Annotated in this window: 44 protein-coding genes and 5 tRNA genes (1 of these 49 running past the window's edge); 21 read left to right on the forward strand and 28 right to left on the reverse strand. The window is 57.9% G+C overall.

Annotation, left to right across the window (positions count from 1 at the left end; translation table 11 throughout):
• Window positions 1–502: 502 nt before the first annotated feature.
• From DW211_RS06895 to DW211_RS06955, 13 genes are all read right to left on the reverse strand, one after another.
• Window positions 503–1,300 (reverse strand): TraX family protein, encoded by a 798-nt coding sequence (locus DW211_RS06895; protein WP_118259996.1) that lies wholly within the window; start codon window positions 1,298–1,300, stop codon window positions 503–505.
• Between the two features lie 193 nt (window positions 1,301–1,493).
• A tRNA-Lys gene (locus DW211_RS06900) sits at window positions 1,494–1,569 on the reverse strand.
• A 28-nt stretch (window positions 1,570–1,597) separates the two neighbouring features.
• Window positions 1,598–2,878 carry an aminopeptidase gene (locus tag DW211_RS06905; RefSeq protein ID WP_118259998.1) on the reverse strand — a complete coding sequence of 427 codons (1,281 nt, stop codon included), beginning with the start codon at window positions 2,876–2,878 and terminating at the stop codon, window positions 1,598–1,600.
• Window positions 2,879–2,967: 89 nt separating this feature from the next.
• A complete protein-coding gene (locus DW211_RS06910; protein WP_117855538.1) occupies window positions 2,968–3,543 on the reverse strand; it encodes a hypothetical protein in 576 nt (191 codons plus the stop codon).
• On the reverse strand, window positions 3,544–4,422 hold the full coding sequence (locus tag DW211_RS06915) for a phosphoribosylaminoimidazolesuccinocarboxamide synthase (RefSeq protein WP_117743382.1): 879 nt from the start codon (window positions 4,420–4,422) through the stop codon (window positions 3,544–3,546). It abuts the gene before it with no gap.
• Window positions 4,423–4,540: 118 nt separating this feature from the next.
• The gene (locus DW211_RS06920) at window positions 4,541–6,106 is read right to left on the reverse strand and encodes a cell wall metabolism sensor histidine kinase WalK (protein WP_118259999.1); all 1,566 of its coding nucleotides are present in this window, start codon (window positions 6,104–6,106) and stop codon (window positions 4,541–4,543) included.
• Window positions 6,107–6,117: 11 nt separating this feature from the next.
• Window positions 6,118–6,840 (reverse strand): response regulator transcription factor, encoded by a 723-nt coding sequence (locus DW211_RS06925; RefSeq protein WP_006236208.1) that lies wholly within the window; start codon window positions 6,838–6,840, stop codon window positions 6,118–6,120.
• Window positions 6,841–6,993: 153 nt separating this feature from the next.
• Window positions 6,994–8,205 (reverse strand): twin-arginine translocation signal domain-containing protein, encoded by a 1,212-nt coding sequence (locus DW211_RS06930; protein ID WP_117646131.1) that lies wholly within the window; start codon window positions 8,203–8,205, stop codon window positions 6,994–6,996.
• Entirely contained in the window at window positions 8,205–8,468 is a 264-nt protein-coding gene (locus DW211_RS06935) for a TIGR03905 family TSCPD domain-containing protein (protein WP_089572560.1), read from the reverse strand. The genes DW211_RS06930 and DW211_RS06935 overlap by 1 nt, the downstream gene beginning before the upstream one ends.
• 113 nt (window positions 8,469–8,581) lie before the next feature.
• Window positions 8,582–10,381, reverse strand: coding sequence for a GGDEF domain-containing protein (locus DW211_RS06940; RefSeq protein ID WP_118260001.1), 1,800 nt, complete (start codon window positions 10,379–10,381; stop codon window positions 8,582–8,584).
• Window positions 10,378–11,214: an ABC transporter substrate-binding protein gene (locus DW211_RS06945; RefSeq protein ID WP_158551316.1), complete on the reverse strand. Its 837-nt coding sequence runs from the start codon at window positions 11,212–11,214 to the stop codon at window positions 10,378–10,380. The genes DW211_RS06940 and DW211_RS06945 overlap by 4 nt, the downstream gene beginning before the upstream one ends.
• A gap of 141 nt (window positions 11,215–11,355) precedes the next feature.
• On the reverse strand, window positions 11,356–12,702 hold the full coding sequence (gene purB, locus DW211_RS06950) for an adenylosuccinate lyase (protein ID WP_117803432.1): 1,347 nt from the start codon (window positions 12,700–12,702) through the stop codon (window positions 11,356–11,358).
• A 555-nt stretch (window positions 12,703–13,257) separates the two neighbouring features.
• Window positions 13,258–13,332, reverse strand: a tRNA-Gly gene (locus DW211_RS06955).
• 297 nt (window positions 13,333–13,629) lie between these two features.
• Between DW211_RS06955 and DW211_RS10405 the strand changes: the two genes are divergently transcribed.
• On the forward strand, window positions 13,630–17,061 hold the full coding sequence (locus tag DW211_RS10405; protein WP_118260003.1) for a SpaA isopeptide-forming pilin-related protein: 3,432 nt from the start codon (window positions 13,630–13,632) through the stop codon (window positions 17,059–17,061).
• A 66-nt stretch (window positions 17,062–17,127) separates the two neighbouring features.
• Here the strand turns inward: DW211_RS10405 and DW211_RS06965 are convergent, their stop codons facing one another.
• The gene (locus tag DW211_RS06965; RefSeq protein ID WP_022094153.1) at window positions 17,128–17,346 is read right to left on the reverse strand and encodes a hypothetical protein; all 219 of its coding nucleotides are present in this window, start codon (window positions 17,344–17,346) and stop codon (window positions 17,128–17,130) included.
• Window positions 17,347–17,367: 21 nt separating this feature from the next.
• Complete coding sequence (locus tag DW211_RS06970; protein WP_118260004.1) at window positions 17,368–20,514, reverse strand: hypothetical protein; 3,147 nt, start codon at window positions 20,512–20,514, stop codon at window positions 17,368–17,370.
• A 198-nt stretch (window positions 20,515–20,712) separates the two neighbouring features.
• On the opposite strand from DW211_RS06970, the gene DW211_RS06975 reads away from it, so the two are divergent.
• Entirely contained in the window at window positions 20,713–21,735 is a 1,023-nt protein-coding gene (locus DW211_RS06975; protein WP_117647825.1) for a YafY family protein, read from the forward strand.
• Complete coding sequence (locus DW211_RS06980) at window positions 21,722–22,639, forward strand: YafY family protein (protein WP_118260006.1); 918 nt, start codon at window positions 21,722–21,724, stop codon at window positions 22,637–22,639. Before DW211_RS06975 ends, DW211_RS06980 begins: the two co-directional genes overlap by 14 nt.
• Here the strand turns inward: DW211_RS06980 and DW211_RS06985 are convergent.
• Together DW211_RS06985 and DW211_RS06990 are read right to left on the reverse strand one after the other, a co-directional pair.
• Window positions 22,636–25,530, reverse strand: a complete 2,895-nt coding sequence (locus DW211_RS06985) for a helicase C-terminal domain-containing protein (protein WP_118260007.1) — start codon at window positions 25,528–25,530, stop codon at window positions 22,636–22,638. The genes DW211_RS06980 and DW211_RS06985 overlap by 4 nt on opposite strands.
• Complete coding sequence (locus DW211_RS06990) at window positions 25,524–26,489, reverse strand: D-alanine--D-alanine ligase (protein WP_118260009.1); 966 nt, start codon at window positions 26,487–26,489, stop codon at window positions 25,524–25,526. Before DW211_RS06990 ends, DW211_RS06985 begins: the two co-directional genes overlap by 7 nt.
• A gap of 85 nt (window positions 26,490–26,574) precedes the next feature.
• Here DW211_RS06990 and rlmN point away from each other — a divergent pair, with 85 nt between their 5' ends.
• Complete coding sequence (gene rlmN, locus DW211_RS06995) at window positions 26,575–27,627, forward strand: 23S rRNA (adenine(2503)-C(2))-methyltransferase RlmN (protein ID WP_055251319.1); 1,053 nt, start codon at window positions 26,575–26,577, stop codon at window positions 27,625–27,627.
• Window positions 27,628–27,825: 198 nt separating this feature from the next.
• Here the strand turns inward: rlmN and DW211_RS07000 are convergent, their stop codons facing one another.
• From DW211_RS07000 to rpmH, 9 genes are all read right to left on the reverse strand, one after another.
• A complete protein-coding gene (locus tag DW211_RS07000) occupies window positions 27,826–28,080 on the reverse strand; it encodes a hypothetical protein (protein WP_117564012.1) in 255 nt (84 codons plus the stop codon).
• Window positions 28,070–28,975, reverse strand: coding sequence for a ParB/RepB/Spo0J family partition protein (locus DW211_RS07005; protein ID WP_199576715.1), 906 nt, complete (start codon window positions 28,973–28,975; stop codon window positions 28,070–28,072). Before DW211_RS07005 ends, DW211_RS07000 begins: the two co-directional genes overlap by 11 nt.
• Window positions 28,968–29,768 carry a ParA family protein gene (locus DW211_RS07010; RefSeq protein WP_118260010.1) on the reverse strand — a complete coding sequence of 267 codons (801 nt, stop codon included), beginning with the start codon at window positions 29,766–29,768 and terminating at the stop codon, window positions 28,968–28,970. Before DW211_RS07010 ends, DW211_RS07005 begins: the two co-directional genes overlap by 8 nt.
• A 134-nt stretch (window positions 29,769–29,902) precedes the next feature.
• On the reverse strand, window positions 29,903–30,568 hold the full coding sequence (rsmG, locus tag DW211_RS07015; RefSeq protein ID WP_232049588.1) for a 16S rRNA (guanine(527)-N(7))-methyltransferase RsmG: 666 nt from the start codon (window positions 30,566–30,568) through the stop codon (window positions 29,903–29,905).
• A gap of 169 nt (window positions 30,569–30,737) precedes the next feature.
• Complete coding sequence (locus DW211_RS07020) at window positions 30,738–31,307, reverse strand: R3H domain-containing nucleic acid-binding protein (protein ID WP_022093802.1); 570 nt, start codon at window positions 31,305–31,307, stop codon at window positions 30,738–30,740.
• Between the two features lie 44 nt (window positions 31,308–31,351).
• Window positions 31,352–32,122: a YidC/Oxa1 family membrane protein insertase gene (locus tag DW211_RS07025; RefSeq protein ID WP_118260012.1), complete on the reverse strand. Its 771-nt coding sequence runs from the start codon at window positions 32,120–32,122 to the stop codon at window positions 31,352–31,354.
• A 29-nt stretch (window positions 32,123–32,151) separates the two neighbouring features.
• The gene (gene yidD, locus DW211_RS07030) at window positions 32,152–32,376 is read right to left on the reverse strand and encodes a membrane protein insertion efficiency factor YidD (RefSeq protein WP_022093804.1); all 225 of its coding nucleotides are present in this window, start codon (window positions 32,374–32,376) and stop codon (window positions 32,152–32,154) included.
• Window positions 32,373–32,711: a ribonuclease P protein component gene (gene rnpA, locus DW211_RS07035; protein ID WP_082435526.1), complete on the reverse strand. Its 339-nt coding sequence runs from the start codon at window positions 32,709–32,711 to the stop codon at window positions 32,373–32,375. Before rnpA ends, yidD begins: the two co-directional genes overlap by 4 nt.
• Before the next feature lie 20 nt (window positions 32,712–32,731).
• A complete protein-coding gene (gene rpmH / locus DW211_RS07040; RefSeq protein ID WP_019127408.1) occupies window positions 32,732–32,866 on the reverse strand; it encodes a 50S ribosomal protein L34 in 135 nt (44 codons plus the stop codon).
• A gap of 345 nt (window positions 32,867–33,211) precedes the next feature.
• Between rpmH and DW211_RS07045 the strand changes: the two genes are divergently transcribed.
• The 17 genes from DW211_RS07045 (at window position 33,212) to DW211_RS07125 (ending at window position 56,139) form a co-directional block, all read left to right on the forward strand.
• Complete coding sequence (locus DW211_RS07045) at window positions 33,212–34,564, forward strand: ATP-binding protein (protein WP_118260014.1); 1,353 nt, start codon at window positions 33,212–33,214, stop codon at window positions 34,562–34,564.
• A 15-nt stretch (window positions 34,565–34,579) separates the two neighbouring features.
• A complete protein-coding gene (locus DW211_RS07050) occupies window positions 34,580–36,304 on the forward strand; it encodes a DnaA ATPase domain-containing protein (protein WP_118260015.1) in 1,725 nt (574 codons plus the stop codon).
• 237 nt (window positions 36,305–36,541) lie between these two features.
• Window positions 36,542–37,645, forward strand: a complete 1,104-nt coding sequence (gene dnaN / locus DW211_RS07055; RefSeq protein ID WP_022094338.1) for a DNA polymerase III subunit beta — start codon at window positions 36,542–36,544, stop codon at window positions 37,643–37,645.
• Window positions 37,646–37,654: 9 nt separating this feature from the next.
• Window positions 37,655–38,761, forward strand: a complete 1,107-nt coding sequence (locus DW211_RS07060; RefSeq protein ID WP_118260017.1) for a DNA replication/repair protein RecF — start codon at window positions 37,655–37,657, stop codon at window positions 38,759–38,761.
• Window positions 38,748–39,311, forward strand: coding sequence for a DciA family protein (locus DW211_RS07065; RefSeq protein WP_118260018.1), 564 nt, complete (start codon window positions 38,748–38,750; stop codon window positions 39,309–39,311). The genes DW211_RS07060 and DW211_RS07065 overlap by 14 nt, the downstream gene beginning before the upstream one ends.
• A gap of 105 nt (window positions 39,312–39,416) precedes the next feature.
• A complete protein-coding gene (gene gyrB / locus DW211_RS07070) occupies window positions 39,417–41,447 on the forward strand; it encodes a DNA topoisomerase (ATP-hydrolyzing) subunit B (RefSeq protein WP_118260020.1) in 2,031 nt (676 codons plus the stop codon).
• Window positions 41,448–41,632: 185 nt separating this feature from the next.
• Window positions 41,633–44,344 carry a DNA gyrase subunit A gene (gyrA, locus tag DW211_RS07075; protein WP_199576719.1) on the forward strand — a complete coding sequence of 904 codons (2,712 nt, stop codon included), beginning with the start codon at window positions 41,633–41,635 and terminating at the stop codon, window positions 44,342–44,344.
• Window positions 44,345–44,643: 299 nt separating this feature from the next.
• A tRNA-Ile gene (locus DW211_RS07080) sits at window positions 44,644–44,720 on the forward strand.
• 67 nt (window positions 44,721–44,787) lie between these two features.
• Window positions 44,788–44,863 (forward strand) — tRNA-Ala (locus tag DW211_RS07085).
• Between the two features lie 4 nt (window positions 44,864–44,867).
• Window positions 44,868–44,944 (forward strand) — tRNA-Ile (locus tag DW211_RS07090).
• Window positions 44,945–45,102: 158 nt separating this feature from the next.
• The gene (locus DW211_RS07095) at window positions 45,103–45,603 is read left to right on the forward strand and encodes a bifunctional nuclease family protein (RefSeq protein WP_117634709.1); all 501 of its coding nucleotides are present in this window, start codon (window positions 45,103–45,105) and stop codon (window positions 45,601–45,603) included.
• Window positions 45,604–45,636: 33 nt separating this feature from the next.
• Window positions 45,637–45,993, forward strand: coding sequence for a hypothetical protein (locus DW211_RS07100; RefSeq protein ID WP_147357250.1), 357 nt, complete (start codon window positions 45,637–45,639; stop codon window positions 45,991–45,993).
• 30 nt (window positions 45,994–46,023) lie between these two features.
• Complete coding sequence (locus DW211_RS07105; RefSeq protein WP_089572580.1) at window positions 46,024–46,473, forward strand: hypothetical protein; 450 nt, start codon at window positions 46,024–46,026, stop codon at window positions 46,471–46,473.
• Between the two features lie 117 nt (window positions 46,474–46,590).
• The gene (gene typA, locus DW211_RS07110; RefSeq protein ID WP_117584035.1) at window positions 46,591–48,429 is read left to right on the forward strand and encodes a translational GTPase TypA; all 1,839 of its coding nucleotides are present in this window, start codon (window positions 46,591–46,593) and stop codon (window positions 48,427–48,429) included.
• A 424-nt stretch (window positions 48,430–48,853) separates the two neighbouring features.
• Window positions 48,854–52,588: a Spy0128 family protein gene (locus DW211_RS07115; protein WP_118260024.1), complete on the forward strand. Its 3,735-nt coding sequence runs from the start codon at window positions 48,854–48,856 to the stop codon at window positions 52,586–52,588.
• Window positions 52,581–54,224 (forward strand): SpaA isopeptide-forming pilin-related protein, encoded by a 1,644-nt coding sequence (locus DW211_RS07120; RefSeq protein ID WP_158568506.1) that lies wholly within the window; start codon window positions 52,581–52,583, stop codon window positions 54,222–54,224. The genes DW211_RS07115 and DW211_RS07120 overlap by 8 nt, the downstream gene beginning before the upstream one ends.
• A 124-nt stretch (window positions 54,225–54,348) precedes the next feature.
• Window positions 54,349–56,139, forward strand: a complete 1,791-nt coding sequence (locus DW211_RS07125; protein WP_118260028.1) for a SpaA isopeptide-forming pilin-related protein — start codon at window positions 54,349–54,351, stop codon at window positions 56,137–56,139.
• A 149-nt stretch (window positions 56,140–56,288) separates the two neighbouring features.
• Here DW211_RS07125 and DW211_RS07130 read toward each other — a convergent pair whose 3' ends face one another.
• Together DW211_RS07130 and DW211_RS07135 are read right to left on the reverse strand one after the other, a co-directional pair.
• Window positions 56,289–57,434, reverse strand: a complete 1,146-nt coding sequence (locus DW211_RS07130; protein WP_118260029.1) for a polymer-forming cytoskeletal protein — start codon at window positions 57,432–57,434, stop codon at window positions 56,289–56,291.
• Window positions 57,435–57,540: 106 nt separating this feature from the next.
• On the reverse strand, window positions 57,541–57,671 hold the 3' end of the coding sequence (locus DW211_RS07135) for a trimeric intracellular cation channel family protein (RefSeq protein WP_229057814.1). The gene runs 559 nt beyond the window's last position; the window shows 131 of its 690 coding nt (coding positions 560–690); the start codon falls outside the window, past its right edge; the stop codon is at window positions 57,541–57,543.

A 57,671-nucleotide genomic window follows, 5' to 3' on the forward strand; every position in this document is an offset into this window, starting at 1 on the left:
AGATATATTGCCAGACCGGAGGGGCGCCGGGGGCGGGAATCGCGCACTCCATATTTTGTTCACAAATGAATAGGTCCCTCAGTCACGTCACTGAGGTTATAACTGAAGCATCAGCTTCTGATATTGGCGGTGACCAGCTGGTTTATAGATATTGAGGCATCGGTCATCTCTGGAGCGCCACTTTACTCCAAAAGCATCGGTTATTTGTTTCCCGTCGGTAAAAGGCAGGTTTTGTTCGCCAAGCGTTCCTATATATAGAAGTTCGGGTTCGAACCGTGCATCGGTAACAAAAAAGCGACCAGCCGGAGCCGATCGCTTTCTATTCTATGCTGGAGCATCCAGAGGGGTTCTTCCGAACTCATTTTCTCGCTGCCATTCATGCTTTCGAAGCATCTTTCTACAGCCCTCGTTGTCTATCCTCGTATCTCACAGGTCTTCCGGAAATTCACAAGCAGTCTTAGGGTCAATTTAGTTCTGCTTTCAGAGACTTGTTTGAGAGTTTTTAAAGACAGTTCAAAACAATAAGTGAGACACCATAAAGCAGAGCAAGATGAGCCGGATAGAAAATGTAGAAGAAATATTTGAGCTTCAGCCCTCGCTTGCCATTATAAAGATTGATAAGCAGCAACGAAACGACCGCGGCAGCAACATCAGGATTAAATATATTAGCTGTAGCAAACTCAAATCCGCCGCCAACTATATGGCATGACGAAAGGAGCACTGCGCATACTGCAGCAAAGAACATCTTGGCCTTGCTGTCGTGGAATAAATAGAATGCAGCCACAAGCAGAATGCCATACACACCGCCATCTAGTTTAGTGTATTCAGCTGCCAGTGCTGTCAAAACAATCAGAGCAGTTTCTGCGATGTACCTCTTCCATTTTGAAAGGCTTTGTATCTTTTCCAGAATTATCAAGAAGACCAAGCAAAGCAGGAGCTCACACATAACATTTTGTTGCCGAAGGTCGAATAGTTGCCCGGTTTGAACGAAATCGTATATGGGCTCCGCAATGATTGCGAAGACAAGCATATTTCGCAGGTACTTCTTTATGTCATGAGTATGCAAAAATCCCTCAACTATCAAAAAGCAAAATAAGGGAAATGCAATTCTGCCAAGAACATGAAGCACATCCGAAGCCTCGCTTAGAATCGCCCACTGTTCGTCTGATATCTGACTGTACGATGCGTGAGTCATGATTCCATTGGTCAGGACGATCCTGCTTACATGATCGAGAACCATCGAAATGGCTGCTATTATCTTTAATGTGCTGCCGCTAATTCCGTATCTATTTGTTTTCATTTCGTATTCCTTACTTTGGGTGGGCCGTCAGGGGTTCAGCCTGCGCCGCAGGCGGCCGCTGCGGCGCTTCGCGCCATGCGCGCTGCGCTGGCAAACGCTCACGCGTTTACTCAGCTCCGCGCCCTTTCGGGTTCGAACCCGCGTCGCGGCAACAAAAAAGCGGCCGGCATCCACCAGTCGCTTTTCCATTCTATGGTGGGCCGTCAGGGGTTCGAACCCTGGACCTTGGGATTAAAAGTCCCCTGCTCTGCCAGCTGAGCTAACGGCCCGCGGGTGGCATTGTACCACGGTCTGGGACTATTCCCAACTCCATTGGCCGTTCTGGAAAATCACAACTTCACGTCCATCAGGCGTAATGCCCGTAATATCGATGTCGTCCGTGCCAATCATAAAATCGACGTGCGTGCTCGAGACGTTAACGCCATGCTCCAGGAGCTCTTCCTTGGACATGTCATACCCACCCTCGATACATTCGGGGAAACCGACACCTAGCGCGAGATGGCAGCTGGCGTTCTCATCATAGAGCGTGTCATAGAACAAAACGCCACTTTCACGGATCGGCGTGTTCTTGGAGATAAGCGCGACCTCACCCAGATGAGCGGCACCTTCATCGGTGTCAATGATGCTCGCAAGCGTCGCCTTGCCCACGCGGGCATCGTAGTCCGCCACGCGGCCGGCCTCGAACTTAATCCAAAAATCGTCGACCTTGTTACCGTGGTGAATGAGCGGCATGGCCGAGTACACGATACCGTCGGCGCGCATACGATCAGGCGAGGTGAAGACTTCCTCGGTGGGAATGTTGGGGAAGAAGGGGTGTCCATCGGGCGTCTTGCCCTTGCCGCCGGCCCACTCGTGACCCTTCGTCATGCCAATCGTCAGATCGGTTCCATTTTCCGCGGTGTAATGCAGGCGGTCAAAACGATTGTCGTTCAGGAAACGCAGGTTCTTTTCGAACGCGGCGTCATGGAGTTCCCAGTCGCTCTCCGGGTCCTGGCCATCGGCACGAGCGGTGTGCAGAATCGCATTCCATAGTTTATAGATCGCAACCTCATCCGCATCGCCCGAGAACACCTCGCGAGCCCAGGCAACGACCGGCGCGCCGGCGATGCACCACGGGTTGATGTTGTAGTCCAGCCCACGGCGGAAGACCTTGCACTGCGTATTCCTTGCCTTGGAAGCCGCGGCGGGCTTGGCGGGGTCAATGCCCTTCAGAGCCGCTGGGTCCGCACCCTCGATAAAGATAAAGCAGGCGCCGTCCTGGGCCAACGAATCCAGCTGCATGCGCTTCCACTCGGGCGTCTGCTCAAAATAGCTTTTATCGACATGCTCGTACGTAAGCCTTGTCACGGCATCGTCAGCCCAAATAACCGTCACGTGACCGGCACCGGCGGCATAAGCCTCCGCGACCACCACGCGCGCAAACGGCGCGCACTCAACCGGAGACTGAACGACAACCTCCTGGCCGGGCTTGACGTTTACGCCCTTGCGAACAATCAGGCGCGCGTAGTTTTTAATCTTGGGCTCCAGGGCCTTCATACCCTCCAGAGCCTCTTCGACCGTCAGGGCAGCTCGAATCATGTGCCACTCCATCTATCTATAGAACAGTAAAAAGGCGCGCCGCAAAAACGACGCGCCTTATATCTTAGCGATAAGTATGCATGCAAACGCTACTTCTTCTTGGAGTCCTTTTTGTCCTCCTCGGCAGCTGCGCGCTCGATAAGAGCGTTGAGCTTATTCTCGGACATGCCTTCGGCCTGCGCGCGGTACATGTTGCGCAAGGGACGAATACGAGCGAAGTCATAGATAAAGTCACCTAGGATGATGACATAGGACACAACGATGCCAACCATCTGAACAGGACTGGACACCGTGCCGCCGGGAACGAAGTAGAACGAAACCCAAATTGCCACGATGAACACCATGCCGATAGCGAGCACGGCCCACCAAATACGGCGGCGCTTGGTGTAGTCCTCATCCTGCTTGAGAAGGATATTCGACACCGTGTAGATGCGATCCTCGCGGGCGCGCTGTTTGGCCTTGCGGGCGCGCTTTTCCTCCTTGGAAAGGCCTTCCAGGTTTTCGCCCTTCTCGAGCTCTTTACGGCGTGCCTTGGATGATGCCGGCACGACGTGAACAGAGCTCGCTGCCTGACGGGCGGGCTTAGCGGATGCGGCGGACTTGCGCGCAACCCCGGTAACCTCGCGGGATTGCGTGCGCTTGTTCGTGGCGCTGCGGGTACTCACTTACGCGTTCTCCTTCATGCTTGTGAACTGGGAGCCCGTGATGATTTGGAAGGCCTCGCGATAGCGCTCGGACGTGCCATCGATGACCTCGGCGGGCAGGTGCGGGGTCTCCCCCGTCATATCCCAGTTGGCCTTGAGCCAATTGCGGACGAATTGTTTGTCGTAGCTGGGCTGAATCTTGCCCTCCTCGTAGCTGGCGGCAGGCCAGAAACGGCTGGAGTCGGGCGTGAGGCACTCGTCGATCAGCGTAACCTTACCATCGATGACACCAAACTCGAACTTGGTGTCGGCGATGATGATGCCTCGAGTCGCGGCATACTCGGCAGCGGCCTTGTAAATCTTGAGGGACAGGTCGCGAATCTGCGCGGCGATGTCCTCGCCCACGATCTCGCAGCAACGCTCGAACGAAATGTTCTCGTCGTGGTCGCCGATCTCGGCCTTCGTGGACGGCGTGAACAGCGGCTCGGGAAGCTTGGAGGCCTCGGTCAGACCCTCGGGCAGCTGAATGCCGCAGACGGTACCGTTCTCGTCATAGGTCTTCTTGCCCGAACCGGTCAGATAGCCGCGGACGATGCACTCGATAGGAATCGTCTGGGCCTTCTTGACCAGCATGGCGCGGCCTGCGAGGTAGTCACGATACTCGGCAAACTCCTCGGGGAAATCCGCCGGGTCGATGGAAACGAGGTGGTTGGGAACGATGTCGGCAAACTTATCGAACCAGAATGCCGAGATGCGGTTGAGCACCTCTCCCTTAAACGGAATCTCGTCGGGAAGAATGAAGTCGAACGCAGAAATGCGGTCGGTGGCGACCATCAGCAGGTTTTCACCGGCATCGTAGATATCACGAACCTTGCCACGGGAATCCGGACGACGCTCCATCGTTGTCACGTGAGTCACTCCTTACCAAAATACGACAGTAATGCGGGTTCTTTCCCGCACGTTTTCGCAAACTCGGAGCGGCAGGGACGAAACCCCTCCTTCACCGAATAGCGAAAAGCTAGTGCTCCATTGTAGTAGATGCCGCGTCCGCCGTGTGCTCGCGAGGCAGATGAATCGTAAAAGTCGTACCCTTTCCAAGCTCCGACTCCACGGAAATGTAGCCATGATGGCGCTCGACGATCTGTTTAGTCACGGCGAGACCCACGCCCAGGCCACCCGCTTCGCGGGCGCGGCTGGCGTCGGCACGCCAAAAACGACCGAAGATGCGCGACAAATCATCCTTGGCGATACCGATGCCCGTATCCGAAACCGCGATATCGACGTGCTTGCGGTCACTGAGCACCGACACCACGACCCAACCCCCCTCGGGGGTATAGCGCATGGCGTTACTCAAAAGGTTGATGACGCATTGCGTGATCATGTCGGGATCTGCCTCGACAACGTCATCGTGGCCCTGCGTCTCATCCGCAAAGCGCAAGCGCAGGTCACGATCGGCAAACAGTCGCTCCTGGCCATTCACAATCGAACGCACAAACGGCACCATGTCCACCGGCTCCAGGTTGAGCGGCGCGGTACTGTTTTCCATGCGCGACAGGTCGAGCATCTGCTGCACCAGACGGGCCAGGCGGCGCGTCTCGGAAGCGACCGTCTCCAGATGCTCGTCGTCGGTGGGATACACACCGTCTTGCATGGCCTCGACCGTTGCAAGCATGGCCATGAGCGGCGTGCGCAGCTCATGAGCCACATCGGAAGTCAGGCGCTTCTCGTGCTTCATGTCCTTTTCGAGTGAGGTGGCCATCTCGTCGAAGGTCTCTCCCAGCTGATCGATCTCATCATCGCCGCGCAAGCCCGTACGAGCGGACAGGTCTCCATCGCGGATCTGCTTGGCGGTGCTGGTAATACGATGAATCGGCTTGGTGAGCATGCGCGACACGAGTGATCCGATAACGACCGAGATGCAGACGGCCACAACCGCAGCAAGGGCCATGGCATTAAAGGTCTTTTCTCTGAATGCTGAGTCTGCCTTGGTGAGCAGGGCATCGGAGCCAATCGCCCACAGCTTTACCTGTCCGACATGCTCCCCGGAAGACGTTATGATTTCGACGTTGGCAACGCTATCGGAGCCGGTGGGAGCCGACGAGACTGGACTATGCGATGCTTTTTTCCCGCTCGAGCTGCTCGACGGCGATTCACTCTCGCGTACATCGGCGGTCGCGCTTGCCGAAGGCCATGAGTCGTCATAGACGACAACGCCCTTTTTGTTGACGACCTGCATGCCAAGATCGTCGGACACCAGACTCGATGTCGCGACCGTGCGCAGCTCGCCCGCAGTCCAATTGCCGTTTTCCTCATACGACGTCGCAAGCTTTTCGGCAGCAGAATTGGCGATCTCGACGATATTGGAGCGCGTGTAATCCGAAAAGACCGTGCCCCACACAACAGAGACCACGCCCACCAGCACCAATACCGTCATGAGCGATGTCAGAGCAAAAGCAAGTGCCATGCGCGAGGGATAGCTCATCGTTGGCCGTGAATCGGAACGAGGCGTGTTCCAACTAGCCTTGGAACCCGCCTCGCTCTCCTGCTTGTGCTTTTGTCCGATTTCAAAGCGCGCAGGTGTCATATGTGATTTCCCTATTTCTCGTCCGACTTATCGGTCTTGGCCGGAGCCTCGAAGCGATAGCCGACACCGTGGACGGTGTAGAGCCACTTGGGCTTCTTGGGATCATCGCCCAGCTTGGCGCGAAGGTTCTTCACGTGGCTATCGATGGTGCGCTCATAGCCCTCAAAGTCGTAGCCGAGCACCTTCTCGACCAGCTCCATGCGGTTGTAGACGCGACCGGGGTGACGGGCAAGCGTGGTGAGCAGCTTAAACTCGGAAGCCGTCAGGTCGACTTCCTTGCCCTCGACCAAAATCTTGTGGCCCGAGATATCGATGACCAGATCGCCGAAGTCGAGTACCTCGACGGCTGGCTCGTCGGCCTGATGGGCACGGCGGAACAAGGCGCGTACGCGCGCGACAAGCTCGCGCGGCGAGAACGGCTTGATCAGATAGTCGTCGGCGCCGAGCTCAAGACCGATAATACGGTCCTCGATCTCGCCCTTGGCAGTCAGCATGATGATGGGGACATCCGAGGTATCGCGAATGGTGCGGCAAACGCGCTCGCCGGGGATCTTGGGGAGCATAAGGTCGAGCACGACCAGGTCAAACTGATGCTTCTCGAACTCCTCGATCGCGGACTGGCCGTCGCCGACACCCACAACCCAGTAGCCTTCGCGCTCGAGATAGGCAGCGACGGCGTCACGGATTGCCTTCTCATCCTCGACCAGCAGAATCTTTTTTGCATCTGAAGCCATAACACGGCCCCCCTGTCTCAATCAGCTAAGAACAAGCCCATTTTAACGCACCTGAGCCCGCCGGATGCCACTATGACGCGGCAGCTCGGCGGGCGGTACTCACAATTACAACGCGTTTATTCCCCTGTTGGCGCCTTTTTAACCCCTCTAAGCTTAAAGAGAGAATAGGCGTGCGGTGACCGTCTCGGGTATACCCTGGCTGTTGCGCACCGTGGCGTACGTAAGGAATGAGTCCGATTTTCCCGCCGTAGCTGGATAATCGCCATACTCCAGGGCTCGGTCGGGCGACAGAAGCGAGCCGTAGGTCTTAGCCGAAGTGTCAATCAAAAAATGCGACGCCTGGACTTTAACCAGGTATTTATTTTTCCTTCCCGCAACGCACGCGAGCGGCTCACGCGAAAGGAAGAGGTACGGCCCGCCCTCGTTACCGATATAGGTGCCCATATTGCCCAGGCTACCCACACCGTTATACGTCGCCTCAATGGAGAACACGAAGGTGTCGCCCATATACACGGCCTCGAAAGGCGAAACCGACGAAGGAAGCACCAGCTGAGCTCGCTTCGTATTGTTGCCGTCAGTCAGGTCGATCGCCGTCATACCGTAATAGACGCCCTCATCATTGTGCACGCGGGGCGAGATGGTCAGGATGCCGTCGCTCACACGCGGGGCGGATGCGAAGCGGCCCGTCGACTTCCAAATAGTCTCAGGCTTGGACTCGCTGGGCGACTGACGGTAGCAGTACGAATCGTTACTCGTCTTGCTGCCGCCGGACGAGGGCATCTTATACCAGATGACCGACGACCCATACGCTGTGAAGAGCGGCGGATCGTAATTTTCGCCACCGCGATCGAGCTCGACAGCGTTGCCGGTAAGGGAGGAGCCTGCAAGGTTTTGCGCATAGAGTTTCCAAGACGCATTGGCAAAGTTCATCTCGACCCACGCGAACACGCCATCACCCGCGCGAACGTCGTAAAACGCATAACCGGTTCCCTCAACGGGATCCTCGATAAGTGTGGTAAGCGAGCCATCGCCCAGGTTGAGCACACCAAGCGTATTGGCATGCAGGGCAGAAGCAGGCGCCATCATCGCGGCGGCGTAGTCGCCATCGCAGTAGTACAGCAGCGTGCCCAGCGGCAGCGTCCACGACGCCGCCGGCTCAAGATCGATATCAACAGCTTCGTACTCATCAGTGATCGAGACAATCTTCGAATCGTCCTTGATAACCTGCGGCTCGCCGGCGGCATCGTCGCTGGTGCCCGTTTTTTTCGAGCAACCGGCAAGCACCGTGGCAGCGCCCGCGGCAGCACCGCCGAGCACAAAGCCACGGCGCGATATTCCATTCTTGATGTGGTCGGCGATACCCATTAGGCGATCTCGGCGCGAGCGGCCTCGATAGCGCGCGTAAGCTGATCGGCGCAAGAGGTCTTTTTCATACCGCAGGTATTACCGGCGAGAACCTCGATTACGCGATCGGCAGGAGCACCCTCGACTAACTTGGAGATTGCCTTGAGATTGCCGTCACAGCCGCCGGTAAACTCAACGCCCAGCACCTTGCTGCCATCGTCAGAGAGATTGAGGTGAATATTGCGAGAGCATACACCCTGCGGCTTGTAGTCAAAACTAATCATTGAGATCCCCTCTCAGAAAGAAATTTCAGACGTCTATTATCCCCGCCTGGGCCGACTTATTATCGCAAGCACCGATTCAACATCCTACGATGCATGGACTCGCGGGGGCAAGATTAGCAGTCCGCACCCTGTGCGTGGACCGTGCGCTTCTCCCGATACATATTGTGGTCGGCGACACGATATACATCGGCCAGCGTATTTCCAGCCGTCTCGACGGTCGCCACGCCAATCGATGCGCTGACCGTCAGGGCCTCATCGCTTACCGCGGCAAGACCGAGACGAAGATCCTGTTCCAGCCCGAGCGCAGACTCGTTGTCAGTATGGGGGCAAACCAGCAAAAACTCGTCGCCGCCAAGGCGCATCGGCAGATAATCCGCACCAGCCACCCGCCGCAGCACGGACGCCGTCCGTCGCAGCAGTTCATCCCCCATCTCGTGACCATAGATGTCGTTGGTCCGCTTGAGATAATTGCAGTCCAACATAATCACGCTCACGGGCAAGTCCTCGTTTACCAGGCTATCTCCGCGCGATTCAAGATAGTTGCGGTTGCGAAGCCCCGTCAGTTTGTCTTGATATGACAGCTCCTCGGCATGCTTGACCATCGATATGTTGTGCGTCGCCACGACGACCGACTCCAGCCGGCCTTGCTCATCGCGATGCTGGGGGACAACCTGTAGCGAGTACCAAGCGCCTCGACAATCTCGCACCTCGGCAGCCAAGTACGGTACGCCCTCCATACGTTCACGAAGCGAACTTATATCTACGAGTCCCACAACCGCTTCGCGGCTTTCGGGGCTCACGATATCCCGGCAGACCGTGTCCATAAAGTCATATGCCTCGCTGTGCTCGGCAAATATCTTCGCTATCGCCGGCGACATATTGATCCCCTCGATCTCGAGGGTGTCGAGATGCAAAAGGAAGGTCGAATCGTAGATGGCGCTTATGGCATTGATAATGCCGAGCTGTTTATCCTTTTCGACCAAATTGCGGTGGTCAACGATATTTCGAGCCAACAGCACCACGACCCAAAACGCAAGATACACCAAGACGCCGACGGCGACAAATGAAATCCTGTCAGACATGACCTCAGATTTGGGATATAGCGCAAACAGGCGGTAGTCCTTATATGCCGCACGCACGGCATACCATTCGTCTCCTCGATATTCGATGCGCGTTAGGCCGTCGTCTTTCCACTCAACTCCTACGCTGGTGAGGAGTCGGGCGAGCGACACGTCAGCATCGGCACTGTTGGATGAGACAATCTCCGCATCCTCCATAACAAGCACCGTGGGACCCTGGTGGAAGGTACTGTTCGAAAGCACGTCGGCTATGGCATATGAATAGTCGTCCGCCGTATCGGAAACAAGTGAGCGGTATGCCAGGGCAACGCCGTCGCCATACGGAACAGCACAGACGGCAAAAACGACACCACGGCGCTCATCGACAGTTGAGTAGGTCACTTTGGAACCTTGATACATCGATGCGACCGGCGAACAGGCCAACTCATCTCGCCACAACATGAGCGGATCGCGACCATCGATGTCGTAGTGGGCAGCCATATGGCCATCGGAGTCCATGACCATCAGCCCCGAAAGGTTCTCGGCATGGACAAATTGCTCGATAAGATCGTCGTTAACCTCAACGCGATCAGAGGACAGGAACGTCGCAAACGATTCGACCGCGGCGAGCAAATCGTGCGTCGCCTCGGTTTTTCTCCCCTGTTCGTAGCGGTCATATTTTTCGCAAGCGTTCTCCAAAAACACCATGGTTTCTTGGCCAAACCCAAGCGTTTTTTCGAGGCAGCGATGGGTTCCAACCGTATACAACAGGCCCAACAAGACGGCGCTGACAATAACGCTGGCAGCTATGACGTTCAGAGTCTTTCGACTCATGCGGTGCTCATCAGTTGTCATGAATTTCCTCCTTGCCCGCCCGTCGTCGCTCCTGTCTTGTAATTGCCCACAATACGGTCAATCGTGCCATCTCGATCCATATCGAACAGCGCGGTATTGAGATCCTTTACGACCGATCCTTCATAGCTGTCATCAAACGCGACGCCCAGGTCAACCGTCATAACATTGTCGGCAAACACACGGTAAACGCCGGGATACTGAGCAACGAGTCGGTCAAGCGACTGGACATCCGCCATCCAGCAGTCAACGTACCCTTTGACTAGAGCGGCTTTGCAGAGTTCGGCAGAGCCATATGATTTGATTTGAACGTCCGACGAGACCCCCAGATCCCCCGCAAGCAATCGGCGTTCACTCACCGAACCCGCAATCACCGCAATGGTCTTACTTCCATCGAGATGTGCCAAGGACTTGATGCCACTCGTTTTCTTGGCGGCAACCGAGACCGTCACGGTTAGATACGGCTCGGTCCAGTAATACTTATCCTCGCGATAACAGGGAGAATAGTCACACCACAGGCAATCGATATCACCGTTTTTGAGCAGCCGGTCGCGATCGTTCCAGTCAATATCGACAAACTGTGGCTTGAGCCCCGCACGCTTGCAGGCCTCGCGGGCGATGTCGATATCGATACCGGCGTAATCGCCCGTGGTATCGACATACACATAGGGGTCGTTATCCGTAACGCCGATTTTGAGCACCGGGAGATCTCTATCGGCTTCATTCGAGGAGGAAGAACTGCTTCGAACGGTATACGTCAGGGCGCCCGCACAGACGGCAACAAGGAGTATGAGCGTAAACGAGACGATGGTGGCCCGCTTGATGCGTCTGGGCACGTGCCCCCTTTCATCGAAACAGCAGTCGGAGTTCATTTTATTACCCGGGCGCATGGGCGACAGTAAAAAAAGCGCCTCGCCCAAGACGGGCAAGGCGCCAAAGGTTGAAATGCATCCGCAAGCGGTCGAATTAGGTTAACCCTACTCGAAGCTCAGCTGCTCCAGGCGATCGAAGACCGTGTCGATGCGGGTGAGGAAGTCCCACGGATCGAAGATCTCGTCGAGCTTCTCCTGGCTGACGGTGCAGCGCGGATCGGCCTCGAGACGCTCCTTAAAGGTGGGGCCGGAGACACAATCCTGCACCTCGTGCCAGGTAGCCATGGCGTTTTCCTGCACGATAGCATAGGCATCCTCGCGGGTGATGCCCGTATCGACGAGGGCCAGCAGGACCTTGGAGGAGAAGATGAGGCCGCGAGTCTTGTTGAGGTTGGCCATCATGCGAGCCGGATACAGCTGCAAGCCGTCGATAACACGAATGAGGCACTGGAACATATGGTCAAGAGCGATGAAGCTATCTGCCTGGGCGACGCGCTCGGCAGAGGAGTGCGAAATGTCGCGCTCGTGCCACAGGGCGACGTTGTCAAAGGCGACCTGGGCGTTGGACTTCACGACGCGCGACAGGCCGCAGACCTTCTCCATGGTGATGGGGTTGCGCTTGTGCGGCATGGCGGAGCTGCCCTTTTGGCCCTTGCGGAAGGGCTCCTCGGCCTCGAGCGTATCGGTCTTCTGCAGGTTGCGGACCTCGGTCGCGATGCGCTCGCAGGTGGCCGCCGTAGTGGCAAGCACGCCGGCAAGGTAGGCATGGTGATCGCGGCTGATGACCTGCGTGGACAGCGGATCGTGGACCAGGCCCAAGTGCTCGCAAACGTACTCCTCGACGAACGGCTCGATGGAGCTGTAGGTGCCGACGGCACCGGAGATGGCACCGAAGGCAACATTCTTGCGAGCGTCCTCAAGACGATCGAGATCGCGCTTGAGCTCCCACGCCCAAGAGCCGAACTTCATACCGAAGGTCATCGGCTCGGCATGAATGCCGTGGGTGCGGCCGGCGCAGAGCGTATTGCGCTCCTCGAAGGCGCGGCGCTTGCAGATCACGCCGAGCTTCTTGACGTCCTCGATAATCAGGTCACACGCCTGAGTAAGCTGATAGCACAGAGCCGTATCACCCAGGTCGGAGCTGGTCATACCGTAGTGAACCCAGCGGCTAGGCTTGGGCTCGCCCTCGGGAACATCGGCGTCGATATATTCCTTCATGTTGGTCAGGAAGGCGATGACATCGTGGCGCGTGACCTCCTCGATCTCATCGACCTTTGCCTTCTCAAAGTTGGCGTGATCGCGGATCCACTGGGCCTCTTCTTTGGAAATACCGATCTTGCCGAGCTCCGCCTGAGCCTCGCAGGCCAGGACCTCAATCTCCTGCCAAATGGCGTACTTGTTCTCGAGGGAGAAGATGTGTCCCATCTCCGGGCGGGTATAGCGATCGATCATAGCGGCTCCTTTTTGGCTATTGGCACGTTGGTCGTAACCCAACCATTGTACCGTGCGCGGGTGCGAGTATGGGCTGCAGGCATTAACCTAACATTTTGCCGCAAGAGCGGCCATGAGGACGTCCGCGTATTTGCTTTGCAAATCCGCACCGGCTGCGGCGACACACCCGGACCTACGCCCATGCGCGGGCAAAATGGGTTGAATCCGACGCTCCCGAGGTCTCCCGTGCTCGGTGGAGCGGGCAACGGGACATCCGCGTATTTGCTTCGCAAATCCGCACCGGCTTCAGGCGGCATGTCCCGGTCCGGGGAAGCGGCGTTAACGTCGGTTGAATCCGCTTTTCCCAAAATCCGCCCTGGTCGATGGAGCGGGCAACGGGACATCCGCGTATTTGCTTCGCAAATCCGCACCGGCTGCGGTCGCCTATCGGCGACCTTGCCTGCTCGCTATAAACGCTTCGCGTTTATTTAACGCTCGCACCCTGGCGGGTTCGAGTCCCGGCACTTTATTGAAAAAAGCACGGCACCGTGATGGTACCGTGCTTGTGCTTTTTACTGGAGCGGGCAACGGGACTCGAACCCGCGAGTGTCAGCTTGGGAAGCTGATGCCTTACCACTTGGCGATGCCCGCTTGTGTGTTGGCTAGTATAACGCGGTTGTCTTGTTCGATACAAGGGTGTCGATGCTTGTTTTAGCTGTGGAGAGTTGTTTGAAAACTGCGCCAATTGTGGAGATGAGGACCTTTGTCTTTCTTTCCTTACTATCTTTTACCTGCGCCTTTATCTAATTGTTGTATTTGAGCTCGATTTGTCAGAAATCGGGCAAGCTTTTGGTCAGCTTCTGGTACTTACCCGCATGAACCATGACGGTAGCCTCATCCCAAGCGCCGCGGCCTCCCCGTGCGGCGCACGAGGGATAAGGAGCAGCCATGTCCAACGCACCCACGCACTCTGTCCACAGCGCAATCGCAACAGGTCCGCTGCTCCTGCTCCTCTTTTTTCTGATCGGCTGCCTGGCCCCAGGGGCCGCACTCGCCGTCGACGGGAGTGACGCCCTTAATTTCCGCACCATAAGCGACGGTTGCGGCCCCTTCGGTGTCGGTAAATACGAGGCACAGGACACTTCGATTTCGTACTGCATGAATCAAGACTGCCCCGGTCCCAGCAAGCCGGGAGGACCATGGCGCACATATGACCAGGGCTGGACATGGCTCGATGACGAATTTGCCGCCATCGTCTGTCACGGATACCCCTCCAGTACATCCTTTGGCGGCCACAATCTGTCGCCCGATCTCGCCCGTGCCGCCACCCAGATTGCCGTGTGGATGCTCAACGGAACCACGCGCGCCGACGGCACCTATTCGTATACAAATAGCAAGGGAGTTGCCAGGAGCGGTAGGTTTTACGAAAACGCCGAAGCCGTAGCGGCTGCACGTTGGCTCTACGACAGCGCTAAGTCCGGATCCATTAAGGCGGCCCCACATCGAGCCAGGCGTTATCACGGACCGGTCTCGAGCGAGGGTCGACACCAGGACATGCTCTATGTTTTGCCCGCCGTCTCCGTATCTTTCCAAAAACAATCGTCCCAGGCTGACATCACCGCCGGTAACGGCACCTACAGACTCGGTGGCGCAACCTTCGATATCTTTGAAAGTGCGAGCGATGCACGTGTCGGCACTATCCAGATGGACGAAAACGGGCGTGCACAAGCAACGCTTTTGCCCAATACGGCATATTACCTGGTCGAAACCAAAGCCCCGGCAGGCTATATCCCTCGAGGCGACCGAATAGCCTTCACCACACAAAACAGCGGCGGACATGTCACCGTCAACGAGCAGCCCGGCACCATCACTTTGCGTATTGCAAAAATCGATGCCGCCACGGATGCCGGCGCCCAAGTTGGGGCGTCGCTTGCGGGCGCTGAATTCACCTGCGTCTCGCAATCAACTCCCGGCTGGACTCGCACCCTTACGACCGACGAAAACGGACGGGCGATCCTCAATGACGTTCCTCTGGGCACCTTTACCATCTATGAATCGAAAGCACCCGAGGGCTACCTGATTTCAAACGACTGTTGGAGCTACACCGTCGGTGCCGAGCAGCTCGGAGATACGGGCATCGTTGAGCTCGAAATCCGTATTCCCAACACCCCCATCGCCTTTGACCTTGAAATCTCGAAGTTTAAGGACCATGGCGATAACGATGAGTCCGGCCTTGAGCAGCCGGCGGGAGGCGTCGTTTTTGAAGTTGTCAGCAATAGCTCCCAACAAGTCGTCGGCACGTTGACCACAAACGTTTACGGCTTTGCCTCCACCAAAGACCAGCCCGAAGCGTGGTTTGGAGCAGGCAAGCGACCCGCCGGCGCTCACGGTGCCATTCCCTACGACCGCGCGGGCTACACCGTTCGCGAGGTCGTAGAAACGGTCCCTGAAGGATTTAAGCAAGCAGGGGAATGGACCATCACGGCGGAGCAGACCGCAGACGGCGCCGAGCTTCAGTACATCATTGACAACCACGCCCTATCGACACACCTTCAAATCGTAAAGCGCGATGCTCAGACCGGCGGCACCGTACCACTTGCCGGCTTTACGTTCCAGCTGCTCGACAGCCACCACGAGCCCGTCTCGCAAACATGTTGGTATCCGGCCCACAATGTAATGAATACCTTCACAACCGATACAACCGGCGCCGTCACGCTGCCCGAATCACTTAATCCCGGAACATACTACGTGCACGAGACATCGGCCAAGGAACCGTATCTGCGCGGAGAAGACCTGGAGATAACGATTCCCGCCGACAGAAATCTGACACCGGTCGCCGTCGCCTCGTTCTATGACGACGTCGCAACCGGAAGCATCGAAATCATTAAGACGGATGCTGTAGATGGGCGCACCCTCGCTGGAGCCACGTTTGACATCCGCGCTAGCGGCGACATCGTGCGAACCGACGACAGCATCGTCGCCCTGGATGGCGAAACCGTCGCCACCGTTACAACCGACGAACGGGGGTATGCGCGAGTCGACCATCTTTCGCTGGGATGCGGTACCGCCACCTACGAGGTCGTCGAGACACAAGCGCCCGAAGGCTATCTGCTCAACCCAACCCCACATACTGTGAAGTTGTCGTACGCTGACCAGCAAACGCCCGTGATCGAAATGCACCTTGACGTTTCCAACGACTACACCAAGATCGATGTCTCCAAAGTCGACGCATGCGGAGGCCAGAAAGTGACAGGCGCCGAGCTTGTCCTCTGCGACTCCAATGGCAACGAAATCGATTCTTGGACTTCATCCGGCAAACCGCATCACATTGAGCACCTTTCACCCGGCACCTACACCCTGCGCGAAACGATGTCTCCGCGTACCTACGACCTTGCTGAAGAGATAACGTTTGAAGTAAAGGCCACGGGAGAAGTTCAAACCATAGCCATGAAGGATACCCCCATCGAGATCAGGGGAAGCGTCGATAAGCGCCAAGAGATTGCACAGCCAGTCACAAGCAAACTCGTTGCCAACGGCGACGGAAAAAACCGAGCCAAAGCACGGGCCAATACGCAAGGCGCCTTCTCCTATACCATCGACGCCAAAAATGAGTCGAGCACCTGGGTCGACGAGTTGACCATCACCGACGACCTTGAGTGCGCCAAAGATGGCGCAGCGAAACTTGTTGCCGTTGAAACCCCTATTGCGGTCGGTGATCTAAACGGGCTGTGCAACGTGTGGTATCGAACGTCACCGGCAGGAACAAGCGATACGGAAAAGCAGGTCAATGCAACGCTTGACGACGGGCACAGCAATCCTTGGCTCGAAACGGAAGAGGTTACAAAGCTGCTGGGCGACGATGTGCGTCTCGTCGATTACGACGGGTGGCACCTATGGAAAGCGGATATCCCGACGGCAGAGTCCGTCACGCTCGATACGAAAGATATCGATCTTACAGACGACGCCGTCATCACGGGCATCCGTTTTGAATACGGTGCGGCAGCCGCCGACTTTACGACCAGAAGCGAGGCGGGCTCTTGGACCCGGGATGACCTTAAAGACGAACACGACGATCTTGACGATGCCAAGGCGGCCCTTAACTCGGATGCCCGAGGCGCAGTCGTGCACATGCAGGCAACGTCGGCTTACACACCCCAAACTGCACTCACCAACAGCGCACGCGTCGATCTTTGCCGCAACGGCGGCGGCGATAAACTTGAGTCACATGACGAGGACAGTGTCATTCAACGCTGTACCCTACCGCAGGACCTACCGGCAACAGGATCAGCTCCCATCGCCGCTTGCATCACCGCGCTCCTGACCTCGGGTGCCGCAGCCCTATGGTTCGCTCGCCTTAGGTCAATCCCAAAGAAGCGCTAGAGCGATGAAAAAGCGGGCGAGCCAGTCCCCCGGCTCGCCCGCTTTCAATCATTTAAATCGCCGCATCTACTCTGCAGACGAAGATCCACCATCAACGATTGCCTGCTCGGACTCAGGAATCCCATCGGCACCCGTGCTCTGTTCTTGCTCCACCTCTTCGCTGATTGCGGAGGCGGGGGTCGAGCCCTTCGCGCCCACGATGTAGGCAGCTCCAAACCCTAACGCAATGGCAATCAAGGTCAAAATCACGTAGACAGGCCAATGGCGCTTAATATACGAAAACACGTTGACTCCTTAGAGCTCCGTCTACGAACGGCGGATAACCTCGGTCACGACCTCGGATACCGTGGCAATGTTCGTCGGGTTGACATTGTGGGGCAGGTCGTCCTCGGTACGAGCGCAAGCCAGACGCGTGCCGTCCACGCCGGCGATGGTGAGGGCTCGGCGGCTCGCCTCGAGCGCGGCGTAGGCATCGGTCTTGGCATAGGGCATCTCGAGCGCGCCACAATCGACATGGAACGACTTGCACACCTTGCTGACCAGGTTCATGATGCGGCGATCGCCCTTGAGCAGCTGCTGTTCGCCCTCAACCGTCACCACCGAAAGCCTACCGGCGCCGACGGATTCAAGATTGATGAAGAAGACGCCGCGGAGCTTATCGCGATGCGAAGCCAAGAAGGCCTTCATACCGGAGCCATCACAATCCGAGGCGCCCGTTGCCACAAACCAGATATCGTGACCGAGCAGCTCATCGTCGCCCATAGAAGCGACAGCCGAGAGCATATCTTCGGAAGAAGCGCCGTCGGAAGACGTAGCGCCGCCCTTCCAGCCATCGTTATCGTCCTCGAAATTATCCCACGAACCGATGCCGCGACCGGACTTCTTGGCATCGTAATCGTCTTCGACGCCCAGCCAGTCACTCATGCTGTCCTGTTCGTTTTTCTTTTTACGACCGAACAGGCCGCCCAGGCCGCGCTTGCGAGACTTAGGTGCCGCAGGGGCGGGAGCCGAAATGGTCTCGATCGGCTGTGCGCCCGACGCAACGGGCATAGGAGGCGCAACGGGTGCCGATGTGGGTTCGGGACCCTGAGCGGTAGCAAAGGGGTCGTTGACCTGTGCGGAGGGATCGGGAAGGTCGAACAGCGACGTGCGAGACGCAACGTTTGTCTGCTTCATCGACGGCAGCGACGGATCGGGGACCGAAGCCAGCGGAGACGAGGAGGGTGCAGGCGACGGTGCCGACGCCGGATCGGGAACATTCATCTGCGGACGCGGCGATGCCTGGGAGGAAATCTGGGCCATAAGGGAATCGACCGTTTCGTCCTGGGTGGGAGCAACATCGGCAACCGTGGCACCGGAACCACTCGGGGCCGGCATGGTGAAAATCTGCGTGGAGTAAGGCCTCGACTCATCTGTCTCGGGGGCCTCGGAAACCGCAGGCACTTCCTCCTGCTCGACCTCGGTCGAATCATCTTGCTCGGCTGCCGCGTATTGCTCTTCGTCACAGTTGGCCTCGACGGGCTCGTCCTCGGCGACATCTTCGATTTCGGCTGCGTCAATAGGCTCGTCATCGTCTGCCGCGTCGCCCTGCTCATCGGAAACAGGAAGGGGCTCGGCAATCGCGGTGCCTTGCTTTTCAAACGTTATCGTGGAATCGAACTGCGCGGCATCAAACGACATGGTGCTATCGACGTGCTGCTGAGCCTCAAAGGACGTCGTAGCTTCGGCAGCGTCGACGGGCACGGACTGCATAGCCTCGTTCTGCTCGAGCTCTTGCGCCGCGCGCTCACGTGCCGCCTCGGCTGCCTGCTGCTGAGCGATAGCCTCCTGCTCGGCAGCCTCGCGTGCGGCAGCGCGCTTCTCCTCGAAATCGTCGACAAATTTCTTGCCCTTTGCAAGCGCACCCTTAAAGAAGTTGGAAGCACTGGCGCCAATCGAAGAGAACGCGGATGCAATATCGGCATGGGGCGTTGCCGCGGGAATCTCGGCCGAGAAATCAGTATCGCTCTCGTAAGACACGCGCCTCGGCTGTTCAACGTAATCGTCGTCAGACTCGTCCGTAACGTCTTGCGCCGGCGCGGCGGGAGCCAAAATGTCCAGTCCTGCCGCGGGATCGATCGCGGACACCGCCTCGGGCTCGGCAACGGCAGCGGTAACCGCGGCAGACTCATCATCCACGGCGACAACGGGCGCAGGTGCAGTCACGACGGGGGCAGGCTCGGGCTCAAACGTCGGCTCCTCGCCTTCCTCGTAATCGAGCGTGCAGGACTCGGGAAGCATTCCGAGCGCACGGATGGCATCCGAACCAAAGCGGATGTTGCCGGCGGCATTGCGATAGAGCTTGGGCTCGGGCTCGGCCGCGACAGGCTCCTCCGCCGGCTCGGCAGCGGGAACCTCGTCATTGAACTCTTCGGCCTGGACAGCCTGATTCTGATCCTCGGGCACGATGGCGCCAATCAGCGTCTCGTCGGCAGACGCACCCTCAAAGCCCTCGATCTGCTCGTCGAAAGCCTCGCCCTGTTCGGGCTCGGTCTGAGCGTCGGAAGCAATCGGCTGGCCGAACTCGTCCTCGGCGTAGGTAGGCTCTTCATACTCGATGGTGTTGCCGTAGTCGTTTTGCTGTTGGGCCGCGGCATACTCCGCCGCTGCGCGCGCCATTTCCTCGGCACGACGCTTCTGCTCCCCAAAATAGGTATCGAACGGAACATCGTCGGGAAACTCGTTTTCGCCCTGGAAGGGAGCAACGTTGTCCATAACGCCGAGCATAGCGGCGACAGAAGACTTGTTGCACACTGCGCCGGACGTATAGGGAAGCACAAAACGGTTAGAAATGATGTTTGCCGCGTTGGCGAGCGCAACGAGGGAAGCGAGGATCGCGACAATCCACAGCAGAACCTTGAGCGCGCCGGGGAGCGGCAGGATACGCAAGATGGCAACGGCAGCAGGGGCAACCGTGGCAACGGGCAACAGCTTGGCGATGAGCGCACGATACGAAGCATAGGGCTCGCGGGCGAGCAGCTCAGCACGGGGAGAGTCGTAGTGTGCGACAACGACCACCGGGCGGTTGCGCGGAGACGCGAGCGGGCCCGAGGCCTTGTGGTAGGCGATGACATTTTGGCTCACGCCCGTCTTGCCCAGGCGCGAAACCACGGGGTGGCCCGTGCGCTCGAGCACGTAAAGAACGGCGCCGACAATGGCCAGCAAGGTGCCGACCAAGCCGATGCCGCCACCGATGCCCATCAGCAGGGCGCCGGCAAACGCAAGAATACCGGTAACGGCAAATGCCAACCTGCTGGGCGCCGGGGCATTGAACTCCTGAACCTCGGGATCAAAGCCGTGGTTGCGGAAGATCTGAGCGATATCCTCGGCAGCCAAGCGCTCTTCTTCGCTGCATGCCGGCGTGATGCCGGTGTTCTGCAGCAGGTGGTTAATATAGTTCTGGGTGTTCGCCATGTGCGCTCCACATCCATAATCCGACAAATAGGCCCAATGCATGCACATTAGAACCGTATATAGTCGAAAGTATACCCCGAGCGAGCGCAAACGACCGAATTCGGGCCATCTTAACGCCCCGAGCGGACAAGGATATAGCCTAATCTCCATATCGGACTAAAATCATGGCAGCAAACCACCTTCTCATGCGAGGACTCTATGACGGCAAGCGACGCGACCGCGACAATTAAAAAGGGGAATTCGGAGCCCAGTTTCGATAAAACGGCTCAGCGCATCCTCAATCTTTTCTTTGTGCTCAACAGCTCCCCCGAACCGCTGACGACCGAGCAGATCGTCTTGGATTCTGACCTGGGATATGGCTCGGGCAATATCGACTCGGATAAGCGCAAGTTTCGGCGCGATCGTGACAAACTGCTCGAACGCGGCATCTTAATCAAGGAGGTTCGCCCCGCCGGCGCGCAGGAGACCGAGGAAAGCTCATGGACAATCGACCGCGAGCACACGTTTGCGGCAGGCGGCCTCATCACCGCAGACGACGCCGATATCCTGCTCAACGCTATCGACCAGACAATAGCGGCCGGCTCATCCACTTTTGCCGCGCCGCTTGCCGATATTCGTTCCAAGATTGCCTACCTCACCGGCAGGACGACGGCGGACGAAGCACCGATCCGCCGCTCTCCCACCGTCGATGCGGTATGGAGCGCCTTTGCCGAGCGATGCGCGCTGCGATTTTTATATCAGAACGGACGCGGTGAGCAGAAAGAGCGTACCGTCTGCGTCTACGGCATGTTCGAGCGCGAGGGCGTTGCGTACTTCTGCGGCCTCGACAATGCCACCGACGACATCAGGACATTCCGCTGCGACCGTATCGTTCGCGCTTGGCGTCCTTCGAAGGCCTACGCCATCCCTGCAGACTTCAATCTCAACGACTACTTGTTCTTTGAATTCGATTTTGCCGACCGCCCGCCCGTTGCGGCTACGTTCTCGTTCGCCCCGCAGACGCAGATCGATATGATCAACGGCCTCACGCGCGGGCGAGGTGAGCTCGCACACACCGATTCGGGATGGACTTGGACCGTTGACGTGCGCGATCTTGAAGCCGCCGCCTCATTTTGCATGGCCCACGCCATGGACGGCATGAGGCCCATGGCCCCCAAATCGCTCAAGCAGGCGTGGAACCACCTCATTGAAAGGACGGTGCACGAGCATGCCCGTGCGTAAACTCACCAGCGAGCAGAGGCTCTCGCGCGCCATCGACATCATGGAGGCCCTCTACGCCGCCGGCGAGAGCGGCATGACACGAACCGAGATTTACAGTCGCTTTGACATCACGGGGGCGTCGCTCGACGAGATTCTCGAGATCGTCTCGACGCTCGCGGACCGAGAATCGGGTGCGCGTATCATCTGCGAATGCCACGGCGAGCGCGTGGTCCTCACCGGTGACGCCGGGCGTGTACTACCGCTGCGCCTGAGTGCCGCCGAGGGCGCTGTGCTCAACCACGAACTTGAATCGTTGGGGATCGAGCCCCAGGCGGCGGCTCGAATTCGACATGCTCTTCTACCCGAAGAGCTCGGCTATAACCAGCACGTCTTTGACACCGTCAACCACGGGTCGCACTGGCAGCAGCTGAGCTGCGCCATTCAGGACGGCGTTCGCTGTCGCATCTCGTATCGCTCGATGGACGATGCGCGGCCACGCGAGCGTCTGGTCGACCCCTTGCGCATTACAGCAAACGGCGACCAAACATATCTGATTGCCTGGGACATCGCGGTCGATGAGCAGCGCACCTATCGCATGGATAAAATCGAGGGACTCGCCTTGACGGAAGACTCCGTCGTGCCTCACGCACCGGACGTTGCATCCCTCCACGATTCCCTTGCCCGGACGCAGCGTAGCGCAAAGCTCTTGATGCCATTCGATATGGCGGAGCATCTGGACTGGGCCGGCATCACCCTAATCGAACGCAGCGGGACAGACATGGCAACGGTAACCGTACATTACGGCTCCGAGCGTTGGCTGCTGAGCCAGATAATCGCAGCGGGCGGAGCCATCCGCATCTTGGATGACCCCGCCCTGTCAAAGCGTCTGTGCGATATGGCAAAAACCCTCGTCTGTCCGCTTTAGCGCCGCCGCTCGTGGCGTGCACGCCACAGCTGTAGATAGTGCCCGATCTGTGCCGATTCGATGCGCTGGTAGGAGCTCGTGGGCAGCGACGTTAAGAACTTCTTGCCATAGCCCTTCGTCACCAGGCGAGGATCCGCCAAGATCAGCACACCGCTATCGGTCGACGAGCGAATCAAACGCCCCGCGGCCTGCTTAACCTCGAGCACCGCCTCGGGCAGCGAATAGCGCGCCCATGCGCGGTCTTCGCGCAGGTTGCGCTCGCACGAGAGCGGGTCCGTGGGGCTCGAGAACGGCAACTTGGGAATGATGACGCAGCGCAGCGTCTCGCCGCTGGCATCAAACCCCTCCCAGAAGGCCTTGAGCGCAAAAAGCGACGAGGCCGGTTCGTTGATAAACCGGTCGCGCAGGCGACGAGGAGATGAGTTGCGCTGCTGGCAGTTGAGCTCCAGACCCGCACGGGCCATCTTGGGCTCAACGCGGGCGTATAGGTCCTCCATGTCGCGCCGATTGGTGAACAACGTGAGCACCGATCCGCCCATGGCAAGATGGGCGTCGACCAGTACGCGCTCGAGCGCCGTAAGATAGCTCTCACGATCGCGCGGATCGGGGATATCGCCCGCAACGACTACAGCCATGTTCGAATCGAAGTCGTAGCTCGAGTCCAAGTGCAGCGATGACGACGTTGAAGCACCGATGCGATCAAGGCCGACCGCATGGTTAAAGTGCTCAAAGCTTTTGGACACCGTCATGGTCGCCGAGGCAAAGATAGCCGTGTGAACCTCGGGTAGCCACTCGGTTGCCAAAGCCTCGCCAATGTCGATGCGCTCTGCGGTCATCGACTCTCCGCCGGCACGAAGTCTGCGATTGACCTGCAGCGAGTACACGTAGTGTTCATCGGTGCCATCAATGATGAGTTTGAGGTTCTCGGCCAGCTCGTGCAGGCGGCGCGAGATATCACCCAGGTCGACAACAACCTCGGGCTTGTCGGCGGCGACGGCTTGCACCAGCGCGTCGACGCTCTTGTCAGCTTGTTCCAATGCGTCGATGCCAGTGTAGGCCGACTGTAAGAAATCATGCCAGTCGTCTGATTCGCGCAGCTCGGGGCCAATCCATAGATTGGCATTGTCATAACCCCCACGCGCACGGCGGCCGAGCTCGCGAACGCCATCGAACACGTCGGCGATTGCCATGCTCGCGCGGGCAACCGTCAACGTCGCCTTGGCAGTAAGGCCCAGATAGAGCGTAGAGCCCTCGGAGGTTGCCAAATCACGGGAAACCTGGCTTAGTGCGCCGGTGCTCGAGCCACCCAGGCGCTCGAACAGGACGCGTGATTCGTCCGCCGACACCACGCGCGCCCACTGACGGCGCGCCTCGCGCTCGATGGAATGGGCCTCGTCGATTACCCAATGACGAATCGGAGGCAAAATCCTGCCCTCGGCCGCGACGTTACGGAACAGCAGGGAATGGTTGGTGACCACCACATCGGCATGCGCCGCACGACGGCGGGCGCCGTGGACCAAACATTTATCAGGGAAAAACGGGCAGAGGCGACGAGCACACTCGCGCGAGGCCGTCGTAAAGTCGGGACGGTTGACGCTGCGCCACCGAATGCCGAGCGAGTCGAGGTCGCCATCGGCCGACTGACACACGTACGCCATGATGACCGCGACTGCCGTAAGCGTGTCGGCAGGATCACGCTTAGTCGTAATTTCGACTTGGCCGCGGCTCATGCGCTCAAGCTTGCGCAAGCATGGATAGTGGTCATGGCCCTTGAGGGCGCAAAACGATAGGCCTCCGTCCAGCTGCTCAGCAAGTTTGGGCAGCTCGTGATACATGAGCTGGTCGGCAAGATTATTCGATTTAGTCGCGATACCCACCGTGATGTTGTTGCGGCGCGCGGCCTCGGCAAAAGGCACCAGATAGGCCATCGATTTGCCGACGCCTGTGCCCGCCTCAATTACACGATGAGTGCCCGTGACCAGCGCATCGCGGACCTCGAGCGCCATCGCGATCTGCTCATCACGCGGCTCGTAGGTGGGATACATGCGATTGACCAGGCCGCCCGGGGCATAGTCCGCCTCGATTTCCTCGCGGCTCGGCATCTTAAGGACCGGTAGCTCGTCCGCATCAACGCGATCATCGGCCCGATCGGCCTTGAGAACGTCGGCGCGGGCGGCGCTGAGAGAGAAGATAGAACCAGGGTTCTGCCCTGCCAAGAACGAGAAGATAGGACGATAGGACCAAGGCACGTCCGGATGCATGTCGGCTAGGCGCGCCATAAGGCCCTGGGGCAAGTCGGTGAGCGCCACGAGCAACACGCGCCATACGCCACACAGGGCGTCGACGTCGGCATTGGCACGGTGTGATACCGAGTCGCAGCCAAACAGATCGGCCATAAAAGACAGCTTGTGAGAGGCCAGGCGCGGAAGCGCGATGCGCGACAGCGCCAGCGAATCGATCCAAATATCGCTCACGTTGACGCCGCCTTTGACCGACTCGATAAACGAGCGGTCGAACGTGGCGTTATGTGCGATCACCGGGCAGCCACCGACAAAATCGGCGAGAGCGGCGACGGCCTCAACCGCCGACGGGGCATCTGCCACATCGGCATTTGTAATGCTCGTGAGCTCGGTAATCTCGGCGGGAATCAGCTGCTTGGGATGCACGAAGGTATCGAAGCGATCGACAACCTCGCGGCCCGAAAGGCGAGCCGCCGATATCTCGATAAGCTCGTTGTCCTGCACCGAAAGACCCGTGGTCTCGGTATCGAGGACGATAACATCTTCCTCGATGAGACCAAACGCTTGGGTTTTGGCGCGCTCGGCAAGCGTGGCATAGGAATCGATGACAAACTGCGGCGTTCCTGACGAAACCGCGTCCTCGATTAGCATGCAATGCCCGCTCGACGAAGGCCCATACGGATCAGGCTGTCACAGACCTGCGGGAACGTCATGTCGTCGGTGTGGCGGATCTCATCCGGATACAGCGACGTATCGGTCATGCCGGGAATGGTATTGGTCTCGAGGATAACGGGGCCGTCCTCGCTCACAATAAAGTCGCTGCGCGAGATACCCAGGCAACCGAGGGCCTTGTGAGCGGCACAGGCAAGTTCCTGAGCGCGAGCGTAATTCTCGGGTGAAATCTGCGCCGGAATGCGATGGATATCCGTAGGGTCGACATACTTCACGTCCAGATCGTAGAACTCGCAGTCCTCGGGCTTACGAATCTCGACAATCGGCAGGGCGCGTACGTCATCTTCGCCGTATACGCCGACGGTGATCTCGGTACCATCGATGCACTTCTCGACCAGCACTTTGTCGCCGTACTCAAACGCCTTGGCGATTGCCGCGGGCAGCTCGGAGGGCTCATGGACCAGGGAAATGCCATAGCTGGAACCGTTGACGGCCGGCTTCACAAAGCACCGCTCGCCACAAACCTCGACGATATGATCGATATCGACTTCATCGCCCACCTCGAGCGCAAGGCCGGGGGCAATGGGAATGCCCGCCTTGGCGTATAGGAGCTTAGAGACCTCCTTGTCGGCACCGCAGGCGCTGGCAAGTACGCCCGAGGCCGTGTAGGGGATACCCAGGGTCTCCATGGCACCCTGCATGGCGCCATCCTCACCGCCGGCGCCGTGCATGGCGATAAATGCCACATCGAATCCGCCGGTCGCCATGGTTACCATAAAGTCATCAGCGGCCGTGTCAAGCAGCTCCACCGAGGTGTAGCCGGCTTCCTTCAGCGCCACCACAACGTTCTTTCCCGAATCGAGCGAGATCTCGCGCTCGGCGGAATGACCGCCCGCCAAGACCGCTACGTGCATGTTCTCTAGGCTTTTACCCGGCATGGGCAGACTCCTCCTCTATAATTTCTGCAGCTGATACCATATTGTAGCGATACCCTCTACGTTTCCCCAAAATCGAAAGGCTTCCATGAATCCCAGGACTAAATCTCAGGACATTCGCGACTTGAGCCAAAACGATATTCGCGAGCTCGTGGCCGAACTTGGCCAGCCCGCCTTCCGCGCGAAGCAGCTCATCGAATGGGTCTTTGAGAAGAACGTTTGTTCGTTTGACGATATGACCAACCTTCCCAAGGCTTTCCGTGAGCAGCTTAAAGAGGCTTTTGCCTTTGATACACCGACTGAACTCACCAAGCAGGTTTCCAAAGATGGCTCGCGCAAGTATCTGCTCGAGTACCACGATGGCATTTCCGTCGAGACTGTCGGCATGCCCCGTCGTAACAAACTTTCCGTCTGCGTTTCCACCCAGGCAGGCTGCGGCATGGGCTGCGCCTTTTGCGCTACCGGTCTCAACGGCCTCAAGCGCTCTCTGACCGCTCAAGAGATCGTCGACCAGGTGCTTCATGTATCCAACGACTTTGGCGAGCGTGCCACAAGCGTTGTCTTCATGGGCCAGGGCGAGCCGTTTGCCAACTACGACGAGGTTCTCAAGGCATTGCGTATCCTCAACGACCCCGATGGTATCGGTATCGGCGCTCGTCACCTCACCGTCTCTACCAGCGGCGTTATTCCCGGTATTCGCAAATTTGCCGACATCCCCGAGCAGTTCACGCTTGCCGTTTCCCTGCATTCCGCCATCCAGTCGACGCGCAATAAGCTCATGCCCGGTGTTAAGAAGTACACGCTGCTTCGCCTTCACGAAGCGCTTCAGCTCTACACCGAGAAGACTGGCCGCCGCCCGACCTACGAGTACGCCATGATCGAAGGCGTCAACGATACGAATCCCGAGATGCAGGCACTCTGCGACTTCTGCGAGGGAACGCTGTGCCACGTTAACCTGATTCAACTTAACGACATCGAGGGCAGCCCGCTCAAGCCGTCGCCGATTCATAAGGTTGAGGATCTTCAGCGTCGTCTTGAGTCCCGTGGCATCGAGACCACGATTCGTAACTCCCGTGGTAACGATATTGACGCCGCTTGCGGACAGCTGAAACAGCGTTTCAAAGTTCAGAAGAACGCATAGGGGAGTCGCACTCCAAAACGTTTCATGTGAAACATCGAACGGCCCCTGTTGCAGGATATGCAACAGGGGCCGTTTCATTTATTGACCTCAATTTTGGACCGCTGCTAGCTTTCCCATTTTTTACGGACAAAATAAGCGGCCCTTGTCTCATGAATCAGACAAGGGCCCCTCAAAATATGCAGGGTAATTGTTAGGTACCTAATAGCCTACATTTTCCCATTGGTTGCTAACCCAACCTTGATTAATCTTAGGATTTTTCGTTACCTGAGCAGTGCGCATGGCAACATCTTCTGTCATAACATCCATTTTCTTCTTGGAAGTATCGACAATATCTTGCGCGCCACGAAGCAAACGACCTCGAAGTTCATCGTCTGTCGCGATCTTATAGCCAGCAAAGGCACCAGCCGCGACAGTCGTCACCAATGCAATCGCAGTTAAAATCTTATTCCTCATCTTGGCCTCCTTGATCAAACTGAATCATTTCACCAAGAATACGAGAGAGCTCTTCCTCGTCTTTAAACTCAATCTCAATCTTATTCTTTCCACGCGAGCTCTTCACGCGCACGTTGGTATTAAATACCTGACGAAGTACACGCGCAGCCTTTTTAAAAGACTGAGGCGTAGCAGGCCTCGGCGTCTTAGGTGTCTCTCCGGCAGAAAACAATGGAGCAAGATTTTCTGTCGCTCTTACGGAAAGGCCCTCTGCAACAACCTTCTCTGCAAGTCGAATTCGCGCGTCCTCATAGGGAACTGCAAGAATCGCACGTGCGTGACCAGCAGTAAGTTTACCCTCAAAAATCATCTGCTGAACTACTTCGGGGAGATCGAGAAGGCGCAGCGAGTTTGTAATTGCAGAGCGTGACTTGCTTACGGCCTTCGACAACGCCTCCTGGGTCATACCGCTAGCATCGATGAGCTGGCGATAGCCCTTAGCCTCTTCGACGGGATTCAGATCAGACCGCTGAAGATTTTCGATAAGAGCAAGAGCCAGCATCTCTTCATCATTAACATCTTTAATGATGACAGGCAGTTCCTCAAGACCAGCAAGCTTTGACGCCTGATAACGACGCTCACCAGCGATGATCTCATAGCCGTTTCCATGCTTGCGAACCAAGAGCGGCTGCAAAACGCCATGTTCTTGGATTGACTCGCTCAACTCGCGAAGTTCAGTTTCATTAAAGTGAACTCGCGGTTGATTAGGGTTGGGAACGATATCCTCAATAGGTAGTTTTGTTTCAGATGCGGCATTTGAAGCAGATGCAGCAGAACCACCGGTCTCATACTCAGCCTCTGAGACCAAAGCATTGAGTCCGCGTCCCAATCCACCACGTTTCTTTGCACTAGGCACGCTTGATCACCTCTTTTGCAAGGTTCATATACGCTTTTGCACCCTTGTTTTGAGGTGCATAGGTAATTACCGGTTCTCCAAAAGACGGAGCTTCAGAGATTTTAACCGTACGGGGGATCAGTGTCTTAAACGCCTTATCACCAAAGTACGATTGAACTTCCTCAACAACCTGATTCGACAAAGAAGTACGTGAGTCATACATGGTCATAAGCACGCCATAGGTGTCTAAGCCCTTGTTCAGACGTGATTTGACCATCTTCATTGACTCAAGCAGCTTCGTAACGCCCTCGAGTGCGTAATACTCACACTGGATTGGAATCAAAACGCTATCTGCTGCGGTCAAGGCATTGATAGTAAGCAGGCCGAGCGAAGGAGGACAGTCAATGAAAATAAAATCGAACTCGTCCTGAATCGGCTCAAGCAAATCTTTGAGGCGGGTTTCACGAGCAATTGCGCTTACGAGCTCAATTTCGGCACCTGCAAGCTGAATCGTAGCTGGAATTACGAATACCTTTTTGCAATTTGTATCAAGAATAAGCGATTCTGCCGGCACATCATTCAACAATGCATCATAGATGCAGTGATCGAGGTCTTCTTTTTCAATTCCAAATCCACTGGTGCTGTTTCCCTGCGGATCAAAATCGACAATCAGTGTCTTACGACCCTGCTCACCCAGTGCTGCTGCAAGGTTTACAGCCGTCGTTGACTTACCGACGCCGCCTTTTTGATTGATGATTGCAATGATACGCGTGTCTTTTGCGCTCTTAGAACGCTTAACGTCGCGAAATCCCACGGTCCCTCCTGGTGTGTATTAAAGCTGTCAAACGGAGGATGTTTCACGTGAAACATTCCGATTCGATATCAACCGCCATGTTTCACGTGAAACACTGCAAGTTGTTAGTATCCATTATGTTTCACGTGAAACATCTAGGCAAGCGGATTCTTCTTTGCCATGCCATTTGCACGAGGCAATGAAACGGATGCTGGATGACTCTTCTTAAGAACAATGAACTCCCTGTGGCCCAAGCCCTCAGGCAAATCGATTGCGTCATTCAGAAGCAAAGTGAAGCCGCAAATCTTAGCTGCTGACATGCCGGAAGCAAGCTCCTCATCCGAAGGATTACCCTTGGTGATAACAAATAGACCTCCATCCTTGAGGAACGGAGCCGCATACTCAACAAGAATCGGTAGAGGGGCCAGTGCGCGGGCGGTTACGACAGAGAACTGCTTCTTGTGGCTTCGAGCATATTCTTCAAGACGATCATGAACGGCATGAGCATGTTTCAATCCAAGAGCATGGACAAAAGAATTGACAGCATCAACCTTCTTGCCAACAGAGTCAATATAAGTAGCTTTACGATGCGTGGTTATGGTTAAAGGAATACCGGGGAAGCCCGCACCTGTTCCCATATCGAGCAAAGCTCCCTCAGGAGCCTTATTGATATAAGGGAGCAAAACAAGAGAGTCGAGGATATGTAGTACCGCAGCATCTTCTATGTTAAGAATACGGGTGAGATTGGTTGTCTTATTTGTTTCCAGAACCAAATCCAAATGCTGAATACATTTCCTCAGCTCAACATCAGTTACGCTCAAGGAATACTCTTTGCAATAGGAAGTTAGACGACTCAACATCTCGTCAGCCTGCTGATCAGTAAGTACTAACAACGAAAGCTCCTTTCTGACAAAAATCAGTGTATCGAGAACTTTTGACAAAAAAAGGGGACGTGGAAACCACGTCCCCTTAAGCATAAGCTCGAGTAGATTATCGAGCAACAATCACCACATGGCGATCGGGGTCAGAACCCTCAGAATGAGTATCGACGGCGTCATTGCCACGAAGTGCAATGTGAACCAGTCGGCGCTCGTAGGCATTCATGGGCGGAAGCGAAACACTCTTATGAGTGCGGATGGCACGCTCGGCAGCAGACTGAGCCATGGAGGCAACCTTGTCCTGACGGCGGCTCTTGTATCCCTCGACGTCCACTACAACCGGATATCTAAAGCCGAGCTTGCGGCTCACCAGCAATGAGAACATAACCTGAAGGGCATCAAGGGTGCGACCATGACGGCCAATGAGAACAGCAAGGTCGGGAGCCGTTACATCCAGAATCAGCTCACCCTCGTCGCCCTCATACTCATCGATAGGAGAGTTGGCGGCATCGAAGTGCGAAAGGATGGAACGCAGGATGGAAATCGCGACATCGGCAATGGTGTCGAGCTCCTCGTCGGTCAGCTCTTCACCGGCCTTGTAGCGCTGTGCAATCTCGGGATAATCGCCCGCGACCTGCGGGGCAACCTCCTCAAGCATATCCTCGATGATCTCTTCAGACATAACGTACTCCAAAAGTTAGGTACCTAAATAAGATTGATATCCCGCTACTTCTTCTTGTGCGGGCGCGGCTTCTTCTCGCGACGAGTGACCTCAACCTGCAGCGGCGCGTTCTTAAGGCGCTCCTCCTCATCGGCCTTCGCCTTGTCGATGACCTTCTGCGTCACAAAAATCTGCTGGATAACCTGCCAAGCAGACGAGACGTCGTAGTACAGCAGAACACCAACGGGAAGGCTCCAGCCCATCCAAAGCATCATGACCGTCATGACAACGACCATCATACGCATGCTCTGAGCCTGCTGGCCGGTCTGGTTGCGCGACATATAGAGTTGCGGAATCAGGGTCAGGACAGCGAACAGGATCAGGCAGACCAGCGCAGGCAGCGCGACCATAAAGCCATCGGCAAAGGAGGCACTCGGCGTGGTGGTCAGGTCGGGCAGAATATTAAAGAACGAGAACGTGCCGTCGTTAAAGTAGTCCGGCAGGTTACGCAGCAGCGTAAATAGGGCGAACAGGACAGGCATCTGAATCAACAGCGGCAGACAACCAGCCATCGGGTTGAACTTGTTCTCGCTGTAGAACTTCTGCATTTCCTCGGCCTGACGCTGGGGATCGTCGGCATAGCGCTCCTGGATCTCGAGCATCTTGGGCTGCAGCACCTGCATGCGTGCCGTCGACTTAGTCGACTTGAGCATAAGCGGCGTCAGCAGCAGACGGATGATGACCACCAGGATGATGATGGACAGGCCCCAGTCGACCGCAAAGGTCTGGATGAGCTTGAGCAGCTCGAAAAGGATGTTAACGATCCAATCCCACATGTAAGTTTTCCTCCGATAGCGAGTGCCCGCTAGGGCACAGGGTCATAACCGCCGACGTGCAGGGGATTGCAGCGAGCGATGCGCCTCACGGCAAGCCAGCAGCCTCTCAAAACACCGTACTTCTCAATCGCCTGGACGGCGTATTGCGAGCACGTTGGGTAATAAATGCAGGCGTCAGGCAATAAGGGCGAAATAACCTGTTGATATATGCGAATAGGAGCGATGGCAACACGTCGCAAAACGTGATTGCTCATCGCTCCTCCCCGGCAACGCCGGCGCGTTTCATAAGCGAACGCAATGCATTGTCCATCTCCTGAGGCGAAGAAACCCTCGTCTTGGGGGTTGCGAACAAGATGATGTCATAACCCGCAACGGGAAATCCACAGCTGCGGGCGGCCTCGCGCATCACACGCTTAGAACGGTTGCGCACGACAGCACAACCGAGCCGTTTAGCACCAACGAAGGCGACCCTTCCGGAGTCGCCTTCGCCAACCGATTCACATATGGTCATTCGAATCAGAGGGTGATTGAAACGACGCCCCTGACTGAACACATGCTCGAAATCTTGCCGAGACTTAATAGTCTTCATGCGAGATGTGTGTATCGCTGCTAGACAGTGAGACGCTTGCGGCCCTTGGCGCGACGACGGGCGAGCACGGCACGACCACCCTTAGTGGCCATACGGGCACGGAAGCCATGGGTCTTGGCACGCTTACGCTTATTAGGCTGATACGTACGCTTCATCTTAAGTTCCTCCTGCTGCATTTCGAGTGTCCGCGGGGGCGCGGACGCAGATATAGACACGTGAGCTTGAAGATTGTAGGGAAATCAATGTTCAAATGTCAAGAAATCAAAGGTAAAAGGTTACGCAGTTCACACGGTTCCCCCATAAGCCGAGCTCGATTTAGCGGTTCATGGCAACTTTTCACGATATTTCATCGAGTTTTCAACAGGTCATGTTGGCAATGTTGAGAACTTTTCGTCCATTTTCCAAAGTTTTCAACAGGTTTTGAAAAGTTGTCGAAAGATGAGAAACATTGCACGGTGAGCTACTATTTGTTCGAAACCTTTTGAAAGATTGCGAGCGGCATGTCTGACGACTTTTACACCATGGTCGATTCCGGAGACCCGGCACCCGACAACGAGCACATCACCGGCGTGCGCGAAGAGCGTGAGGAAGGCGAGCAGACGACCACGCAGGCGCCAAAAGCCATGTACGCCGCGCGCATCGCCGTCTATGACGACATGCTGTCGACACCACGTGTGATCGTCATTGATCCGCAAGATGTCCGCACGTATTTGGAAGAGACGACCAACACCGTCTACCGGTGCATGAAAGAACAAGGTGGCCATATCTCGCTCATGGTCATCCGCGAGATTGTCGAAAACTTTATCCACGCACACTTTGCCGAGCCCATCATCTCGATTCTGGACGGCGGAGACACCATCCGCTTTGCTGATCAAGGACCCGGCATCGACGACAAGGAGCGCGCTTTCGACTTTGGCGTTACCAGCGCAAACAGCAAGATGAAGCGCTATATCCGTGGAACCGGAGCAGGGTTTCCCATGGTGCAGGAGTATTTGGAAAACGCCGGCGGGGCCGTGTCCATCGAGGACAACATGGGCAACGGCACCGTGGTTACGGTAAGCCTGGATCCTAAACGCGTGCAGGAAATCGAACGCGCCGGCGGGCGCGGTGCTGCCGTGCGGCCCGAGACGGAGCAGCCCGCATATCCCCTGCCGGGAGCTTTTGCGCAGCAGCCCATGGCAACGCAACAGATGCAGCCCCGCGTGGGACAGATGCAGCAGCCCGGAATGCTTCCTACACAAGAGTCCCAGGCGGCGTCGATGTCGATGCCGCCAAACGTGCCAGAGGCCATGCCGCTGGCGGATCAGGATGCAGCAGCAATGCAGCAGGCGACGGGGGCACCGGGTGGCCAGCAAATGGGATATCAGCCGTACCAACAGGGATATCCATATCAGCAGATGCCGCCACTGGGGTATGGCCAGCAGTTCCCACAGCAGTGCCAGCGGGGATATCAGCAGCCGTACCAGCAGATGCCGCAGCAGCAGTACAACCCCTGGGCCCAGCAGATGACTCCGCAGCCTTACCAACAGTGGCCTCAAAGTTTTCAACAGCAAATGCCGCCGATGCAGAGTTCTCAACAATCAGCAGCTCAAATGATGTATCCTAATGCAGCAAATCAGTATGCGCAGCCACAGCCGGACGTGTTCGTAAGCGATCGCGGCAACGCCGCGCTGGGCTATCTGGCGCAAAATCAAGCGTGCGGTGCAACCGATCTGGCGAGGGCGTTTGGAAACTCGGCCCCCACTTGGTCACGCACGCTCAATGACTTGGCGCAGGCCGGCTTGGTCATCAAGCATGGCCAGAAATACCATCTGACCGAACTCGGCGCCGCTCGCGTGCGAGCTCAGAGCTAAAGAACGGGAGAGACAGTGGACGAGGAAGCAAGCATCATCCTGGGGGATGCCATCGCCTTTTGCCAGCGCGACGGCCAAGATGCACGCCTCATCAACATGCTGGGGCAATCGCGCGCCATAAGCCTGACCGAAGATACGCTCACGATCGAGGCCCCCTCGCGCTTTGCCATCGCGCAGCTCAAAAAGCATCAGCCGACTATTGAGGCCTATCTGGAAGAAATCGCCTTTGCACCGATCGCGCTCGACATCGTGGCACCGCAAGGCGCAACGGCCGAATCTGCTGCCGCGACGGCGCCCGCCACGGCTCCCGCTGCTTCCCCGGCGGTGCCGGCCTCCGCAGGCGACGTGCCGACAATCGAGCACCAGCACGGCGATGTTTCCCGTGAAACCATGGCACCGTTGCCGACCGCCGCTGCGACGTCAACGAACGCACCCGTCACGCACATGCCTATCGCTCACGACGCAGCGGCGGGCGCGGATTCGGGCATTGCAATCAAGAACACGCTCTCGGCCGATGATTTTCGTCGCATGATGAACCAGATGAAGGGCGGAGCGCCGACTAAGTCCACGCAAGCTGCGACCCCCGCTTCACCCATGCCAGCACCGACCGTACCGGCCGAGCAGAATGCGGATGGAGCCCCGCTCGCCGCGAACTCAAAATTTACCTTTGAGAACTTTGTCTACGGCCCCGAGAACAGCCATGCCTATCGCTCGGCACTCAAGTTTGCCGCCCTCGCGGACGAGCGCGGCACGTGCACATCACTGTTCATCTACGGCAAATCGGGCCTGGGCAAGACGCACCTGCTGCTTGCCATCAAAAACGAGCTCGCCGAGAAGTCGCCCGAGATCAAGGTCAAGTATGCCAACTCCCAAGCATATCTGGACGACCTGATGACCGAGTTCGACCGCCAAAAGAAGAGCAACGCCCCTATCATGCAGGCATACCACGGCGTGGACGTGCTCATCATCGATGACATCCAAAACATCATCGGCAAGCGCGCGAGCGTGGACTACTTTTTCCAGCTCATGGACGAGTTCATCCGCAGCAACAAGAAGGTCGTCATCGCGGCAGACCGCGCCCCCAAGGACCTGAGCATGGACGAGCGTCTGACCAGCCGCTTCAACGCCGGCATGCTCTGCTTGGTCGCAGAGCCCAGCTACGAGATGAAATACAAGATCTTGCAGCGCTATTACGAGAACACCATCGTCGCCGCTCCCGAGGCAAGCGACGACTCGCTGCTGGCGGCCTATGGGGGCGACGGCGGGCACCTGACCGACGAGCACTTTAAACACATGGCCGAGGTCTCGGGCACCAACATCCGCGAACTCGAGAGCTTCTGCGAGCGCTGCGCCGGCGAGGCGGGCGACCGCGAGCGCGAGGGCGGGGAGCTCACCTTTGACGATATCGACGCCATCGCCAGCCAGTACTTCGACACATCGGCCAAAAAGATCAACGTCCAGACGGTTCAGTCCGTCATCGAAGAGCAGTACGGCGTGACGCACGAGGAGCTCATCGGCCCGCGTCGCAACGCCAATATCGCCAAAGCACGCCATATCGCTATCTACCTAGCCATCGAGATGTGCGAGATGACGACCACGGCGGTGGGCGCCGAATTTGGCAACCGCAACCACTCGACCGTCAGCACAAGCTACAAAAAGGTCCAGAAGATGATCCAGGAAGACCGCACCGTCACCGAAGACCTCAAGTCGCTGCGCGATAAAATTACACTGCGCTCGTAGGGAAATAGAGACACCTGTTGAAAACTTGTCGAAACCACGGGCATAAGGTGTCTAAAACCCAACCCGCGGTGATGAAAAGTTTTGCGCAGGTTTTGAACGTGGAAAACCACCCCCGTTGCACACAGGTTGCTGTCGATTCTCTTTTTGGGTCTGACCTGCGTCTTTGAGAGTAATCAACAGTTTCGTCAGTGCTATTACTATTATTAAGATATTTATATCTATAGAAAGGTATTAAAGATGAAGTTCACCGTCAGCCAGAGCTCGCTTACACAAGCCATCGGCGTCGTTATGAAGGGTGTCGCTTCGGCATCCACCCTTCCCATCCTGTCGGGCGTGCTCGTCAAGGCGCAAGACGGCATCTTGGAATTCCAGACCTCTAACTACACCATCTCGATCCGTCATCGCATCGCGGCGCATGTCGAAGAAGAGGGCGAGATGGTTATCCCCTGTAAGATGCTCTCCAATATCACCAAGACCCTCCCCGATGCCCCGGTCACCTTTGAGCTGTCCGAGCGCCAGGTGCTGATTGGTTGCGAGAAGAGCTCGTTCCGCCTGAACACGCTCGATGCCAATGACTTCCCCGAGTTTCCGGCCTATGCCATCGAGAGCGCCGTGGAGCTGCCGACCGATATCTTGTCCGAAATGGTCGGCCGCGTGTGGCGCGTCACCTCGACCGACAAGGCCCGCCCCATCCTGGGCGGCGTGCACATGAAGGTCGAGAACAACACCGTGCGCCTGGTGGCGACCGATTCCTTCCGCTTGGCCGTGTGCGATACGCAGGTCGAGACCTCGACCCTCGAGGGCTCCTTTGAGCTCAACGTTCCGGCTGACGCCTTTAACGACGCGCTGAACATCATGGCCAGCCAGGCGACCATCATGATCGGGGCTACCGACACCCAGGTTGTCTTTGAGGCCGGCAACACCACCTACGTGTCGCGTCGTATCGAGGGCGTGTACCCCAACTACAAGCAGCTCATCCCCGATTCGTGCGTGACGAGCGTCAAGATCGACGTCGCCGCCTTTAACGCCGCCCTCAAACGCGTGGCCGTCATCGCGAGCGCCAACCCCGCCGTCAAGTTCGAGATCGATGTCGAGAACGGGCAGATGGGCCTGTCCTCCATTTCCAATGACCAGGACCTTGCGCAGGAGACGATCGATGTCGAGGCCGAGGGCGAGTCGGGCACCATCGCCTTCAACTACCACTACATCTTCGGCTGCCTCAATGCCCTGTCCAAGGAGAAGGAGATCACGCTGGAGCTCAAGAGCTACTCGCAGGCGGGCATCTTTAAGTCCTACGACAAGATCAACTACCTGTACCTAGTCATGCCGGTCCGCATCTAGCGCTGCGCCATGACCATGTTCGCCCGCGATCTTTCCGTCGCGCACTACCGCAGCTTCGATAGCTACTGTCTTGCCCTGGACGAAGGCGTGACGATACTTGCGGGGCCCAATGCGGCAGGAAAGACCAATCTCATAGAGGCGCTGCAGCTGCTGACGAGCGGCGCCTCGTTTAGGCATCCGACCGCAGCCGAGCTCGTCCATGACGGCGTGGGCTCGTGCAAGGTCGAGCTGAGACTCGAGGGCGACGGCCGCGTGCTTGATATGGGACTGAGCGCGGAGGACGGTAAGCGCTCGTTTAGCCGCAACGGCAAGAGATGCTCTGCCGCCGGTGTGCGCGGGGTTCTGCCGAGCGTGCTGTTTTGCCCCGACCATCTGGACATGGTTAAGCGGGGCGCCAGTGTGCGCCGCGCCGCCCTCGATGACTTTGGCATGCAACTGAGCGCACGCTATGCCGATCTTGCGAACACCTATGGGCGCTGCGTGACCCAGCGTAACGCCCTGCTCAAGGAGACCTGGTGCTGCCGCGAGATGCTCGGCGCGTGGAACGAATCGATTGCCCGCGCGGGCTCGGCCCTGCTCGTGCACCGGTTGGCCCTGCTCGACCGGCTGGCGGGCCATGTGCGCGCTGCCTACGGGCAAGTAGCGTCCGGTGAAGCCGCCAACGTGTCCTATGCGTCCACGCTGGGGGATTTACCCCAGGTCGAGGATCGCGAGGAGCTGAAGGGCTGGGCGTACGAGCGCATGCTGACCGCCTTTGATGAGCACGCCGACGAGGAAATTCGCCGCGGCGTGACGTTGGTGGGACCGCATCGCGACGAGATTGAATTTACCGTGGCGGGTCGCTCCGCCCGTTCATTTGCCAGCCAAGGACAGCAGCGAACGTTGGTGCTGTCCTGGAAGGTGGCGGAGGTGGCCGTGGCTCGCGATGTCCTGGGCACCGCCCCACTGCTGCTTTTGGACGACGTGATGAGCGAGCTCGACGGCGAGCGTCGCGGTGCTTTCCTGCGGCTGATCGGCGATGATATCCAGACGGTCATAACCACGACCAACCTGGGATACTTTACCGATGACCTGCTTGATCGAGCCAAGGTGGTGAGTATGGGTGAGACGTGCTAATTACGAGCGCGAGAGCGAGACGGTCGCCTTCAGTGGGTTTTTGAACGCAGAGCGCCAGCGCATCCTGGCGGCTGCAACGCCTAAGCGCCGCGCGCAGATGGAGGCTGCCGAGGAGTCGCGCGCGGTCTATCGCGCGTGGAACGCGGTGTGCTCGGGCACGCGCGAGGGGCGGCATGTGACGGGCCTGCGCTACCTGCCCGAGTCCAATGAGCTGCTGGTATATCTCGACTCGCCCTCGTGGACGCAGGAAATGACGCTGCTGCGCGAGATCATCCGCGCGCGCATGGAGCGCGCCGGTGCGCATGTGGACGGCCTGGTGTTCAAAACCACCGCGCCCGGTCACACGCCACCCGCCGCCAAGGAGCGCCTGCGCCCGGCGACGACCGAGCGCCCGCCGGCTCCGCACGCCGACCTAAGTGAGGCCGAGCGCACCGAGATCGAGCGCCAAGTGGCGCCCATCGAAGACCAAAAACTGCGCGAGGCCCTCGAGAATGCCATGAGAGCCAGTGCCGAGTGGGCCAAGGGCGTGCAAAGCAAAAAAGAGCCTTAAATCGCATCTGGTGGCCTTGTAGAGCCAAATACCCTCGTTCCCGAGGGTATTTTTTTACGATAAACTAGTAAGGCTGTACACATTTTCTTGACTGAAGGAGGACGTGTGGCAAACGAAAACGATTACGATGGCGGCGAGATTAAGATTCTCGAAGGTCTCGAGGCCGTTCGTAAGCGCCCGGGCATGTATATCGGCTCGACGAGCGCCAGCGGTCTGCATCACCTGGTGTGGGAGATCGTTGACAACTCCGTCGACGAGGCCATGGCCGGTTTCTGCACCGAGATCCAGGTGACGGTCCACGCCGACAACTCCATCACGGTCGTCGACAACGGGCGCGGCATCCCGGTCGACGAGCACCCTGTTAAAAAGATCCCGACGCTCGAGGTCGTCATGACGATCTTGCACGCCGGCGGTAAGTTCGATAACTCGGCCTATAAGGTCTCGGGCGGCCTGCACGGCGTAGGCATCTCCGTCGTCAACGCACTGTCCAAGCGCGTGGTCGTTCAGGTTCGTCGCGATGGCAACACCTACGAGATGGAGTTCTCGCGCGGCAAGACCGTCAAGAAGATGGAGGTCGTGGGCACCTCGGATTCGACGGGCACCACCGTCACCTTCTGGCCCGACGACGAGATCTTCGAGACCTGCATCTACGATTTCGATACGCTGCACAACCGTCTGCAGGAGACAGCGTTCCTCAATAAGAACCTCAAGATCGTGCTGACCGACGAGCGCGAGGCGACTCCCCACGTGGAGGAGTTTTGCTACGAGGGCGGCATCGTCGACTTCGTCAAGTTTCTCAACGAGGGCAAGGACGTCCCTGAGGCCTTTAAGGAGCCCATCTACATCGAGGGCAAATCGGATCCGGACGCGCCTGTGGCCAAGATGGGCGAGGTTGAGGTTTCCCTGCAGTGGAATAGCGGCTACGGCGAGAACGTCATGTCGTTCGCCAACGACATCTACACTCCCGAGGGCGGCATGCACCTTGAGGGCTTCCGCACCGCGCTCACCCGCGTGATCAACGATTACGCACGCAAGCAGAACCTGCTCAAGGAAAAAGATGCCAACCTGACCGGCGACGATGTGCGCGAGGGTCTTTCGGCCGTTATCTCGGTCAAGCTGCCCGACCCGCAGTTTGAGGGCCAGACCAAGGCCAAGCTCGGCAGCTCCTATATGCGTGCGCTCACGCTCAAGATCGTGACCGACGGCCTCGCCGATTACCTCGAGGAGCATCCCAAGCCTGCTCGCGAGATCGTCAAGAAGGCGCAACAGGCCTGCAAGGCGCGCAACGCCGCCCGCAAGGCGCGCGAGGCGACCCGCCGCAAGAGCCTGCTCGAGACGGCGTCCCTGCCCGGTAAGCTCGCTGACTGCTCGGTGCGCGATGCCGAGCTGACCGAGCTCTTCATCGTAGAGGGTGACTCGGCAGGCGGTTCGGCCAAGGACGGCCGTCGCCGAGACATCCAGGCGATTCTGCCCCTGCGCGGCAAGATTCTGAACGTCGAACGCGTTGGTGACCATCGCGCGTTCTCGAGTGACACCATCCAGTCGCTGATTACCGCGATCGGCTGCGGCGTCACGACGAGTGCCGGCGACGGCGGCGACTTCGATATCACCAAGGCGCGCTACCACAAGATCATCATCATGACCGATGCAGACGTCGACGGTGCGCACATCCGCATCCTGCTGCTGACGTTCTTCTACAAGTACATGCGTCCGCTGATCGATGCCGGCTACGTCTATGTTGCCTGCCCGCCCATCTTTGGCATTAAGGTGCGCAACAAGATCCACTACGTGTATCCCAACGGCCGCCAGCCCGAAGACGAGATCCTGCGCGACACCATCCAGAGTCTGGGCCTGAACCCCGACGATAACGACGAAGACGGCAAGGCCAAGGATGGCAAGATCACCAAGAAGCGCAAGGGCTATACCGTCCAGCGCTACAAGGGTCTGGGCGAGATGGACCCCAAGCAGCTCGCCTCGACGACGATGGATCCCAAGACCCGCATCCTGCAGCGCGTGTCGATCGAGGATGCCGTGGTGGCAGACCGCGCCGTGCGCGAGCTGATGGGTTCCGAGGTCGGCTATCGCCGCGAGTACATCGAGAAGCACGCGCATGATGCGCGCTTCTTAGACGCCTAACCTGTTCGGCTTTCCCAGCCACCGCACCTTCGCCCTCAATCGTCGGTCGCGTACCCAAGTACGCTTCCCTCCTCTTTCGAGCGAATCTGCGGCACCTGGAAAAGCCGTCTCCGTGGCAGGGAACTAATGGACCACGCAAACCATGAGGAGGTAACGTGGCAGACGATATCAACAATAACGAGGGTATGGGCGAGGCCGGCGATGCCGGCATGCCCGACGATCTGAAGCGCCTGCTTGCCCGTGCTGAGCAGGGCGAGGACGGCGATCCGGATGCCTATAACCCCGATGCCGATGATGACGAGGAAGAGGACGACGACGGTGAGCTCGAGGAGAGCTTTGGCGAAGTCGATCGCGGCGCCTCGGCCGGCGAGGATATCAACGGTGGCCAGCTCCAGATTTCGGAGTTTGGCCGCGAGATGAAGCAGTCATTTATCGAGTATTCGATGTCGGTCATCACGGCGCGCGCCCTGCCGGACGTGCGCGACGGCTTAAAGCCGGTGCACCGCCGCATCCTGTATGCGATGAACGAGAGCGGCATCTACCCCAACCGCCCGCACAAGAAGTCCGCTTGGACGGTCGGCGAAGTTATCGGTAAGTACCATCCGCACGGTGACTTCGCGGTCTACGAGGCAATGGTTCGTCTGGCGCAGTGGTTCTCCATGCGCACGCCGCTCATCGACGGCCACGGCAACTTCGGCAACATCGACGGCGACGGCGCCGCTGCCATGCGTTACACCGAGAGCCGCCTGGCAAAGCCCGCCATGGAGCTGCTGCGTGACCTGCAGAAGGATACCGTCGACTGGCAGCCCAACTACGACGAATCGCTCGCCGAGCCTCAGGCGCTGCCTGCGCGCTTCCCCAACCTGCTGGTCAACGGCAGCCAGGGCATCGCCGTCGGCATGGCCACCAATATCGCCCCGCATAACCTCACCGAGGCGATCGAGGCAACCTGCTACCTGATCGATAATCCCGACGCCACTGTCGACGAGCTCATGCAGATCATGCCCGGTCCGGACTTCCCCACCGGCGCTATCATCATGGGCAGCGCCGGCATTAAGCAGAGCTACGAGACCGGCCGCGGCTCCATTACCGTGCGCGCTAAGGCTCATGTGGAGTCCACCAAGACCGGCCGTAGCCGCCTGGTCTTTACCGAGATTCCCTACATGGTCAACAAGGGCACCCTGCAGGAGAAGATCGCCCAGCTCGTCAACGACAAGCGCATCGAGGGCATCTCGGATATGCGCGATGAGTCCAACCAGAAGGGCATCCGTCTGGTCATCGAGCTCAAGAAGGGCGTCATTCCGCAGGTCGTGCTCAACAACCTGTATAAGTACACCTCGCTGCAGACGACCTTTGGCGCCAACAACCTGGCGCTTGTCAACGGCGTTCCCAAATGCCTGAGCCTGCGCGAGATGCTGCAACACTACATCGACCACCAGGTCGACGTCGTCACCCGCCGCACTCGTTTTGACCTCAAGAAGGCCCAGGCGCGTGCGCATATCCTCGAGGGCTACCTGATGGCCCTCGACCATATCGACGAGGTCATTAGCATCATCCGCTCCTCGCAGACCGACTCCGAGGCCAGCAGCCGCCTGATCGAGCGCTTTGGCTTTACGCCCGAGCAGACCACGGCCATCCTCGAGATGAAGCTGCGCCGCCTGACCGGCCTGGAGCGCGACAAGATCCAGGAAGAGCTGGACGGCTTGCGCCGCGCCATCGCCTACTACGAGGACCTGCTGGCGCACGAGGAGAAGATTCTGGGCGTCATCAAGGAGGAGATGCGCGAGATCTCGAAGAAGTTCGGCGATAAGCGCCGCACCGAGATCAGCCAGGTTGAGAAGGATCTGGACGTCGAAGACCTCATTGCCGACGAGGACATGGTCGTGACCATCACCCACACCGGCTATGTCAAGCGCATCCCGGTGGCTGCCTACCGCGCCCAGAAGCGCGGCGGCAAGGGCGTGTCGGGCGTCAACCTCAAAGAGGACGATGTCATCGATGAGATGTTTATCGCGTCCACGCACGAGTACGTGCTGTTCTTCTCGAGCAAGGGCAAGGTCTATCGCCTGAAGGTGCACGAGCTGCCGGTGGGTACGCGCCAAGCGCGCGGTACCGCGATCGTCAACCTGCTGCCCTTCGAGGAGGGCGAGAAGATCGCGAGCGTCATCAGCTGCCGCGAGTTCCCTGCCGACGAGTATCTGATGTTTGCCACCAAGAGCGGCATGGTCAAGAAGACCGTGATGAGCGCATATGACCGCAGCCGTCGCGACGGCCTGATCGCTATCAACCTGCGTGACGACGACGCGCTGCTGAACGTGCGCCGCGTGCGCGAGGGCGACAAGATTATCCTGGCCACCACCGCGGGCAAGGCGATCATGTTCTCCGAGGAGCAGGTGCGCGCCACCGGCCGCGATACCAGCGGCGTTCGCGGTATCGGTATGAAGGACGGCGTGAGCGTTCTGGGCATGGAAGTCACTAACGGCAACGGCGATCTGTTCGTCATCACCGAGCGCGGCTACGGCAAGCGCACGCCGGTCGCGGACTACCCGGAGCAGAATCGCGGCGGCCAGGGCGTCTACACCATCCAAATGACCGAGCGTAAGGGTAACCTCGCGGCCATGAAGACGGTGGGCCCGCAGCACGAGCTGTTCATCGTGACGGAGGGCGCGACGGTCATTCGCGTCAAGACCGACGAGATCAGCCAGACCGGCCGCGCCACCCAGGGCGTCAAGATGATGACCGTCGACGACAACGACCGCATCTGCGCCGTAGCCCGCATGACGGCCGCCAAGGAGAAGCCCGAAGGCGAAGCCACAGAAGACGGCTCTGCCCCCGAAGAAACCCCTGTCGATCTAGGCGACGGCAACGACATGCCAGAGGATCTCCTAGACGAGTAAGAGGAACTAGCTGGTAGAAAATATCAGACCCCATATATCGGCGGTCGGCGCACTGCGCGCCGACCGCTTTTTTGACAATCTTGAACCTCGCGTCGGCCCCGGCTGCCCGGCGGCATGCGAAGTCGATCGCGAGTTCCGCACGAGCCGGAGAGCACTTAATGTGCTCTCCGTGCGAGCAGGACTGTCCGAGCAGGCGACTTCGCATGCCGCCGGGCAGCCGGGGCCGACACCCCTCAAAGATTTTCAAAAAAGTTGTTGACGCGCGCGTAACGACTCGTCTAATATATCCCTTGCGCGATGGACCTGTAGCTCAGTTGGTTAGAGCGTCCGGCTGATAACCGGGAGGTCACAAGTTCGAATCTTGTCAGGTCCACCACTTTCTTTCGCAATAAACACCCCAGCGAGAGCCGAGTCGCCGCTGGGGTGTTTATTACTGTCTCCGTGGGGGTTTAGCTCAGCTGGGAGAGCGCGGGCTTTGCAAGCCTGAGGTCAGGGGTTCGATCCCCCTAACCTCCACCATGATGGACCTGTAGCTCAGTTGGTTAGAGCGTCCGGCTGATAACCGGGAGGTCACAAGTTCGAATCTTGTCAGGTCCACCATCAAAACTGTGAAGAGCCCTGGGGCGTTGCCTCGGGGCTTTTTTCTTGTCTGCGATAAATCTCATTTTGGTTTTGTGTGCTGTGCGAAAGATTGGGTAGTATAGCTATTCAATGCGGCGGGCTGCCGCGTGTTAACCGCTACGTACCGGAGGTGTTCCATGGTTCGTGTCGACATAGAGACCATCGTCATGGCCGCCGGTCCCGTGCCATCGCTTATCGTGCTTCGTGAGCGCAGCAGCAAATCGGACTCGCCCGCGCCGCTGCGTTCCCTTTCCATTCAGACTGGTTCGTTTGAGGCTGCGGCAATCAGCCGTGGCATCGATAGCGGCCGAGCCGAGCGCCCGATTACCCATGACCTGTTGCTCGATACTGTTGGCGCCCTGGGCGCCAAGCTCGAGCGCATCGAGATCGTTCGCGCCGAGCCGCCGGTGTTCTACGCGACGATCGTCGTACTGGCCGATGGTGACGAGTGCAAGATCGACGCCCGTCCCAGTGATGCCATTGCTCTTGCCGTGCGCAGCAATGCCCCCATGTTTGTGGAGGACGACATCATGAATCGCCTGGGCACTGTTTCTACCCACGCCGAGGAAGTCGACGACGAGCAGGAGTTCGAGAAGTTCGACGAGTTCGTCCATACGCTCTCCCCCGATGATTTCTAAATGCGGGGCGGCCAGGATGCGGAGTGTTCGCTGATGGCCGGCGGTATGTCGGCCGAGGCGGCTGCGATCGCCCGCGAGGCCCAGATGCGCTCGGAAGCATCCGAGGCGGCCCGCCTCGCCTATGTGACACAGGCCCGTACGCTTCGCGAGCGCCGCGGCTCGTTTATCAAGATGGTTGTCATCTCCGCCCTTGTCGCGGCAATCTGCTCGCGCCTTCGTGGTACAGTTGGTGCGCTTGGGTTTTCGATCTCTACGGGCCTGGTGATCTGGGGCGTGGTCGACGCGGTAATGCTGACCAGTCAGATCAAGGTGCTCGACAAGCGTGCGGTGGATATGATGCACGCCCGCGACGCTGCCGCCAAGATCGCTGCTGAGGCACAAGAACTGTAACGACGCCGGATTCGATGGGAAGGTCTAAAGATGGCACAGGATATGCAGGACGCCGGTAACGTCTCCGCCGAGCTCGACGCCATGGTGTGCGATCTGATTGGCGCCTTCTTGGACGACCTGGCCGCGGGCGAGAACCCGGGCGTGGTTGTGGCAATTGAGGACGCCGCTTCCAACCGTTATCTGGCCGCACTCGACGAAGATGGCGAGGAGGCATGCCTGGAGGCTGCCACCAACTTTATCTCCGAGCACAAGATGGGTCTTAAGGACGAGGGCCTGGGCCGTATCGCCCGCTATGCCATCGGCTACACCGGCTGCGTCGAGATTGACGGCGGCTATCACGATGCTCTGCTCGTGAGCTTCTTCGAAACCACGCTCGAGAGCGGTTTTTCGGCATACGTGCTGTATGAGGGCATGGGTGCCGGCGATGGTTTTATGTGGAGCGACCCTGAACCTGCAGGTGAGGAAACCCCTCTTATCTAAAATCGCTAAAATAAACGAGTTTTCGGTAAAAGGCTCAATATTCCCGCTGAGCGTTGTATCGCTGGGCGGGCCGCATACGCGTGCCGTTTGTATATGGATAGAAGATAGGGGAACTACATGCGCGTAGACAATCTGAGGAACATCGCCATCATCGCCCACGTCGACCACGGCAAGACGACGATGGTTGACAAGCTCCTGCGTGCCACGGACGCCTTCCGTGCCAACCAGCAGGTCGAGGACCGCGTCCTGGACTCTAACGACCAGGAGCGCGAGCGCGGCATCACGATTCTCGCCAAGAACATCTCTATCGAGTACAAGGACGTCAAGATCAACGTCATCGACACCCCGGGCCATGCCGACTTTGGCGGCGAGGTCGAGCGTGTGCTGCGTATGGCCGACGGCGCCCTGCTGCTGGTCGACGCCTTTGAGGGCCCCATGCCCCAGACCCGCTTTGTGCTGCGTCACGCTATCGACACCGGCCTCAAGATCATGATCGTCATCAACAAGATCGACCGTCCGGGCGCCAACCCCGAGAAGGCCTACAACGACTGCCTCGACCTTATGGCCGACCTGGGCGCTACCGACGATCAGCTCGAGTTTGCCATGGAGCACGTCATCTACGCCAGCGGCGTCAACGGCTTTGCCCGTCATGATCCCGAGGACGGCAACATGGACATGTACCCGCTGCTCGATATGATCATCGACGACATGCCCGCGCCCGAGGTTGACGAGACCGCGCCCCTGGCCATGCAGTGTGTGACCATCGACCACTCCAACTTCGTTGGCCGCATCGGTATCGGTCGCGTGTACTCCGGTACCATTCACCAGGGCGACCAGATTCTGGTCGTCAAGAACGACGGCTCCAGCGCTACCGCTACCGTCAAGCAGCTCTTTACCTTCGACTACCTGGGCCGCACCGAGTGCCAGGAAGTCGGCGCTGGCGACATCGCCGCCGTCGTGGGCATCGACCGCACCGATATCGGCGATGTTTACACCGACCCCGAGAACCCCGTCGAGCTCGAGCCCATCGAGATCGACCCGCCGACCCTGTCCATCGTCTTTGAGGCTTCGACCTCCCCGCTCGTCGGCCGTGACGGCGACATTGTGGGCGCCCGTCAGCTCAAGGAGCGCCTGTTCAACGAGGCCGAGAACAACGTGACCATGAAGATCGAGGAGCTCGAGGACAAGAGCGGCGTCGAGGTCTCTGGCCGCGGCATTCTGCACCTGTCCGTCCTGATGGAGTCCATGCGCCGCGAGGGCTTTGAGTTCCAGGTCGGTCGTCCCCGCGTTCTGTTTAAGAAGGACGAGAACGGCAACAAGATGGAGCCCGTCGAGCAGGCTGTTGTCGAGTGCCCGGACGAGTACTCGGGCAAGGTCGTCGAGGTCTTCGGCACCTCCGGTGGCATCATGACGAGCATGGATACCTCGGGCATCGTGACGCACCTTGAGTTCAAGATTCCGACGCGCGGCATCATGGGTCTTAAGAACCGTATCATGAACGTCACCCACGGCGAGGGCGTGTTCTACCACACCTTCCTGGAGTATGGCCCCTACGCCGGCGAGATCGGCAACCGCCAGAACGGCGCCATGATCTCCATGACCACCGAGAAGGCCGTTGCCTACGCTCTGGGTACGCTGCAGGAGCGCGGTCAGCTGTTTGTTGAGCCGGGTACCGAGTGCTACGAAGGCATGATCGTGGGCGAGCGCAGCAAGGCCGGCGACATGGTCGTCAACATCGCCCGCACCAAGAACCTGGGTAACCAGCGTTCCTCGACCTCCGACATCTCCGTGCAGCTGGTGCCGCCTCGCACCTTCTCTCTGGAGGAGGCGCTGGAGTACATCGCCGACGACGAGCTGGTGGAGATTACTCCCAAGAACATCCGCCTGCGCAAGCGTCTGCTCAACGCCACCGACCGTAAGAAGGCAGCCGTCCGCGCTGGCCAGGTCAACAAATAAGCGCTGGGCTTTATAGCGACTAACAAGAAAGGGCGTCGACCGCGATGGTCGGCGCCCTTTTTGGTGCAAGGGGACAGGTTCGTTTGCACCACAGCTGGGGCGACTATCCCTCCGATCGGCCTTCCAGTCAAAGTTAAATTGTTTAAACATATACATAATTTCACTGAATATAGCCGGTATGATACAAAACTGTTAACAGGTAAATATCAACTGGTATTAAATTAAAAGACCTCTTTACCTGCGGTTTACATGACTGGTATCTATATTGTATTTTATGCATTGTGGCATAGACGAACCGTCTTAGAAGTTGCTCCCCAGTGGGTTCTTGCAATGCGCTAGGTAGGTTCTCGTTGATGTTGGGGTTTGTGTTCGGTCCGACGATTCGCCGTATTCCACAACGTGTTGTAGGAATTAGGGGACAACTATGGACGCACACCGCTCACGGTCGCTGGGTATGGCGGCCCTGATCTTCATTTTGATTAGCCTCACCGCCGCAGTTTTTCACGGTGCAGCCCCAGTGCGCGCCGAGGATGCGACGACGCCGGCGCCGATTGAGATCAACGGCGATACGGCAACGGTTGAGGTCAAGCTGTATACCGATGAGAACCATAATAAGCCTTTGGGTGATACTGCCGTAACGTCTACTTCGAAGCTCTACGGAGCTTTTTCGGCACGGTTCATAAGTGATAAGGCGCCTACGCCTCGGAACTACATCGCTGTCTACGAGCTCCCCGATACCATAGTCATTGACAAAAACGCCGGTGGCGACCTCATGGAGGGTCCGGAGGCTACTGCCGAAAAGGCTGGTACGTGGGAGATCAAGGACAATAAGGTCATTTTTACGTTTGACAAGAGCTGGCTCGACAAAAACCCTGCGGAAATTTTTGTCGGAGCCAATTTTTCATTTGAGTTAGCAAATAAGAACGCTGGCTCGGACAGCAGTACACCTATCAAGTTCCCCGGTGCGGGATCAATCAATATTCCAACTACGGATGGCGCCGTCAAAGGGGAGAAATCAGGAGCCTTCTCCCAGGGCGCCGATGGCGTGGCCAAAGTTACGTGGACCGTCAAGCTTACCGTCGAATCGTATGCAACGAATGTCAAGTTGACCGATACGCTGGGCGCTAACTTCGACTTTGTGGATGGCAGCTTCACGCTCGATGGCAAGAAGCTCGGTCCGCAGCCGACGGTCGACGGTCAGACTGTGACCATCGACAATCTGGGCAACCTTTCCCAGGGGAAGCACACGATTACGTATGAGACGGTGCTGAAGAGCGGTGTTTCCGCGGGTAACGGCGAGTTTGTCGACGAGCAGGACGCATCCAAGAACACGGCAACGTGGGAGTGGGGCAGCTCGAGCGATCGCCAGAGCGGCTCCGTGACTGCTGCTCCCAGCAAGTTTCGCTATGACATGATCAAGAAGTCTGACGGTTCGGGCTCGCCCTCCGATATCTCGTGGACTGTCGCACTCAATCAAGGCGAACTCAAAGTTGATATGAGCGGCTATATGTTCACTGACCGTCTGGATGATAAGCAAACGTATACAGGGGGCTACACGGTTTACAAGGGCAGCTCCGGGTCGGAGGTTCTTGCGACCGGCGCGCTCGATCCGTCGCAGAGCTCGTTTTCTTACACGTTCCCGACCGACCTTGCCGACAAGCACGCCACCTATCGTATCGTCTATCACACCAAGATGAACGACACGAGCTCGTACGACACCGTGCGCAATAACGCGACTATCGAGCGCGAGGGTTCCGTTTCCGGCGCCAGCGAAGGCCAGTTCACGCCGCAGCTGGTCGGTACGCCGATCACTAAGAGGCTCGTGAGCTCCGATGAAGCCGCGACGACGGGTAGAGCGACGTGGGAGACGCGTGTCGCGCTTAAGGCCATTGTTAATGCGGTCAATCCTGGTTTGGTGACGGTGAAGGATACGTTTCAGTCGGCCTGGTCGCAGAATCTCGGTGTCGACGAAGGGGCCATTACCATCAAAATCGGCAAGACCGTGCTGGTGCGGGATGCCGACTGGAAACTGACGGCAAGCTGGCCGGTCGGCGGAACAAAGAGAAATTTCAATCTTGATATATATGTTAACGACAAAGTGAAAGCCGCCCTCGAGAACGAGGACTACGCCGTTATCACCTATGCCACCACATCAGATGCGCTGTCGGGCTGGTACTCAAACTTCGCGTCGGTCAGCGCGACGGGCCTGAATCTTCAGTGGCCGTACACCGACCTCGTCATGTACGTTGTCAACCAAGAAACGACGCCTGCGGTCGAGAAGCCGGAGGCGGAGTCGAAAGTGTCTTGGGACGAGGACTTCGACTGGGGTGCCGTCGACGGCTCGGACGAGAAGGGGGCCTGGGTCGTCGACTGGACGGTGTACGCGAATCGCCAGAAGGGTAATAAAGACGCAAATGGCGAATTCGAGTACTACGGTGCCGGAAAGCTTAACGGCGCGCCGCTGAACATAGTCGATACCCTCCCGGACGGCATGAGCTATGTTTCGGGCTTCGCAAAGTACACGCTCGTGCGGAATCCCTACGATCAGCATACGGGGCTTCATCGCGGAAGCGAGGCCGAGACGGTCGTTGATGATTGGCAGCTTGCCACCGACAACGTCAGCAGCGATGGCAACACTGTCGCCTTTTCTATTCCCACGACTGAACTTGGAAGTTATGCCGGCTACGCAAAGCTAACGTATCGAACGGCGGTCAAACGCGGCGAGCTCGATACCTCCAAGAATGAGGTGAAGTTCATCAACTCGGCAAGCGCAGTGTCGGGAAATAAGGAGTTCAAACCCGGTAGCGGTACCGTCACCATCAAGAACAACGTCATCAAAAAGACCGGTGAGCAGGTCAGTAGTAGCAATCGAATAAAGTACACCATTCTTGTTAACGAATCTGCTGTTGCCCTTAAGAGTGGCACTGACTTCCTTGAGCTCGTCGATACCATGGATGCCAAGTGCACGCTGGTGCCGTCGATGCTTAAGGTCTATGAGCGGGTGAATGGCGCCTGGTCACCGCTGACTGATAAGGACTATTCGTCGAAGATGGAGCAAGTCAATGATGAATCTGGCTCGCGTACGAAGTTGACTCTTGAGGTGCCCGACGAGAAATACCTCAAGGTCGAGTACGAGGTTATCCCGACCGGAAACCCCGGTGAAGAGGTGTCTCTTTCCAATACCGCCAAGCTTACGGGTGTGACGGAAGGCACAGCGATTGACGAGCGAATATGGACCATCCAGAACGCTTCCGCTAGTGCGGGTGGCAATGGTTACGGCATCACGATGACCAAGTACGACGCCCAGCAGGTCGGTGCTACGCTCAAAGGGGCGGAGTTCACGCTCTACAGCGTGAATATGGACCAGGTTGCAACGGCGGGTATCGAAAACGCAAGGACTGAGTTTGAAACCGCCACGACCGACGACAACGGTAGGATCTCGTTTGGCGAAGAAAAGAAGGCGATGGCCAATTGCGAGCTCTACCAGCTTGTGGAGTCGAGGGCACCCGATGGCTACGCTACGGCAAACCCCATTTGGATTATGCTCAAGGGCAATGCGGGTACGGAGGAATATCAGAACAAGCTTGAAAAGGCGAGGAGCGTTGTCAAAGACGCGGAGATTGTCGGCGATGCCAAGAAGGACGAGATCTGGGTCTACGACAATCGTTTGACGGGATCAGCGGTTATCCAGGCAAAGAAAAGACTTGAAGGCGGGACGTTCAAGAAAGGACAGTTCTCGTTTGCGCTTAAGGATGGCGACGGTAAGGTGCTCCAGACGGTGACCAATGATGCCGCGGGCAACGTCTCCTTCAACGTCGACTACAACAAGGCAGGAACCTATACCTACACCATTTCCGAGGTCGAGCCCAAGGGTGCCGTCGACCATGTTAAAGATCACATCACCTATGACACGACCCCGCGCAAAGTCACGGTTAAGGTAACTAATGGCGCGGACCAGCTCAACGCCGTAGTTACCTATAACGATAGCTCTCAGGACCCACCGACCTTTACCAACACGTATTCGACCACGCTTCCCGAGGCAGGCGGTGCTGGCCTGACTATGACATATCTGGCTGGCGCTTCGCTGCTGTGCTTTGCCGCGACATGGATGCATGCTCGTCGCCATCGCGATCAAGGTCGAGGTGGTAGCCGTGAGTAGGCTTAACCGCCGCTTGTTGGCTGCCGCGACGATAATCATGGTCGCTATTCTGTCTTTCGCGATTGCCCCTGGGATGGCTCATGCTGCCGATACCGGTGCCATTACGGTGGACGGTACGGTTGCGACGCGGTATGACGCGTACCAGCTCTTTTCGGCGACCGTTGTCGACGACGCCGATACTGACCAAAAAATTGCAACTGACGTAACGTGGGCGAATGATGCCGTTCGCCAGGCCGTTCTTCCGGTGCTTCATGATGCGGGGCTTGATGGCTCGGCATCGACGGCGCAAGCGGCTGCCGAATGGATGAATGCTGACGGGCATATGACGACCGCGCTGACGGCAAAGCTTGCCCGCGCGATTTGCAATGTCGGCGCAACTTCCGTGGGCCTTAACGCGAGCACGGCGGCCGAGCTGCCCTGCGGCTACTGGCTCATCGTCGCCGACGACGACGCCATCGCCCAGGGCGAGGCCGGCACCGCGCCGATCATGGCCCTGGTCGGCGGCAGCGCCGTCACCGTCAAGCCCAAGGCGGCGACCCCCAAGGTTGCCAAGCATGTGCTGGAGGACAGCACCGCCGCATGGCAGAAGGCCGCCGACGCCACCGTGGGTGACGACCTGTACTGGCGCCTCTCGGCCGCGGTCCCGGCGGGGCTCACGGCCTACGACACCTATGCGGTGCGGTTCGTCGACACCATGAGCGCGGGGCTCGACCCCTCCAAGGCGGCCGCGAGCGTGCGCGTGTACGTGGCGGCGGGCGCGGACGGCGGCTTTGATGCGGTCGCATGTGAGGGCGGCAACGTCAGCTCGACGCCGGCTAAAGGGTGGACAGACATAACTTCACGGTGCAAGGTCTCGGTCGAGGGCAATGCCTTCACCGTGCGTACCGGCGACCTCATCGCCGCGCTCGGCGGGGCCGACGCCTTCACCGCGGGCGCCCGCGTGGTCGCCGTGTACAATGCGCCGTTGGGGGCCAACTGCAATCGAGGTGCCACCAAGGGCAATCCCAACGAGGTCTACCTGCGTTACCCGCGATCTCCCCTCGCCGACCAGTCCGGCGATGCTGGATTTACCCGCACGCCGAGCGATGACGCGTGCGCCTACACCTGGGGACTCAGTCTGATCAAGCGCTCAAGCTCGGACGATAAACCGCTCGCGGGCGCCAAGCTGCGCATCATCGATGACCGCGGGCGCATTCTAACGACTGACGGCTCGTGGTCGACGGATGCCGCCGCGCACGTCACCACGGGCGCGGACGGCCACGTGGAATTGACCGGTGTGGACGCGGGTGTCTACACCGTCGAAGAGGTCGCGGCTCCCAAGGGATACGCCGCCTTTGAAGGCAAACGTACGGTGACGGTTACGGCCGAGGGCCTGGACGTTAAACAGGTGACGGCCGCGAAGCCCAAGGTGACCGTGTCGGCCGAAAGCCCTCTGCGGGTTGATACCGCCGATGCCGGGACGGGTTCGATTGAGCTGTCGGTGCTCAACACCCCAAGCAAAGAAGCAAGTCGAGGCTTTATGCCCTCGACGGGAGATAGAGCGTTGGTGCTGGTGGCGGCTTTGGCTGCCATCGGAGTGGCGGCTATTGTTGTCGCGCTCGTCATCAAGCGGGGAGGAGGTCGCCGTGAAAAATAATTGTCCCCCCCCCTTTGCTCAATGGCGTACTGCCTCCGTAGCGAGTGACGCGCAGGTCTACCGACCTGATGATCATTGGTTTTGAAAAAGTTACTAGAGAACCCTCCAAGAAAGAGGACCAAACATGAAGGCAACCAAGAACATCGCACGCCTGGCAGTGACAGCAGGCCTCACAGCAGCGTTGAGCTTCGGCGGCGTCATGGCCCCGGTGACCATGGCGTTTGCTGAGGTTGGGTCGACGGTCCCGGCCAACAGCATCAAGATCAGCCCCTCCAAGGGCAATGAAACCAACAAGTACAAGGCGTACCAGATTTTCAAGGCCAATGTTGTCGATGAAAAGGATGGCAAAGTCGTTTCGAATGTTGATTGGGCGAGTGGGAAGGCAGAGCAAGCGGTTCTCGGCTACCTTAAAACGGTGACCGGGTCCGGCATTACTGATAGCTCTACCGCACAGAATGTCGTCGATTATCTGTCCAAATGCACCTCTGGAACTGGCAGCACAACTGCTATCACGAATGACAATCTGTTTAACGGATTGGCAAAGGAGGTCGAAAAGAGCGTGGATCAGACGAAGGGATCCTTTGGCGCTGGCGATGTTTTTACGCCCACGGATGGCGAGGGCAACGTCTCGCAAGGATACTATCTCTTTGTGACCGATACGACCTCAATTGCCGGGGACGATACGAAGGATACCAGTACGGCCACCTCGCCGATTTTCGCCATTGTAGGCGCTCGAGGTGTTACGGTCGACGAGAAGACCAACATTCCTACAGTCAGCAAGGCTGTCATGGATGACAAGGATCAATCTTGGGAAACAGGGGCCAAAGGCGACCCCAATAAGGCCGCTGACTCAGCTATGGACGATTGGGTCGATTATAAACTCGTCGGTACGGTTGCGAGTAATATCGACACCTATAGCGACTATAACTACCGCTTCACGGATAAACTGCCCAAGTCCATGACGCCCAAGTTCGTTGATGACAATGAGAATAATGTTCCGGATGTCACGGTTAAGATCGGCAACCAGACCGTTAAGAATGATGACGAGCATGGCTACACTAAAAACTTCTCGAATACCAACGAGCTTACCGTTAACTTCAAGAATCTTAAGGATTGCGTTGACGCTAAAGGTGCCCCCATTACCGTCAACGCTGACTCGAAGGTGACCGTCGAGTACAAGGCCAAGCTCGACTCCTCCAAGATTTTCGACAGTAATAATGTCATTAAGGATGAATTCGAGGGTCTCATCGGCAAAGCCCAGACTAATACGGTTAAGCTAACTTATTCTAACAATCCGCATATCATTGATGGTGTTGGCACTACGGTTGTGCACCCTGCCTACGACTACACCTATGGCATCGATGTCACCAAGGTGGGCAGCGATGTGGATGGAAATGGTAAGCATCCTGCCCTCCGAAACGTCGAGTTCACTCTGCAGGAAGTTGTTAACGACAGCGTTCAAGAGCAATACATCGATGCTAAGGGCGTGAAGCACAGCAAAGATGAGAATGTCACGCTCAAGACGAACCAGGATGGCGAGATTAACGTCGTGGGTCTTGATGAAGGCACCTATATCCTTAAAGAGGTTAAGCCGGCGCCTGGCTACAATAACTCCGCTTCCAAAGGTGTCACGTTTACCATTGCCCGCGGGACGCTTAAGCAGGATGGCTCCGCAGTGACTCCCGACAAGGATTCTGCCAACGTTACTGCTGCTGATGGTGTCATAAAGGCCGATTCTGCCGCCGTATCTACCGGCAAGCTCAGCTTTACCATTATCGACAAGAAGGGCTCTGGCCTCCCACTCACCGGTCTTAATGGCGTGACCTTTACTTGGATCGCTGGTGGCGCGGTGCTGTGCATTGGCGTGGCGCATCTCATCCGTAGTCGTAAGCGCGACGACGGCTCTGAGGAGTAGTTGTTCGCCTCGACTATCAATACGAGACATGAAAAAGCGGGGCACCCGGTCGAATGTGATCGGGTGCCCCGCTTCGTTTGTTGGTGCAAAGTAACCTGACCCCTTTGCACCACCACAAAGGTGCCTGTCCCCTTTGTGGTGATTGGCGGCTAAGCGGTGGGGAGTCCTGGCGTGTTGGAGGTTTGCTGCGGCTTGAGGTGGGCGTTGCGCCAGATGATTTGGATGATGTAGCCGAGTGCAAAGACGAAGGCCACGCCGCTGATGAAATCGCCTACGAGGGGGATTGCCGTAAGCGCGCCTGCGATCACGCCGCCGGCGGCTGCCATGGCGTAGCGGTTCTGGTTGTGTCCGACCATGCGGGCAATCGCGCACCCCGCAAAGGCGCTCGACACCAACGTGATGCCGATAACGCCGCACAAGAGGGTTCCGGCAAGCGGCAGGCCAGCGATTGAGATAATTAGCAGTAGGACGGCGGGGACGATAGCAATCGTGCCCAGAAGGCCGCTCACCCACAGGGGCGTGGGGCGCTGGTGGAGCATTCCGGCGGCGCTGGCGGTCGCGCGCGGAAAGACGAGCTCGAGCAGCAGAGCGACAAAGCAGGTCGAGAGCGCCGCGGCGACGATGCCGCCGATGACATCGTTAACAGTGGAAGTATCCTCGTTCTCGGTGCGGTCGATCTTGAGCGCGCCGACCTCGGCTCCCGCAGCGCGCTCGGGGTCCTCGGAGACGTGCGCGTTCACGGTGCCGGTGATGTGGGCGTTTTTGCCCAGGATGAGCTTGTCGGCCCAAACCTCAACATCGCCCTCGACGGTGCCATCGATGGTCACCGTATCGCCCGCAAGCGCTGCCGACTTGGTAGAGCCGCGCAGGGCAACCGTCTCGCCTATCGCATAGAAACAGTTGGCAGTGCTGTCGGAATTGAGCACGACATGCTGGCCGGCAACGGTCACGCTGCCATCAACCGTAGTCTTGGCAATGTCGATGGTGCGCGCCGCCAAGCGGACGGCGCCGCCCACCGTGCAGTCGCGGATGGAGAGGCTCTCGCCTGCTGCAATTATGTCGCGGCCGATGGACGCATCGTCCAAGTTGAGGGCCTGACCTGCCCAGTACAGGTCACCTTCGACGCCGGACGAATTGGCGTCATTGTCGGTCGCAAGTACGTTGCCTGCGGTGTCTGTGCCGGCGAACGACGCCGTGGGAAGCGCGGTGATCGCCAGCGCGATGAGTGCGAATAGGATGGTGATGCGGCCCCACGCTTTACAGCGCTGGGTCGACGGGAATTGATTGCGGGGCATAGTGAATCCTTCGTTAGATGCTCGATATGCATCTAACAGGGTACCCAACGCGTGGGCGCTCTAAAAGAACCTCTCGGTTGTATTTCGAAGGATGAGCCCGCGCAATCTACTTTTTGCGGTGCAAAAAGCGCGCGATGTCCTCTTCGGTGGGGCTTTTGATGTCAAAGCGCAGCGAGAGCCAGCGCAGACCCATGGTCACGACAACGCATACGACCAGCGCGGCGACATTGCTCATGA

The sequence above is a fragment of the Collinsella sp. AM18-10 genome (genome assembly GCF_003471585.1).
Classification (GTDB): Bacteria; Actinomycetota; Coriobacteriia; order Coriobacteriales; family Coriobacteriaceae; genus Collinsella.

What these genes read in the sequence shown, in the direction of transcription:
- DW211_RS06895 (WP_118259996.1), bottom strand. Translation starts at nt 1,300, where the DNA reads ATGAAAACAAATAGATACGGAATTAGCGGCAGCACATTAAAGATAATA.
- DW211_RS06905 (WP_118259998.1), bottom strand. Translation starts at nt 2,878, where the DNA reads ATGATTCGAGCTGCCCTGACGGTCGAAGAGGCTCTGGAGGGTATGAAG.
- DW211_RS06915 (WP_117743382.1), bottom strand. Translation starts at nt 4,422, where the DNA reads ATGGAGCGTCGTCCGGATTCCCGTGGCAAGGTTCGTGATATCTACGAT.
- DW211_RS06920 (WP_118259999.1), bottom strand. Translation starts at nt 6,106, where the DNA reads ATGACACCTGCGCGCTTTGAAATCGGACAAAAGCACAAGCAGGAGAGC.
- DW211_RS06925 (WP_006236208.1), bottom strand. Translation starts at nt 6,840, where the DNA reads ATGGCTTCAGATGCAAAAAAGATTCTGCTGGTCGAGGATGAGAAGGCA.
- DW211_RS06930 (WP_117646131.1), bottom strand. Translation starts at nt 8,205, where the DNA reads ATGGGTATCGCCGACCACATCAAGAATGGAATATCGCGCCGTGGCTTT.
- DW211_RS06935 (WP_089572560.1), bottom strand. Translation starts at nt 8,468, where the DNA reads ATGATTAGTTTTGACTACAAGCCGCAGGGTGTATGCTCTCGCAATATT.
- DW211_RS06940 (WP_118260001.1), bottom strand. Translation starts at nt 10,381, where the DNA reads ATGACAACTGATGAGCACCGCATGAGTCGAAAGACTCTGAACGTCATA.
- purB (WP_117803432.1), bottom strand. Translation starts at nt 12,702, where the DNA reads ATGATCGATCGCTATACCCGCCCGGAGATGGGACACATCTTCTCCCTC.
- DW211_RS10405 (WP_118260003.1), top strand. Translation starts at nt 13,630, where the DNA reads ATGTCCAACGCACCCACGCACTCTGTCCACAGCGCAATCGCAACAGGT.
- DW211_RS06970 (WP_118260004.1), bottom strand. Translation starts at nt 20,514, where the DNA reads ATGGCGAACACCCAGAACTATATTAACCACCTGCTGCAGAACACCGGC.
- DW211_RS06975 (WP_117647825.1), top strand. Translation starts at nt 20,713, where the DNA reads ATGACGGCAAGCGACGCGACCGCGACAATTAAAAAGGGGAATTCGGAG.
- DW211_RS06980 (WP_118260006.1), top strand. Translation starts at nt 21,722, where the DNA reads ATGCCCGTGCGTAAACTCACCAGCGAGCAGAGGCTCTCGCGCGCCATC.
- DW211_RS06985 (WP_118260007.1), bottom strand. Translation starts at nt 25,530, where the DNA reads ATGCTAATCGAGGACGCGGTTTCGTCAGGAACGCCGCAGTTTGTCATC.
- DW211_RS06990 (WP_118260009.1), bottom strand. Translation starts at nt 26,489, where the DNA reads ATGCCGGGTAAAAGCCTAGAGAACATGCACGTAGCGGTCTTGGCGGGC.
- rlmN (WP_055251319.1), top strand. Translation starts at nt 26,575, where the DNA reads ATGAATCCCAGGACTAAATCTCAGGACATTCGCGACTTGAGCCAAAAC.
- DW211_RS07000 (WP_117564012.1), bottom strand. Translation starts at nt 28,080, where the DNA reads ATGAGGAATAAGATTTTAACTGCGATTGCATTGGTGACGACTGTCGCG.
- DW211_RS07020 (WP_022093802.1), bottom strand. Translation starts at nt 31,307, where the DNA reads ATGTCTGAAGAGATCATCGAGGATATGCTTGAGGAGGTTGCCCCGCAG.
- DW211_RS07025 (WP_118260012.1), bottom strand. Translation starts at nt 32,122, where the DNA reads ATGTGGGATTGGATCGTTAACATCCTTTTCGAGCTGCTCAAGCTCATC.
- yidD (WP_022093804.1), bottom strand. Translation starts at nt 32,376, where the DNA reads ATGAGCAATCACGTTTTGCGACGTGTTGCCATCGCTCCTATTCGCATA.
- rnpA (WP_082435526.1), bottom strand. Translation starts at nt 32,711, where the DNA reads ATGAAGACTATTAAGTCTCGGCAAGATTTCGAGCATGTGTTCAGTCAG.
- rpmH (WP_019127408.1), bottom strand. Translation starts at nt 32,866, where the DNA reads ATGAAGCGTACGTATCAGCCTAATAAGCGTAAGCGTGCCAAGACCCAT.
- DW211_RS07045 (WP_118260014.1), top strand. Translation starts at nt 33,212, where the DNA reads ATGTCTGACGACTTTTACACCATGGTCGATTCCGGAGACCCGGCACCC.
- dnaN (WP_022094338.1), top strand. Translation starts at nt 36,542, where the DNA reads ATGAAGTTCACCGTCAGCCAGAGCTCGCTTACACAAGCCATCGGCGTC.
- DW211_RS07060 (WP_118260017.1), top strand. Translation starts at nt 37,655, where the DNA reads ATGACCATGTTCGCCCGCGATCTTTCCGTCGCGCACTACCGCAGCTTC.
- gyrA (WP_199576719.1), top strand. Translation starts at nt 41,633, where the DNA reads ATGGGCGAGGCCGGCGATGCCGGCATGCCCGACGATCTGAAGCGCCTG.
- DW211_RS07095 (WP_117634709.1), top strand. Translation starts at nt 45,103, where the DNA reads ATGGTTCGTGTCGACATAGAGACCATCGTCATGGCCGCCGGTCCCGTG.
- DW211_RS07100 (WP_147357250.1), top strand. Translation starts at nt 45,637, where the DNA reads ATGGCCGGCGGTATGTCGGCCGAGGCGGCTGCGATCGCCCGCGAGGCC.
- DW211_RS07105 (WP_089572580.1), top strand. Translation starts at nt 46,024, where the DNA reads ATGGCACAGGATATGCAGGACGCCGGTAACGTCTCCGCCGAGCTCGAC.
- typA (WP_117584035.1), top strand. Translation starts at nt 46,591, where the DNA reads ATGCGCGTAGACAATCTGAGGAACATCGCCATCATCGCCCACGTCGAC.
- DW211_RS07115 (WP_118260024.1), top strand. Translation starts at nt 48,854, where the DNA reads ATGGACGCACACCGCTCACGGTCGCTGGGTATGGCGGCCCTGATCTTC.
- DW211_RS07125 (WP_118260028.1), top strand. Translation starts at nt 54,349, where the DNA reads ATGAAGGCAACCAAGAACATCGCACGCCTGGCAGTGACAGCAGGCCTC.
- DW211_RS07130 (WP_118260029.1), bottom strand. Translation starts at nt 57,434, where the DNA reads ATGCCCCGCAATCAATTCCCGTCGACCCAGCGCTGTAAAGCGTGGGGC.